Annotated in this window: 39 protein-coding genes, 2 tRNA genes, 1 rRNA gene and 2 pseudogenes (1 of these 44 cut by a window edge); 16 read left to right on the forward strand and 28 right to left on the reverse strand. The window is 41.7% G+C overall.

Annotated features, from left to right (window positions below; translation table 11 throughout):
• The 6 genes from QK890_RS11605 to QK890_RS11630 all read right to left on the reverse strand — a co-directional run.
• A protein-coding gene (locus QK890_RS11605) for an FAD:protein FMN transferase (protein WP_234060144.1) crosses the window boundary here: on the reverse strand, positions 1–768 show its 5' portion. 249 nt of this gene lie to the left of the window's left edge; only the first 768 of its 1,017 coding nucleotides appear in the window; its start codon is at positions 766–768; the stop codon falls past the left edge of the window.
• 70 nt (positions 769–838) lie between these two features.
• Positions 839–1,423 carry a manganese efflux pump MntP family protein gene (locus QK890_RS11610; protein WP_005782622.1) on the reverse strand — a complete coding sequence of 195 codons (585 nt, stop codon included), beginning with the start codon at positions 1,421–1,423 and terminating at the stop codon, positions 839–841.
• Between the two features lie 4 nt (positions 1,424–1,427).
• On the reverse strand, positions 1,428–2,180 hold the full coding sequence (locus QK890_RS11615) for a DUF6048 family protein (RefSeq protein ID WP_005782620.1): 753 nt from the start codon (positions 2,178–2,180) through the stop codon (positions 1,428–1,430).
• Complete coding sequence (locus QK890_RS11620; protein WP_005807901.1) at positions 2,137–2,664, reverse strand: DUF6452 family protein; 528 nt, start codon at positions 2,662–2,664, stop codon at positions 2,137–2,139. The genes QK890_RS11615 and QK890_RS11620 overlap by 44 nt, the downstream gene beginning before the upstream one ends.
• Positions 2,665–2,688: 24 nt before the next feature.
• Positions 2,689–3,642 carry a glycosyltransferase family 2 protein gene (locus QK890_RS11625; RefSeq protein WP_005782616.1) on the reverse strand — a complete coding sequence of 318 codons (954 nt, stop codon included), beginning with the start codon at positions 3,640–3,642 and terminating at the stop codon, positions 2,689–2,691.
• 26 nt (positions 3,643–3,668) lie between these two features.
• On the reverse strand, positions 3,669–4,217 hold the full coding sequence (locus QK890_RS11630) for a DUF4199 domain-containing protein (protein ID WP_032530334.1): 549 nt from the start codon (positions 4,215–4,217) through the stop codon (positions 3,669–3,671).
• 307 nt (positions 4,218–4,524) lie between these two features.
• Here QK890_RS11630 and QK890_RS11635 point away from each other — a divergent pair.
• Positions 4,525–4,598: transfer RNA gene (locus QK890_RS11635), tRNA-Thr, on the forward strand.
• 207 nt (positions 4,599–4,805) lie between these two features.
• Here the strand turns inward: QK890_RS11635 and QK890_RS11640 are convergent.
• From QK890_RS11640 to QK890_RS11655, 4 genes and pseudogenes are all read right to left on the reverse strand, one after another.
• Positions 4,806–4,952 (reverse strand): annotated as a pseudogene (locus QK890_RS11640) (IS5/IS1182 family transposase); the annotation flags it as partial.
• Positions 4,953–5,315: 363 nt separating this feature from the next.
• Positions 5,316–6,200: an SDR family oxidoreductase gene (locus QK890_RS11645; protein WP_234191020.1), complete on the reverse strand. Its 885-nt coding sequence runs from the start codon at positions 6,198–6,200 to the stop codon at positions 5,316–5,318.
• Between the two features lie 703 nt (positions 6,201–6,903).
• Positions 6,904–7,761 (reverse strand): GyrI-like domain-containing protein, encoded by an 858-nt coding sequence (locus tag QK890_RS11650; RefSeq protein ID WP_367627346.1) that lies wholly within the window; start codon positions 7,759–7,761, stop codon positions 6,904–6,906.
• 734 nt (positions 7,762–8,495) lie between these two features.
• Positions 8,496–8,822 (reverse strand): cupin domain-containing protein, encoded by a 327-nt coding sequence (locus tag QK890_RS11655; protein WP_005807889.1) that lies wholly within the window; start codon positions 8,820–8,822, stop codon positions 8,496–8,498.
• Between the two features lie 310 nt (positions 8,823–9,132).
• Here QK890_RS11655 and QK890_RS11660 point away from each other — a divergent pair, with 310 nt between their 5' ends.
• Complete coding sequence (locus QK890_RS11660; RefSeq protein WP_234191021.1) at positions 9,133–10,422, forward strand: MATE family efflux transporter; 1,290 nt, start codon at positions 9,133–9,135, stop codon at positions 10,420–10,422.
• Here QK890_RS11660 and QK890_RS11665 read toward each other — a convergent pair.
• The gene (locus tag QK890_RS11665; protein WP_032530340.1) at positions 10,414–10,950 is read right to left on the reverse strand and encodes a GNAT family N-acetyltransferase; all 537 of its coding nucleotides are present in this window, start codon (positions 10,948–10,950) and stop codon (positions 10,414–10,416) included. The genes QK890_RS11660 and QK890_RS11665 overlap by 9 nt on opposite strands.
• 339 nt (positions 10,951–11,289) lie before the next feature.
• Here QK890_RS11665 and QK890_RS11670 point away from each other — a divergent pair.
• The 3 genes and pseudogenes from QK890_RS11670 to QK890_RS11680 all read left to right on the forward strand — a co-directional run bounded on the left by QK890_RS11670 (position 11,290) and on the right by QK890_RS11680 (position 14,332).
• Positions 11,290–11,515: pseudogene (locus QK890_RS11670) on the forward strand (hypothetical protein).
• A 722-nt stretch (positions 11,516–12,237) separates the two neighbouring features.
• Positions 12,238–12,732: an AraC family transcriptional regulator gene (locus tag QK890_RS11675; protein WP_234191022.1), complete on the forward strand. Its 495-nt coding sequence runs from the start codon at positions 12,238–12,240 to the stop codon at positions 12,730–12,732.
• A 379-nt stretch (positions 12,733–13,111) separates the two neighbouring features.
• Positions 13,112–14,332 (forward strand): site-specific integrase, encoded by a 1,221-nt coding sequence (locus tag QK890_RS11680; RefSeq protein WP_044300734.1) that lies wholly within the window; start codon positions 13,112–13,114, stop codon positions 14,330–14,332.
• A gap of 188 nt (positions 14,333–14,520) precedes the next feature.
• Here the strand turns inward: QK890_RS11680 and QK890_RS11685 are convergent, their stop codons facing one another.
• Positions 14,521–15,399: an AraC family transcriptional regulator gene (locus QK890_RS11685; protein WP_044300765.1), complete on the reverse strand. Its 879-nt coding sequence runs from the start codon at positions 15,397–15,399 to the stop codon at positions 14,521–14,523.
• Between the two features lie 271 nt (positions 15,400–15,670).
• Here QK890_RS11685 and QK890_RS11690 point away from each other — a divergent pair, with 271 nt between their 5' ends.
• The 10 genes from QK890_RS11690 to QK890_RS11735 all read left to right on the forward strand — a co-directional run bounded on the left by QK890_RS11690 (position 15,671) and on the right by QK890_RS11735 (position 28,107).
• A complete protein-coding gene (locus tag QK890_RS11690) occupies positions 15,671–16,939 on the forward strand; it encodes a fimbrial protein (protein WP_044300736.1) in 1,269 nt (422 codons plus the stop codon).
• A gap of 133 nt (positions 16,940–17,072) precedes the next feature.
• On the forward strand, positions 17,073–17,972 hold the full coding sequence (locus tag QK890_RS11695) for a FimB/Mfa2 family fimbrial subunit (RefSeq protein ID WP_044300737.1): 900 nt from the start codon (positions 17,073–17,075) through the stop codon (positions 17,970–17,972).
• Positions 17,973–18,020: 48 nt separating this feature from the next.
• The gene (locus tag QK890_RS11700) at positions 18,021–19,832 is read left to right on the forward strand and encodes a DUF1566 domain-containing protein (protein ID WP_220575992.1); all 1,812 of its coding nucleotides are present in this window, start codon (positions 18,021–18,023) and stop codon (positions 19,830–19,832) included.
• Between the two features lie 16 nt (positions 19,833–19,848).
• Entirely contained in the window at positions 19,849–21,588 is a 1,740-nt protein-coding gene (locus QK890_RS11705) for a fimbrillin family protein (protein WP_250709580.1), read from the forward strand.
• A gap of 37 nt (positions 21,589–21,625) precedes the next feature.
• Positions 21,626–23,416, forward strand: a complete 1,791-nt coding sequence (locus QK890_RS11710) for a fimbrial protein (RefSeq protein ID WP_255580218.1) — start codon at positions 21,626–21,628, stop codon at positions 23,414–23,416.
• A gap of 28 nt (positions 23,417–23,444) precedes the next feature.
• Complete coding sequence (locus tag QK890_RS11715) at positions 23,445–24,098, forward strand: DUF1566 domain-containing protein (RefSeq protein ID WP_234191023.1); 654 nt, start codon at positions 23,445–23,447, stop codon at positions 24,096–24,098.
• Positions 24,099–24,116: 18 nt separating this feature from the next.
• Entirely contained in the window at positions 24,117–24,446 is a 330-nt protein-coding gene (locus tag QK890_RS11720; protein ID WP_044300739.1) for a hypothetical protein, read from the forward strand.
• Between the two features lie 26 nt (positions 24,447–24,472).
• The gene (locus QK890_RS11725; RefSeq protein ID WP_220575995.1) at positions 24,473–25,030 is read left to right on the forward strand and encodes a DUF3575 domain-containing protein; all 558 of its coding nucleotides are present in this window, start codon (positions 24,473–24,475) and stop codon (positions 25,028–25,030) included.
• Between the two features lie 29 nt (positions 25,031–25,059).
• Positions 25,060–27,786 carry a tetratricopeptide repeat protein gene (locus QK890_RS11730; RefSeq protein ID WP_367627348.1) on the forward strand — a complete coding sequence of 909 codons (2,727 nt, stop codon included), beginning with the start codon at positions 25,060–25,062 and terminating at the stop codon, positions 27,784–27,786.
• A 54-nt stretch (positions 27,787–27,840) separates the two neighbouring features.
• Positions 27,841–28,107 carry an HU family DNA-binding protein gene (locus tag QK890_RS11735; protein WP_032539919.1) on the forward strand — a complete coding sequence of 89 codons (267 nt, stop codon included), beginning with the start codon at positions 27,841–27,843 and terminating at the stop codon, positions 28,105–28,107.
• A gap of 695 nt (positions 28,108–28,802) precedes the next feature.
• Here the strand turns inward: QK890_RS11735 and QK890_RS11740 are convergent.
• The 16 genes from QK890_RS11740 to QK890_RS11815 all read right to left on the reverse strand — a co-directional run bounded on the left by QK890_RS11740 (position 28,803) and on the right by QK890_RS11815 (position 43,372).
• On the reverse strand, positions 28,803–29,096 hold the full coding sequence (locus QK890_RS11740) for a hypothetical protein (protein WP_367627350.1): 294 nt from the start codon (positions 29,094–29,096) through the stop codon (positions 28,803–28,805).
• A gap of 40 nt (positions 29,097–29,136) precedes the next feature.
• Entirely contained in the window at positions 29,137–29,388 is a 252-nt protein-coding gene (locus QK890_RS11745) for a hypothetical protein (protein ID WP_367627351.1), read from the reverse strand.
• A 52-nt stretch (positions 29,389–29,440) separates the two neighbouring features.
• Positions 29,441–30,010: a tetratricopeptide repeat protein gene (locus QK890_RS11750; RefSeq protein WP_175415592.1), complete on the reverse strand. Its 570-nt coding sequence runs from the start codon at positions 30,008–30,010 to the stop codon at positions 29,441–29,443.
• Between the two features lie 14 nt (positions 30,011–30,024).
• Positions 30,025–31,023 (reverse strand): toxin-antitoxin system YwqK family antitoxin, encoded by a 999-nt coding sequence (locus QK890_RS11755; RefSeq protein WP_220575996.1) that lies wholly within the window; start codon positions 31,021–31,023, stop codon positions 30,025–30,027.
• Between the two features lie 277 nt (positions 31,024–31,300).
• Entirely contained in the window at positions 31,301–31,807 is a 507-nt protein-coding gene (locus QK890_RS11760) for a hypothetical protein (RefSeq protein WP_367627352.1), read from the reverse strand.
• A gap of 11 nt (positions 31,808–31,818) precedes the next feature.
• On the reverse strand, positions 31,819–32,031 hold the full coding sequence (locus tag QK890_RS11765; RefSeq protein ID WP_032530316.1) for a hypothetical protein: 213 nt from the start codon (positions 32,029–32,031) through the stop codon (positions 31,819–31,821).
• Between the two features lie 47 nt (positions 32,032–32,078).
• Positions 32,079–32,594: a hypothetical protein gene (locus QK890_RS11770; RefSeq protein ID WP_137569171.1), complete on the reverse strand. Its 516-nt coding sequence runs from the start codon at positions 32,592–32,594 to the stop codon at positions 32,079–32,081.
• Positions 32,595–32,786: 192 nt separating this feature from the next.
• Positions 32,787–33,818 (reverse strand): hypothetical protein, encoded by a 1,032-nt coding sequence (locus QK890_RS11775; RefSeq protein ID WP_032530314.1) that lies wholly within the window; start codon positions 33,816–33,818, stop codon positions 32,787–32,789.
• Positions 33,819–34,100: 282 nt separating this feature from the next.
• The gene (locus QK890_RS11780) at positions 34,101–35,621 is read right to left on the reverse strand and encodes a ClC family H(+)/Cl(-) exchange transporter (RefSeq protein WP_032541219.1); all 1,521 of its coding nucleotides are present in this window, start codon (positions 35,619–35,621) and stop codon (positions 34,101–34,103) included.
• A gap of 609 nt (positions 35,622–36,230) precedes the next feature.
• Positions 36,231–37,448, reverse strand: coding sequence for a site-specific integrase (locus QK890_RS11785; RefSeq protein ID WP_032530312.1), 1,218 nt, complete (start codon positions 37,446–37,448; stop codon positions 36,231–36,233).
• 251 nt (positions 37,449–37,699) lie between these two features.
• Positions 37,700–37,772: transfer RNA gene (locus tag QK890_RS11790), tRNA-Phe, on the reverse strand.
• Positions 37,773–37,890: 118 nt separating this feature from the next.
• Positions 37,891–38,925 carry a thiamine-phosphate kinase gene (gene thiL / locus QK890_RS11795; protein WP_005789917.1) on the reverse strand — a complete coding sequence of 345 codons (1,035 nt, stop codon included), beginning with the start codon at positions 38,923–38,925 and terminating at the stop codon, positions 37,891–37,893.
• A gap of 27 nt (positions 38,926–38,952) precedes the next feature.
• On the reverse strand, positions 38,953–39,762 hold the full coding sequence (locus QK890_RS11800; protein ID WP_005789915.1) for a purine-nucleoside phosphorylase: 810 nt from the start codon (positions 39,760–39,762) through the stop codon (positions 38,953–38,955).
• Positions 39,701–40,831 (reverse strand): tetraacyldisaccharide 4'-kinase, encoded by a 1,131-nt coding sequence (gene lpxK / locus QK890_RS11805; protein WP_032530607.1) that lies wholly within the window; start codon positions 40,829–40,831, stop codon positions 39,701–39,703. Before lpxK ends, QK890_RS11800 begins: the two co-directional genes overlap by 62 nt.
• An 8-nt stretch (positions 40,832–40,839) precedes the next feature.
• Positions 40,840–42,618, reverse strand: coding sequence for a signal peptide peptidase SppA (gene sppA / locus QK890_RS11810; protein WP_032530609.1), 1,779 nt, complete (start codon positions 42,616–42,618; stop codon positions 40,840–40,842).
• Positions 42,619–42,859: 241 nt separating this feature from the next.
• Positions 42,860–43,372, reverse strand: a complete 513-nt coding sequence (locus QK890_RS11815) for a ferritin-like domain-containing protein (protein WP_005782541.1) — start codon at positions 43,370–43,372, stop codon at positions 42,860–42,862.
• A gap of 1,336 nt (positions 43,373–44,708) precedes the next feature.
• Here QK890_RS11815 and QK890_RS11820 point away from each other — a divergent pair.
• Positions 44,709–45,099, forward strand: a 16S ribosomal RNA gene (locus QK890_RS11820); the annotation flags it as partial.

The following is a 45,099-nucleotide window of genomic DNA, read 5'->3' on the forward strand; positions in this document are numbered from 1 at the left end:
CTTTTTGCCATCTTTATAATAAAAGTTACGATAGTTTCCGGAAGTAGCAATGCCGACATCTGTCAACTTGAGCGTTGTTTGTATCTCTTGATTGAGGGATAACGAATCGTCTACCGGTTTGTTAATGCCGATTCTCCATGCTTCATCTTTGGGATTCAGTCCCTTTACGACCAGTTCTCCACCTATATCGATCATGTAGTTCTTAATACCTTTGCTATCCAGATACCGTGCTACCACATCTACTGAATAACCTTTGGCCACTGCACTGCAACTTAACATCACTCGGGGGTCTTCTTTTATTACTTTGCCGTCTTCCAGTTTCACTTTTTGGTAACCTGTGATTTGGAGCAGGCTGTCTATCATGGTTGAGTCAGGGAAGGCACCTTTCTTGAAACCGAATCCCCATGCGTTGGCCAACGGAGCTACTGTAATATCGAAAGCTCCTTGGGTTTCGGCTGAGATTTCCATGGATCTGTTGAAACAGGTTTGGAAGAAACTATCCGTTACAATTTCTTCGTTACGGTTGACACGGGTAATAACAGACGTGTCATTGAAAGGGGAGAGGGAACCGTCGAACCTCTTTAATTCAGCGTCAATTTCTGTTTTCAGATTACCGTCATATTGATAAGTAATATTATATACAGTACCGAATACAAGGCCGTTGATACTGTTGTAAGGTAGCTGTTTATTGCGTTGAGCTAATATCCAGATCGTTCCCAGCAGAAGGATAGCCAGCCAAATAAAGCTTTTTCTTGTTTTCTTTTCCATAATGAATAAAAGTATGCAAGCGACAAACCTGTTTATGATTTTCCAGAGTCTTGTGGCTTGTGGTTGATAGCTAATTATTAAAGAATAAATGTTCTATTAATATTTTGGTTCCGATAAGGATCAGTATAATCCCTCCCCATAATTCAGCACGGAGCTTTCGGGCAATACCACATCCAAAGCGGATGCCGAAGATGAGCCCTATAAGAGACATCAGAAAGGAGACAAATCCGATAATGCCCACCGGGTAAAGGATGGACGAGCAACTCTTAATACCCAGAAAAGCGAAAGACACTCCTATAGCCAATGCATCAATGCTGGTTGCTATAGCCATTGTTATCACAACTTTCAAGCTTGCCGGATTAAATCTTTGGCAACAATCTTCTTCTTTAAAGGATTCTTTAATCATCCGTCCTCCCAGGAAAGCCAAGATGGCAAAGGCGATCCAATGATCAACCGATTCGATAAGATGACTGAATGTACTTGCTCCCAGCCACCCTAATAGAGGCATTATAGCTTGAAAAAGTCCAAAAAAGAATGCCATGACGAGCATAGGCCGCCATTGGATACGTTTTAAAATAATACCGCTTGCAATAGAGACAGCGAGACAGTCCATCGCTAAACCAATTGCAAGCAGCCAAATTTCTAATCCTGTCATGTCGTTAAAATGGTAGTTTATAAATCAGGGTATATGTGATACCTATGTTTGAAGAGTCATATTCACCGAAACCCGGTACATACCATGGATTTCCATGTTCGTTGACTGAAGCCGAGGTCTTGAACTTAAAGCGTAAGGTCCATCCCATATAGAATCTTTTATAGATTTGAACGTTTACTCCGGCTACTAACTCAAGCCATTGCATATTGGATTTTAGTCCATTGTAATGATAAGGTACACTTCCTCCCCAGATACCGTCTATTAACCCCGGATTGGCCATACTTCCGCCATAAATAGGGTCGGAAAAGGGTGTACTTGAGATGTCGTATTTGAAACTGCTGAATCCATAACGCAGTCCCACATACAAATATTCTTTAACGACATTATAATCTACTCCGATACGGAAGTAAGGGGCTGCACTTTTGTAATGGATACCATTATCGCTCCAAGTATCTGTCTGTCCGAAACCTATTTCTGCTGTGGGGATAAATTTCCTTTTTAAGTTCACCCGTACATTTACTTCGGAACTTAGAAAATCCCCTCCAAGTAGTTTACTGCCTAACCCAAATAAGTCTACACCTACATACGTACCATTATAAAATGGAATCGTATCCACTTTTATCTCCTCTTTAGCTTTCTCTTTAGTGGAGGGACGTGCATTCGGTCTTTGTTGTTGTGCATGGAGCGGAAGACTGAATGCAAGACACAGCAGACTAACGATTGTAGCGGTAGAATATTTTAAGATTTTCTGTTCCATTAATGTTAGCTGCATTTGATTTGATATATATGGAGTCTATGCTATGATATTTCTTTTTATTGGTATCTGTATAATCGATCGGATGAATACTGATAATGTTTTGTTTCATACTGTATCCACAATCCATAGATTGGAAGTAGGGAGTATTGGTTTGTCGGATAACCATTGTATCTCTTAACAGGGGGGTATAATGAAACACAAGAATGGTAGAGTCACTTGTGTAGCGTAGAGGAAGGGCGATATCATGAACCTTTTTTTGATTATTGATGATAATTGAGTCAGTTCCGAACGCTGTTACGGTCAGAGAGTCAAGAGTGTCGTTCAGTACGGCTTTTGTTTCCGGATTGATGGTATACATATTGGCATAAACCATCGGACGTCCGGTCATGGAGCAGTCGCTCTCTTCCGAGCAAGCAGAAAAGATAGCACCGGTCAGTGGGTAAGCTATCATCAGGAAGAGTATCAGTTTTATTAATTTTTTCATCGTACAGGTTTCATTTATCATTCATTATATTATTTTTTCTATCAGGTAATTGTTACGTTCCGGAGCGTTTCGTGAGATCAGTTCACCAAGGAAACCAGCCAGGAATAGCTGTGTTCCGATAATCATGGCAGTCAGTGACAGATAAAAATAAGGGGAGTCTGTTACCAGGCGGTAAGGCATGCCGTGATTCATATTGTATAACTTACTGGCTCCTACAATAACCACTGAGATGAATCCCAGTATGAACATCAGTGAACCTAACAATCCGAAAAAGTGCATCGGCTTAATGCCGAATTTGGAAAGGAACCAGAGAGAGATTAAGTCAAGATACCCGTTGAAGAAACGGTTCCACCCGCCAAATTTGGTCTTTCCGAATTTACGTGCTTGATGATGTACCACCTTTTCGCCGATCTTCTGAAATCCGGCATTTTTTGCCAGATAAGGGATATAGCGGTGCATTTCTCCATATACCTCGATGTTCTTCACTACAGCTTTACGATAAGCTTTCAGTCCACAATTAAAGTCGTGGAGGTTATGTATTCCCGAAACTTTGCGTGCAGTCGCATTAAATAATTTGGTAGGCAAAGTTTTCGATAGCGGATCGTATCTTTTTTGTTTATATCCTGAGACAAGGTCATACCCTTCTTCGGTAATCATGCGATATAGTTCCGGTATTTCGTCGGGACTATCTTGCAAATCAGCATCCATAGTGATTACTACATCGCCCTCGGCTCGTTCGAATCCGCAATATAGGGCAGGTGATTTCCCGTAATTTCGTCGGAATTTGATACCTTTTACTGTGCTCGACTGTTTTTGGAGTGATTCGATAATCTCCCATGAACGGTCGGTACTACCATCATTTACAAAGATAACTTCGTACGAAAAGCCATTGGCTTTCATCACTTTCTCAATCCAGGCATAAAGTTCCGGGATGGATTCTTCTTCATTGAACAACGGTACTACAACAGATATATCCATTTTTTATATGAATTAGATATTATAAATTATAGAGGTTGTACCTCCGGTGATTTGGGCTTTCGCATTACAAATAAGGCAGTGGGGACGGCTAATATGCTGCCATAGAACACATTTTGCGACATCAGTTGCATGGTAATGTCTATCGGTGTCAATGTACTGATCATTTCCATCACTTCTTTGAGTTGTCCGATATAACCTTCTACGCCTGGTACATCTTTATTAGTCAATTCGTCAAACATTCCCATATAGGTGTTTACAATAAAACCATGGTCGATGAACCGGAAATAAATATAATGAGCTACTGCCGTAAGGAGTGCCGCAAACATATACATAAAGACAATAAATACCCATGCTTGCAGAAAACGGATGGAACCGCCACATACTTTGTCGCGATAGGTACGTGCGTAATAATATCCCATAAACGGAACTCCTAAAGTCAGTCCGAAAAACAGGAATAAAAGAAATGGAATAGATAATCCCAGTGGGAATAGAATGAACTTAAGTATCCAGTATACTCCCATATAGGTGCCAAAATGCATGGCATATTTTTGTAAGTTACTTCTGCTCTCTGTCATTTTATTAATAAATAGCGCACAAAGGTACAAATAATATTGGTTGGTATGGAATTTATGCCTGTTAAAGTTAATAAAGCTATCCGGACAGAAAAAAAACATTTTTTTTTCGATTTTAAATCTCTGAAAAGTAGGTGCTTACTGATGAGCCTTACAAAAAAAAGCAAGCCCCCTATTGCAGGTTTAATAAAAATACCTACCTTTGCACCCGGGTAAGTCCTATACGGCCAGCTCCCTTCGAATCCTCCAGGGCTTGATCGCAGCAAAGGTAGTTGGTTGTAGCGGCGCGATATAGTAAGCTTACCCACTTGCCTCTTTAGCTCAGTTGGCCAGAGCACGTGATTTGTAATCTCGGGGTCGTTGGTTCGAATCCGACAAGAGGCTCAAAAAAAGAAAAGCATCTCGGTACTGAAAAACCATCTGTTTTTTCAGATCAGCCTTCTTGAAGAGCAAAAGTGAGAGTCGCCAAGTTAGAAATACTAACTTGGCGACTTTTCTATTTTTTTTAAAGCAAGCTCTTGAAACGCTTGATAGCCTCGTATGGACAGGCAAACACTTATCTTGATTAATTATGTAAAAAAGCAGCTTCCCTTAAATTAATTTGAAGATCCTCTTGATATTTGCTGCAAAGATGACCATAGCGCCTTGCGGTTGCATACAAGAGATCCCGTACGACAATGTCCTGTCGTATCCGAATACCTGCTTTAGTTCCGTGTTTTTCGCTTCTGTTTTATACCTTATACTTTAAGGTCTTCCATATCTTGAAAGATCAACTGCGAGCCCCCGTATGAGTAGCATCAACTATGATGGCTTTCGATTTCATAATGCCTTTCTCGATTGCTATGGACACAGTCTTGCCGATTAGTTAGAAGGATCAGCAGATCTTTGGACAAATCAAGAACCTGATCCTTACGAGGGTGCTTTTTCAGTGCCCTGAAGATTTTCGGGGGCAGCTTTTTATTTGGAGTATCATTTAAATTAGGGACAAGGACCGATCTTTGTTTTGAAAATAAAGTGTATCATGAAGCAGGAAAGTGGAGACGGTTTTAGTACATTATACCATATTCCATTTTACTTCTGTATGTTTGGTTTGGAACTATATTATTCCGTGTAAATCATCTTTTTAGTCATCCCTCCGTCAATCGTGATATTTTCACCGTTGATAAAGTCATTTCCTTCTTCACAAAGGAATCTACACATGCGGGCTATATCTTCCGGTTTACCGACTCTTCTTGAAGGGTGTTGTGCATGATCCTCCGGACGGAGACAATCGTAGTCATGGGTTTGTATCCAGCCCGGCGCAATAGAATTGACTGTGATATGAAATTGAGCAAGTGACAAGGCTAACGCATGTGTTAGTGAATAGATTCCCCCTTTAGAGGCTGCATACCCCTCGCTGCCGGATTCACTCATTAAATATCTGGTAGAGCAGATGTTGATGATTCTTCCGTACGGATTGGGTGTTGTTTGTGATTGACGGTGGACAGCCATGAAGTGTGAAGTAATAAATACCGGGCGTAGATTAATGGATAGAATCCTGTCGAAATCTTCTACGCTTGTTTCAGTGATAGGAGAGAAGTCACTGATGCCTGCGTTATTGATCAAGACATCAATGTCATCCCATTCCTCAATGATGCGTTGCATGCAGTGTTCAAGCATATCCTTGTCACTTATGTCAACTTGATGGAAAATGGCTCCTGTTTCTTCTGCAGTACGCTTTCCTGCTATTTCGTCTTTGTCACAAAATGCCACCCGGTACCCATTTTTACAGAATATTTCTACAATAGCTTTACCAATTCCATTGGCTCCTCCCGTTACAAATACTCTTTTATGATTATGGGGCTCTGTTGTTGTTTGAGCCGCTTGTTCCGTTTTAGCAGAGTGAGTGATATTCGTTTTCTTTTTGCCATATTTGCGTGCTTTTTCCCAGGCCGCTTTTCTGGCTTCGTATTGCTCGTATTGTCTTTCGATATAATTGTCTGCCATAATATTTAGGTATTCAAATTGGGTATAGGGTAATGATTCTTAGGTTGTTTATTTGCACCGATGCTGCATATTGGACTAATTGATTACCAATAGTTTGAAACTTAAATGGTAGAAAAGTCCGTTTTGCCCTTCTTTTTCTTCGCTGAACGAATGCAAAGATAGTGCGTTTTTCTGTCATAAGAAAGCAAGTGAAAAATACTTTTGAGAAACATTGTGTGAAATCATGTTTCCGGACATTGATTTACAGGTGTTGTTGTGGATGAATTGCAAAGTATAACTGGTAGTGTTTATGGTGTGGGTTCAACCCATCTCATGAATCTTACGCAGTGCAGGAAAAGACAATCTGATATATATATATGTATGATATTATCCTATATGCTGCAGATTCGCATCAGCGAGAGAGAGACTTGTTTAAAAATGAGTTTTATCGTTTAGCTGATTGATATCGTCCTAAAACGAAAAATATATCAGAGAAAGCTTGCCAACAATATAATAAACTTGTTACCCAAGGCAGTATGCTATCGAAGCATTTATAAGATTCTTACATTATTGCTTTAAGGGAGATTGGGATAATCATGAGGTTGATAGTTAGGTTTTTAGGTTTATAGTGTTTTGCTTGTTCTGACTTTTCTTATGGCATTTCCTGATTGTGAACAGGTTGGCAAAGTAGCATCATGTTTTGCCAACCTGTATTCTTTGGAATTTATTCGACCGGAATGTAGATTTCGGTTAATAATTCTTCGGGAAGAGTACATGAAGGATCATTAAGGTATCTTTCGGCACTGGGTTCATCTCTCAGGGTACACTCCATTTCGGGTAAATATTTGCCGTAAATTGTATCATATACAGCTTGTAACTGATCGTATGGCCCCTGGTAGAGGAAGGTTGCATAACGTCCCGCAGGCAATTGTTTGAATCCGACATTTCTTTTTGGAGTTGCGCTTGTTGGTAACAACATACATACATCCGTCCGAAGTTTTCCGGCGGGAGTCACTTTAGGATCATCATGGTAGATGCAGAGAGGTGAAGGATCTCCCATCGGAAGCTTCTGTTCTTTCACAAACTGAATCAGACGTATCCAGGTGCCTGCATAGTCATTGAGTTTATAGTCACCGAAGAGACGGATGTAAATTGCATTTCGTTGGGGAAGTTCCCTGATTTCCTTTTTCAATTCCAGATCCGGCTTGATAATGGCTGGTTTCATAATTACAAAGTTTTTATTATTACGATATTCTGTTGGTGAAATACCATACATCTGTTTGAATATTTTGGAGAAAGAGGATGGAGAAGCATATCCGATCCGGTAGGCAATATCAGCTATCGGAGCGGATGAGTAGCGTAATAGGCGGGCTGCGGCCTCGGTGCGTGTCCGGACGATAAAAGTACCGACGGGCTCGCCTAAAAAAGCTTTCATGATGCGGTGAAAATAAAAAGGAGAGAAATGGGAAATCCTGGCCAGTGATCTCAGGTCAATTTCTTCACCTAAGTGGAGATTGATATAATCTACCACTGCGTTCACACACTTCTGATACTCTTCTTGCGTTGTCTTTTTTCCTTCCATGATTCAATTGGTATTTCAATGCTGCAAAGATAGGGTGAAAAGAGAGAAAGGACTTGTCCGATGTTGCGGAATACAAATAAAAATGCGATTGGTCTTATTCGGGAACAGGGCTTGCCGGATTCATTTAGGGAGCGCGGCTGCCGGTTACTTTCTATTCGGGTATTCATAGGCTTGGAGCAGAATTGGTTTTAAGAGATATAAAAAGAATCGGGAATAAATCCGATAGGATACGTCAACGGGATGTTTTAAGTTTAAAAGTTTGATATAAAAGATTGGATATGTATACTCGGATTTACATCCCAAAAAAACAGGACAAATGGCCTTGGATTCACTTGCCCGGAAGTTAACCCCCAACCCCCGGACGTACCTTACTAAAGTTTCTTTTGTCTCTTGGATAAATTGTTGTCTCCCCGTCGAACTCTTCATCTTAGCGGCTAAGATGTGCATCTTGGCAGGCAAGATATACATCTTGGCGGCTAAGATATGTATCTTGCCAGCCAAGATACAGTTTAATTGCTTCTTTTAACAAGTTTTCTTCCAATACTTCAGAATTCGGGGCAGAATGATATCCTATTTAATAATTTACGATTCAGCCTCTTCCTGCCTTTTTTGAAGCTTTCGGACCTTTCTGAAAAAATAAACAAATAAGCCCGTCTTACAAAAAATGATTTGATATGGGAATATCCGAAGTATTCATAAGATGGATTAGTACACAGCTGCCTTGCCTCCAGATGTTACTCTTTGATCATTGTCAGCAACATCTTAAACCTTTCAATAGCTGTCAGTGCATGCGGCGCGTTGGCCGGAAACACGATACTTTCTCCGGCTTTCACCGTAAACTCCTGACCGTTTACTATCATATTCGCACTTCCTTCCAATATTTGTACCAAAGCATCGAACGGGGCACGATGCTCACTAAGTCCTTCTCCTTTGTCGAACGAGAATAGAGTGATATTCCCGGCAGGACTCTTGATCAACTGTTTACTGATAATTCCTCCTTCGGAATATTCCACTAATGAAGGCAGGTGGAGTACGGCTCCCTTTTTAAAAGACTGTTCCATATTCAATATTGTTTTTTGAGTAGATACGAAGATAGAACGTTTGAAGAAAAAGATTGTTTATCTGTTTCTTTTTTCTACCTTTGCCGCATATTCATTATTAAGTCATTGATCTTCCGAATGAAACTCTGCATATAGCTACGCTCAACGAATAGCTCCCGATTTATAAAGCTATTCAGCTATCGGACAGATGCTCCGGCGTCTTTCCCCGAGTTTTTTATATCCGTTTATTTACCCGTTACGTACATATAGGTACAACCGGACTCGTATGTCTGTTTGATACCTGAATGTGCCGTTTTCATTCAATTGAGCAATGAATTATACTTATCGACAAATAGGACTTATCAATTATCCTGTGATGCTGAGCATCCTGATGGAACAGTTAATCAATATAACCGATGCTATTTTTTTAGGACATGTCGGTGAAGTGGAATTGGGAGCTTCCGCTCTTGCCAGCATCTATTATCTCGCTGTTTACATGTTGGGATTCGGTTTCAGTCTGGGTCTGCAAGTGATGATCGCCCGCCGTAACGGTGAGAGGCGTTATGCCGAAACAGGCAGAACCTTCTTTCAAGGGTTGTTTTTCTTAAGTGCGCTGGCTGTCCTTCTGAGCTTCTCTTCTTATTTCTTTTCACCATTTATCCTGAAGTATTTCATTCACTCGCCTGAGATCTATCGTGCCGTGACCGATTACCTGGATTGGAGATGTTTCGGCCTGCTGTTCTCTTTCCCGTTTCTGGCCTTCCGTTCTTTTTATGTTGGCATCACCCGGACCAATGCTTTGTCGTGGGCGGCGATGACGGCTGTTTCAGTCAACATCCTCTGCAACTATCTGTTTATTTTTGTTTGGGGTAAGGGAATAGCAGGTGCGGCCTTAGCCTCTTCTCTGTCTGAGGCTGCTTCCCTCCTGATCGTTGCCGTTTATGCTTGGGTGAAAGTGGACGGGAGAGAGTTCGGACTTAAACCCCTATATGACAAACGGTTGTTGGTCGAACTGCTGCGTCTCTCCCTATGGAGCATGTTACACGCTTTTATCAGCGTTGCTCCGTGGTTTCTGTTTTTTGTAGCAATTGAACGGTTGGGGGAGGTGCAACTTGCTGTTTCCAATATTATAAGGAGCATTTCTACCGTCTTCTTTGTTATTGTCAATTCGTTTGCCGCTACTACGGGGGCACTGGTCAGTAACCTGATTGGAGCGGGGGAGAGGCGATTGTTGTTTCCGCTCTGCCGGAAAATTGTGAAGTTAGGTTATGCAATTGGTTTTCCTCTGATAGTATTGGCTGCGTGTTTTCATCGGCAGATTGCCGGGCTTTATACGGATAGTACCCGACTGATAGAAATGTCAGCCGTCCCTTTTATAGTGATGTTGTTTAATTATGTGTTTGCCTTGCCGGGATATGTGTATATCAATGCGGTGACGGGTACGGGAAAAACCCGTACCGCCTTTCTGTTTCAGTTGACAACGATTGCTGTCTATCTGGCCTATTTATATCTGCTGAGCCGATATGCCGGAGTCCCTTTGGCTGTCTATCTGATGGCGGAATATCTTTTCGTGATTTTGTTGGCTATCCAGTCCGTCCTTTATTTGCGGGCGTCATCGTAACATTTCCTTTTTCAGGTAGAAGCATAAATGATCGTATATATGGCCGTCATAAGTCGTTTCCGCTTCGTGGAGGATACCTTCGTATACAAATCCGTGCCGTTCCAGCAAATGTCGGGAGCGGGTATTATGCGGATAGCAGTTTGCCGAGATCAAATGCAGCCCCAGTACGTTAAATCCATAATCCAATACGGCATGTGTTGCTTCCGAAGCTATTCCTTTTCCCCAATGGCACTCCTTCAGCCAGTATCCTAACATGCGTGTCCGGGGATTCTCCCGTTTGGGATCGGGAATAATGCCGATAGAACCCACCAGAGAATTATTCTCTTTCAGAATCATAGCAAAGACTCCTTCATTCCCCATAAATACCGTATGCAGGATTTCTTTGGAGTCTTCGATACTTTTGTGAGGTTCCCAACCGGCGTTATTTCCCAGATTCGGGTTCTGGCAGCATTCAAAGAGTTCCTGTAAGTCCGTTTCCCGGAAAGGTCGGAGAAGGAGGCGTTCGGTTTTTAAAGTGATGGTGTCCATAAGATTATAATTCATATTTGGAGTACAGTGAAATTGGATTCTTCTGCAAAGATGGTATTTTTATTTCTAACCTTGCACGGTCTATCTCTTTTTTATTATCCGATTTACCATATCTTTGGCGGAAAATCCGGAAAAACAATGGATTCAATTTCGGAAGTGTAAGCCCTCGTTTATAGTTGACAAAAAAACAAGTATCCCGGCTTTCCTCCGAAGAGTCCATCCATGAGGTGAAGAAGCGAATTTTAGGACAAACCATCTGAAAATCAATATCTTTAAAAAGTAAGATTTCTATCCTCAAAAGCTTTGTTTTAACACAGAGTTAAAGCTTGTTCTTTGGATGTGAATAACAAGTTCTTTAAATGCAAAAGACTTATTATTTGCACATAAGAACCTGACAACCTGCAAAAGGCGTTAACAATGTTAATTGAAGAAAGGTATAAGGATGAAGATATCGGTTCAGACGGTGCAAATTCACTTCTGAAACTTGAGTTATCTTATTCAGCCGGTGTCTATTTTTTTTAAGCAAGCAAAAAGGACAATTATCAACTTGAAAATAAAGAAATAAAGAATTTACCACCAAATTTGAAGAAGAACCTCTAAACTAAACAATACATGATTTAGATAATGTAGAGAGAATTTATGATTCTAATAATGAATGTATCATGTGTGTGTCAAAGGAAACTGCTTCTGAAAAAAACGTCATTATAAGCTCTTTATATTAAATATTATTATCTATATTTGCGTTCATAAATCAGATGGACCCTTTCATAATGGAGCTATGTGTAGTACTTGAAAAACAAACAAAACAGTAGCTCTGATAATTGGCTGCTTGTCTTTAAAAGCATATCGAGTGCACCTTATTGAAAAAAGATGTATGCTGACTGTAAATGTACTTGCGATATACCCATATATATATAATAAATGCAAAACTTAAGCCCCAACCAACTAATATGCCCTTATTATTCTCCGGATTATAAGGTTATACCTCAGTACATCGAAATGAAAGCCGGGGAATCTCTGGAACTATGCAGTAAAACAAGTAATTATTTTGTTTTCTTATTTACGGGAGGTATTATCATTGATTTTAATCACTATATCAACCGTCCTATATCTGAAAATGAAATGTTCTTCTTACCCAAGAATAATAAATTTAAATGGAAAGCAATTACTAAAACAACCCTGATGCTTACAGGGTACAATGCATCGGTTTTTCCATGTTCGAATGTGAAAAATAAAATACTTTTCAAGAGGAAAAGTACAGTGAAATTCCTATGCCGGGGTATTCCTATGAAAGAGGAAATGAAAAGTCTGGTTTATCAAATTAAAAACTATGTAGATATTGGAATAAACTGTCACCATCTATACCTTCTCAAATGCAAAGAAATGCAACTGTTGTTCAAGCATTTTTATACTCAGGAAGAAATAGCACAGATATTTTATATGTCATTGGGTAACAGTCCGCTTTTTGTCGAAATAATTTTAGGTAATTACTCAAAAGTGAAAACCTCAAAAGAATTAGCTCACTTGTTGGGATACAGTATGAGACAATTTGAGAAGCTTTTTAAAGAAAACTTTGATGAAACCCCTTATAAATGGATGCAAGAACGTAAAGTCAAGCAAATCCTTCAGAAACTAAAGGATCCCGATATTCCATTAAAGCAAATCATGTACGAATTTAAGTTTAACACCTCCTCACACTTTAATTTCTATTGCAAGAAGCATTTAGGGGGGACTCCGATGCAGGTAAGAAACGGACATAAAGACAATCTTATATCTAAATAGATTACCCGTTGTTGATTCGCAGTATTTCTGCGCTGATTGGTAGTTTATATGTGGATCTATAGGGTTATATTTGCAACAATTTAAGAAGTGATCTTAAACGATTGGGAAGATTGTTGCAAATTAGCAACTCTGCAATGATGGTTTTGCTCGATCCATGAGCAAAAACCGGTGTGATAGGATCCAATTTCAGGCCATTACCTTTTGAACAGCGCTTGTCCTAACAGAGTTTCCGAAAGCGCTTGTTCAGAACATTTGTGACATATTTTTTTTCTCGGTGTTAAAGCATAAAAAAAGGACGATGCTTGTACTGTGCGTATTTGTCGAAATCACCTTTCTTTGTTGCCGAAAAATTAATTATGTTATACTCAAATTAAAATTTATGGCAACAGTAAAATTAAAGCTAAACAAATCGAGAGCATTGAAAGACAGAAGTTACCCTGTGGTATTCCAACTTCTTCACCAGAGGAAAAAAGAGATTGTATATACTAAATACCGTATGAAGGAAAATGAATTTATACCAGTTTTAGAAAAGGTCAGTTCCAACAATTACGCCGATTGCAAGATCAGCCGGGAACTACATAAGATGACCAGATCGTTCTATCTGCAGATAAAGCGGCTTGAAGCGGCTGGAGATGAATATACCGTGAATGACATAGCTTCCGCTGTTGCTCACAAATCTGCGAGGAAATACATCTTATTAGATTTTATTGACTCACAGATAGCCTGGAAAAAGTCAATGAAAAAAGATGGTATTGCGGCAGCCTATCGCAGCACACGTTCCTCTCTGGCAAAATTTATCGGCTCAAAGCAGGTGAAAATGTCCCAGATCAACCAACGGTTCGTAACCTGCTACAAGGATTTCTTGTCTTGCAATGGAGTCAGTGAGAATACGGAGGCATATTATATGCGTAACTTCCGGACTTTATATAACCTGGCTGTAAAAGACGGCTTCGTGCCCAAATGTACTTATCCGTTCAAAGACGTTTGCACCAAACCGTGCAAAACCGTAAAACGGGCTTTGGATAAGGAGCAGATGTTGCGGTTAACGCAATTCGAACTTGAATCGAATCCGGAACTGATGCAATCCCGGGCTCTCTTTTTATTCGGCTTCTATGCCCAAGGAATGGCTTTTGTAGACATTATTTTTTTAAGATGGAAAAATATTTGTGGAAATTCAATAAACTATAGGAGGCATAAGTCAAAACAGACTATTCAGATAACAATTACTCCCCAGATTCAGGCTATTCTGGATGAATACGGGATTAATAAAGAGAATGTGGATAACTATGTATTCCCTATAATCAAACCTGTGATTAACCCTCAAACGGATAAAAACGAATATGAACAATACCGCGTAGCTTTGGGGCGGACAAACAGGCACCTGAAAACCATATCCGAAAAATTGGGGATTGCTCCGTCACTGACAACATATACGGCTCGTCATACTTGGGCAACATTGGCGAGGGAATATGGCGCACCCGTTGCTACAATCAGCACCGGTTTAGGCCACACGAAAGAAGAAATGACCTTGGTATATCTTAAAGAACTCGATCGGACTAATCTGGAGAGAATCAATGGTTTGATCAACAGTTTATTATAATGCAGAGTCATCTTATTTTAAAAAGGTGTGTTTTATAACACTCTATTCTATAATAGAGATGCAATTAGCAAAATCATAGGATATATATGCTTCACACTGCAAAGATAGGCCATCTGCAATTTACATTTATTGCCAAAAAGAATGTTTTTTTTTACATTTTGTATTTGCGGATATAATTTATGCAAAAACTACTGATCCATAGCCTGATACTTCATAATCAGCTCTTTTGGCGTACAATCGAAATGTTGTTTGCAATAATGTGTAAAATGAGCCTGGGAATCAAAATTGAACTCCTCCATTAACTCTCCAATCGTAGTTTCCGATTCCATCACCTTATTTAAAATACGCTGATTACGTTGTTTCAGCAACCATTGTTTGACCGTTGTTCCAAATACCTGCTTAAACTTACTGTAAAAGTTACATTTTCCCATGTTTGAAAGTGAAATAAGTTCATTCACATTATTTACTTTGGCACAGTTCTCGATGATAAAATCTTTGAATGACAACTCTGCTGCCAGAATCGGATAAAACAAAAGAGCTAATTCTTCTTTGGTATAAAAGCCTCGCAGTAAAAAAAACAATTCCTGCTGCAACAAACTATGGAAATGTCCGCAGCCCATCTTCTGCTTCAGGCAATGCGTTACAAGCTCCAGAAAAGGAGGTAGCGGATAACGTATATCGACCGGTTCAAAATTATAATTGAGTTTGCTGCAAAGTCCTGTTAACGATTGCAACGCAAACTTATCACAGAGATTCAAAGGGATTCCGAACGACAATGAAAGCAAGCGGGTACCTGCCGTTACCTCTATTTTTATTGTGGCCATTTTAGGTAACAAAATGATTGATCCCATTTGGAATTTTCGGTCTTTGTACTGATTATAGTTAATGACACATTCTCCCTCAAGCAAGAATACGATATAGTTCCATAAAATCTCCTTTTCCAGTATGACTTCATCCTTTTTAAACTCAATATATTTGAATCCATTTACCAACTCTTCATGGTAATTTCTACATGACAGATGCTCCTGTATATAGAGCAGTTCGTTCAGCGATGTTTTCTTATTCATAAGTTGTTCTTTTTGTTTCTTTTTCTCGTTTTGTTTCAGCAATGTTTCAACATGATGCCGGAAATCAATTCATATAGTATTGAAACACTGCTGATTCTCTTGTTGAGAAGAAATGATTCTATAATTATTTAATATTCCTTAGGAACTGGAAATTTCTAATGAATTGTTAATCATGATTTTAGAATTGTTTTTATCGCTAATAAGTCTCTATTATAGAATAGAGCTTTAAACCAAACGAAAAAAATATTTCAAATTAATTAAACATCAACGAATGAAAGTAAAAAGTTTATTATTGTCCATGTGCGCGATAGCGGCATTGGCAAGTTGTTCGCAGAACGACGACGAGATTCCCGGTGGAGAAAGCAATGCTCCGGAAGCGAAAGTCATCATTAAATTAACCGGAACCGGTGAACGGGCAAGCAGCAGAGCGTCGGGGATACCTAATGATCTGGACGCCCAAAATGGTACGGTAAATAATCTTACAGTGTTTATCTTTAACAAGGATGGAGTCGTTATTACGAAGAAATATATCGGTACTCCGGCATCTGTGAACGCCAATAGTGTGTCAACCACGACGGACGCTACAGAAGTGGCTGTGATAGCCAATACAGGAGACCTGACGGGTGCAGGCCAACTGTTTGCCACTGTTTCAACTAAGACTGCCCTGAAGGCTGTGCTAACGGATATACTGAAGACTCCTGATACTCCAGCCGGCGGGATAACCCAAAAGGATGCTAATCTCTATATGTCGGGGATAGGCAATTTGGATCCGTTTGTGAAAAAAGACGAGACAATGCAAGCTTCTGTAACAATACAGTTACACTTCTTAGCAGCCAGAATACAGCTCACGAAAATTACATTTAATGGTGGATCGGTTAAGGACAACAAATATGTCCAGAATAATGATTTCGCCACGACTGATGATGCGAACTTTACCATCACCCGCGTTTACCTGATGAGCGTACAGAGAATGACACAGTTCCTTCCTACTACCGATGCCGGTGCTGACTATATCGCACAAAACCAGAAAAAGTATACCGGCGGTGTAGCTTGGACCGCTCCATGGGCAGCCCCGGCACCCACCGACTTCAAACAATACGATGAGTACAACATAGAGGCCGCTGCTGACAAATTTGTCGAAGGAACCGCTGCCGCAAAGAATTCAATTTCGGATATCGGACATTGGTATACCTTCACAAACGACGGCGTTTCGGATATCGCCAATCATCCGACAGTACTCGTAGTTGAAGTGAAATGGAGAAAGACAATGGCAACAACAAAACCTAAGGCTGATGCAGTTAACGACACCAAGTATTTTGCCACTTACTTCGGAGGTGGAGACAAGGATGAACTTAAAGCGGGTCAAACATATAGCGTAGTCCTGAATTTGAAGGGTAACTTTAAACCTGAAAACCAAGGCGGTAGCGGTGGTGGTGGTACTACCGACCCGACTAAACCGACCGTTAACAGTTCCGTAAATGTTACCGTTACTGCAGCAAAGTGGGCAAATCCTATAAATATCGAAAAAAGCTGGCTCTAATTCCCGGCTTGCGATTGCGATCGACAGTTCCCTTTTAAAGGGCATGCTTGCTGATTAATAAATAGCTGCCGCGGCAGTGTCCGCGGCGGCTATTTCAAACTACCAAGAACTAAAATAAGAAAGAATCTCCATTATGACAGGTGCCTATAAATTCCGGTTCATCCCGGAGATCGTATATTATCTGTTCACACTGCTGCTGTTGTCGGGATGCATAGCCGAGAATACCGATGATTGTTTCAAGGGTATCCCGCTGAAGGTGAATCTGCCCGCAGATATACCCGCAGAAACCATACAAGATATGAACCTCTATGTATTCAATGACAAAGACTTGCTGCTCGACATACTCCCCGTGAACGGTATGGAACCTGTTATCCTTAATTATCCGGGCATCCCCACCTTTCATTGCGTAGCCATGGGCAACACGCAGGACGGTACGATGCTCGTCAGCCCCCTGAAAAAGGGCGATCCATGCTCCGACGGTTTCATATCACTGAAACCCTCCGTATCTACAAGGGCGGAACAGGGCATATTTACCTCTCCCTCCGACTTGTTCTACGGAGAGCTTGAAATAGAAAACAATACAACGTCCAACGGTGGCGGAGAACATACCATAGAAGTCTCCCGCATGACGGCGTCCATGAATATAACCCTGCAAGGCTTGCAAGATCTCACCGGCACGAACGACGGTAATTACTCGCTCGTTGTCCGCGAAACAAGCAGCCGCATGGATTTTAACGGCAATTACGGAGGCCCTCCCGCTTCCTATTCCCCGGCAATGACCCTTGCCGCGAACAAAGACTTTGAGGTTTCCATGTTCCGGCTTTTCCCTACGGCAGAAGGCAATGGGCTGACAATAGACATCTACCACAACCGGTCTTTGCTTAAAAGCATAACGGCGGATGGCAGCGGCAAACCGATTGTCCCCATAGTAGGCAAAACCACTAACCTTTTGTTGAATTTCAAAGCTTCGGTGGATGTGGGGGTTGAAATTACAGGTTGGGGGGAGACCGTTGTCTGGAAAGAATACAATTGATTCTTTTATCCCTGGAGAGATATAAAGAAAAAGATTAAGAATATAAATATGAAGATAAAAACTGACTATATAGCAAGACCGGACAGATTGGTTATACTCTTATGGATAATCATGCTGACGGGAGCTTGCCGGAACGATGACAGCTACAGCGTGCAGCAGGACGATCCCGTTCTTGTCAGGCTGTCCGTATCCACTTCCGATGCGGGTACGCCTTCGGCAGGCAATGAGACCGGGGAGATTCAGTCTGTTTACATTCTTCAGTTCAATGCCGACGGTGATACTTACGGAACCCTGCGTTACGTGGCGGAAGGAACAAAGACTGGCGATGGAACCTATAGTGCCACCCTGTTGCAGAGTGTAAGCTCCTCTGATAACTATAAACTTGTTATCCTCGCCAATATTTCCGGCTCCGGCTTTCTTTACGGTCTGTATGGCAAGAGCTACGAAGAGGTGCAACAAGCCTGCGCGAGTGAAGCAACGGCCGATCCTCTCGATTTCAGTACTACCCCGTTTCCCATGTTCGGGGTGATTGAGGGAGGCAAATCCGTACAGGTAAGTCAAGGTTCTGTTTATTCCGGCAATACAAAGTTGGTTCGTGCCGTGGCACGTGTGGATATCGGTGTCGGCACGCCTAAAAAAGATACGAGTGGTATTATTACCTCATGGATTAAAAACAAAAATGCACCTTTCACCCTCACCCAAATACAGGTATGGAAAGCAGGTCAGAGATACGCATATATGCCGCTAGCGGCTAATTACCATTGGAAGACTGACGGTGTATCAGATACAGATATAGTGATAGACAAGCCTTCGGATGTCACCGGAGGAGGAACTACCACCAAGACTTACACTGGTAACGCATACATAACAAACAGTATTTACTGTTTAGGGAAAATCTATCTGCCCGAAGCCGATTTGCTATGGGGGAATGTGTATGACAACAACCATACCAACCGTTTGGCAATTATCGTAGGAGGTAGATATAACGGCTCGCCGACGGAAACGTTCTACCGCATAGACTTTACTTACGATGAGGGAAACCATGACAAAATGAATATCCTGCGCAACCACATATACCAGTTTACCATCAAGAGTGTAAAAGCCGCAGGCTATGCCACCGCCGAACTTGCGTACAAAAGTAAGCCGAAGAATTTAATCTTTGATGCCACTCTTGAACCATGGGTTGCGGGTCAAACGGCCTCCATACCTTCCGTCTTGGGATATTACCTGACATATCAGGGATTTAATGGAGAGAATGTGGACTGGACTTACGTTATGGGTTCCTCACTACAAATTCCCAAGAAAAAAAATTATTGGGGTACTAATAGAAATCTTCCATTCGATTACAATAATTTTTATAAGGAAGGACAAAACATTTACATTACGGATATTGATGGAGGACAAAACGGAAGGTTATATGCTACGGTGGAAGATGCTTTTAACTATGAAGGTGCTTTTCCCGAGCTAATGGTTTCCGGTAACGATATTGTGGATGAATCGGGTGCTGAGACTCATCCATGGAGAACAGTGGAAGGAATAACGAAGACGTTAACGGCCTTTGACTTATGCCGCAATCTGGAAGAAAACGGATTCGAGGACTGGAGACTTCCGCGACTCTCGGAGCTGGCGCTTATCTATGCGAATCATGCAAATTTAGAAGAATTACGAGGGTTCACACCGCTATCCGGGACTTATTGGTGCGGGAGTGAATATCTGGTAGCAAATGCTGATAACCAGCAAAAGCTGAATTCCGAATGGGCATGGGCTGTCGATTTTACCGGAAGCCCCGGATATGCGTCGTGGCATCAGAAAACAGAGAAATTGAAAATCCGTTGTGTAAGGCAAACAAATAACAAGTAATTGAAACGATATACAGATGAATATGGATACAAATAAGAAATATATCCTGCCTCGGACAATCATCCTGGCAGCCTGCTCTTTACTATTGGCAGGAGGCTGCGACAACAATGTCTACGACGGGATGGAAAGGGATACACCGGAAATGGAAGTCCCTTTGAACTTCAATGCGTCCATAGAAAAGACAGAAGTTGTCCAATCAAGGAGTATTACATCCACGACCGATTTTACCGGAAATTCCTATTCTTTTGGTATGTCCATCACTAAAAGTGAGAACGGGAATGAGATTTTCGGAGGATCATCAGATATGACTGCCAAAATGGAACGCTCCAGTTCTTCCGCACCGTGGAATTGGACTTTCATTAATAACTCTGACGGCTCAGGCGTCACTCCTACAGGACCGGAAGGTAAGGCACTAAAAGTGATTGCCTACTATCCGTGTATTCCAGCCAACACCCAAAGTGCCTATACGAATGGAATCCCTTTCGACTTCTCCTCAAAGACCGACCTTAAACAGACGGATCTACTCTACAATACCAGTACCACCTATCCGTTCGATCATCCATCCGGAGAAGCGGTGGCAACTATTCCTTTAAACTTCCGGCATGCCTATACGTGGATCGTTCTTAATATCAGGAAATACATGAACAATAATGAAGTGTTCAATTTAAGTAGTGTTACTTTGGATAACCTTGGGGGCGGTTGGATTAAAAACAAGGGAGCTATTGACCCGGCAACAGGGTTGGCAAAGGATGGAGCTACCGCCGGTCCGATAGGAGTAACATTAACCCCGGCAGTGGAATTGTCCACTACGGACGTTACCTACGAGTTTCTGGTTCCCTCGTTCATGGATGCCAAAGTCGGTGACGGCGATATAGTCCTCGTATTGAAGGTCAATGGTATTAATGAAACATTTACGCTGGATAAGAGCTACCTTAACAAGAGTGAGGATGGTAAGTTATTTGGTTTCAGACAGGGATATAAGAACACATACAACCTGGTCTACAATAACTCTGCTTTGAGCATGAATGTTCAGAACTGGACATCTGAGGTAATTAATGGTGATTTTGGAAGTGAGATAGCGGATCCCCCTATCTCTGACTATATGTGGGTAAGATTAGAGAAGACGCTCCAACAAGTAAATTGGCCTCAAGGTACCTGGCCGAGTGAAGAGTTTTCGACTGACTATCCCCCAATGCCTGAATATTATACTCTTGGTGGGCATCCCTACAAGAGCTATTTTACCACTGTAGCCTATGGTGGTAACGGAGACTATGTACCTGTTAATACACCGGATCCCGCAAGTCTGCCCACAGATGGTATGAAAGTAAGTGACGATATAAACTTATATGCGGCAGGGAAAGAAAAGGTTTGTGAGGAAATTCATGTAACCAAGAATGATGTCTCCATATTATCTGTTCCGTGGGAAGATGCAAATGGTAAGTTGGTTGCTAAAGAACTTTGCAGACAATATACCGGGGGTGGTTTTCATGACTGGAGACTTCCGAGAGCCTCCGAGCTACGGGCGTTATTTCTAATAGTAGCAGCTAATGGGAATACATATAACGATTTGAATTTTTCAAGTATAGAAAATGATAAAAAAATGTACTGGGCAGGAACTGAAGTCAACAAAAACGAAGCATGGAGTGCTATGTGTTTTGGTTATTTTAACACTCATATTATAGATAAGGGTCTGGTGTTATCTCCTCAGGACAAGAAAAAAAAGGCTTTCGTGCGCTGTGTCCGTGATTTTAAGTAATGAATATGATAACAATATACAAATGAACGATATTATCATGATAAAAAAAATAATGGCTTCGATATGTATCGTCTGCTTAGCCTTGGGAGGATGTACGGAGGACCGTTTGCTGCCCGACTCCGGTACGTCTTCAACCGTGGAGCCGGTTGCCGTGAAACTCACCCTGGGCATAGACGATTATAATACTTCGTCTGACGCGGAAACACGTGCGGAAGAAATGCCGCCCGTCCTCAGGATGTCCTCGCCGGATATGGACGTAGAACTTGTGGCGACACCTGTTGCCACAAGGGCAGGTGGTACACCTACTACAGATATTACAGAAGATAACGCCGTCTATTCGTACATGGGTTTCCAGTTTAACGGGACAAAACCGGATGGAACATTGGTAGAAAAGAAATATTTTGCATCTCCGGATGGTTCCATCAAGACAGATGAGGTGGTGATTGCCTCTACACCGGATAAACAAAAAAACAGGATTGTGGTTTTAGCCAACGTCAATATGAGTACGTTTGAGAATATAAAGCCGAGTGTATCTACCTATGCTGATTTACATAACCTCTGCATGACATTGACGGCCGATGATGGCATTTTTCCTAAAAACAAGCTCATACTGACAGACGCAAACGGAAATCCATTACTGGAAAACGGAAAGAATGTGGAGAGGACAGGTATCGTTATGTGCGGTCAGGCTGATGCCGAAATCTTTGCGGGCAAACAGCTATACATCTCTTTGAAGCGTACCGTGGCAAGAGTGACATTCAATATAACAACAACCTATCCACATTTTATAGAGGTACCACATACGTGGAATGTGACCTTGATGAATATTCCCACGCAGAACTACTATAATGTACTTGGAAGAAAAGCTATTTTCCCTTCAGAGGATTTGAAAGAACAAACCGACCTTTTTTGGCATAAATCACTTGCTACAACAACTGCCGCAAATCCTGTGATTCAAACGGCTCCTTTGTATATTCCGATCAATCTCCAGCAGACGGTATTGACCTCTACAGTGAATACCCGTCGCGATAACGCGCCGACAGGCGGCACTTACCTTCAGATTATCGGGTTGGAGAATAAGGAGGTCGCTGGTGGCGAGAATTTGAATATTGTAACAGATTTTTCTATCTATCAGTTGTTTCTGGGAAAGAACTTCACTTCCGATTACAGTGTGTACGCCAATTACGACCTGACTTATAACATTGTCTTGAAAGGAAACAGTAGGGATGATACCAATGTCATCCGGTTGATACCGGGCTATTTCTCGGGAGAACTTACGGGATACGATGCCGTTGGTACTGCTTTGCCGACAGTAGATGATGCGAATGCCGTTAAATGGAAATACCCGAACAGTATAGAGTCTTATTTTTCGGATGGATACTATCCGGGTAGCCTACCGGAAAGGAAAACGCTGAAATGGTATGAAGGTTCATCATTCTCAAATTGCGGAGCCACTTCATTGACGAATGGATGTGCGAATACTTTAGCGTTGCAAGGAGCCCCAAGTACTTGGGCAAATTATGAGGCTGCTTACACCTGTTATCGGGGAACGAACGGATACAATGTGGGAGATCAACCTGGAGCCGATAAGGGGTGGTGGTATCTCCCTTCTGTCAGCGAATTGATCGGGACCTGGATTTCTTCTTCGAGTACGCAAAAACAGATGGCGGGCAGCTATTGGTCGTCTACCGCCGATCCGGGTGCCGATAAAGCCTTTGTGGTTACGAATGAAGGGAAAGTGTTCTCCGATGCCGTTGGCAACACACATGCTGTCAGAGCTTCGCAGGATCCTGATAAAGCCAATCATGCGGGAGGAGGTAATAAATAAACGAAATGCAACCTAATAAGAAATAAAGATGATGAGTTTCAAAATCTATCCCATTTTATGGATCGTTTTATTCTGCTTCGGCTTTCCTTCGGGAGTTTTCGGGCAGTATATTCAGAAAGAGACTATCGGTGGAACAACGTATGCCGTTATTTATGCGGATGGATTGGCAGGAGCCGCCCAATGGGGAGCGGGAGTCGGGATGACGAAGAACGGCGCTACTATCCGGCATCAGGTTTCCAGAGGAAACGGTGGCAACCTGAGTGTCAATGACAGAATCCCGTTCCGCTTTATCGTGGCACCCACGGATGTGGGGAACAATGATGAGACTTGGATGACTGTGCAGGGAGTGAGCGATGACGGAAATAATAATAATCCGGATTTCACCATTCCTGCAAATACAGGCTGCCGTTTGTATGGTACTTCCGGCCCGGGTGCAGGGCGGAAATGGCGTGTTCCCACTCAACGCGAGTTACAACTGATGTGGATGTTTCGTGGACCCATCGGCTTGATATATAAGGAGAAACCGATGGAAGAACCCAACAAGAAGAAAAGATACTGGGCTTCCACCGAAAAGGGTACGGACCAAGCCTGGTTTTTTAACTTTGAGAAGGGTGTGCCTTACTGTGATACCCAGGCTAAAAGTATGGTGAACGGCATGGTGAGGTGTGTGAGTGATTATTAACCGATAATAAAGATAAATATGGAAATTCCGGAATTGGCAATTGATAAGGAGTCCCAAAACCTGTATTACATTTACTTGTTCTATGTAGAAGATAAGTGGTGTGCTTTCGGATACTCCGCTTATTATTTGAGTATTATGTATCCGGTATTGGAAGCTGGCAATGAAACCACCGGGGGGCATGAAGCGTGCATCCCCTGTGTACACGTTCCTGACAGCTTTCTGGTCAGACTCTCTGAATTTTACAGCACATTGGTTTCAGACAGCTACATACAGGTTGAAGCGCCACCCACAGCCTATTGCTACCGATCCGGTTACAGTGAATGGTATGAAAAATTAACAGTAAATTAACATAAACTTTCTATATTGAAACATCCATGAAACAATTCGTACGATATTGCTTGGTATTCTCCTTCCTACTGTTTGCGGGCGCTCTGACGATTCGGCTGCATGCCCAGTTTTACTCAGTACAAACCAATACGCTGAAACTGGCTACCACCACATTCAACGTTGAAGGCAGCATGCTTCTGGATAAACACTGGACGCTGAATATGAGTGTTTCTTATAATCCTTGGAATTTCAGTGACACTAAAAAGATCAAGCATTTCCTGATAGAACCCGGTGCACGCTACTGGTTCTGGCAACCCTACGCCGGAAACTTTATCAGCATGTATGCCATGGGCGCACGCTTCAACGTGGCATGGGACAAGGTACTCGATTACCGCTACCAGGGGTGGGGTTATGGCGCAGGAATGACCTATGGGCGCTCCTGGCTGCTGAGCAAGCGCTGGAATATGGAAGTGGAAGCGGGTCTGGGGCTGCTTGTCACTCCCTACACGAAATATCGTTGCGAACATTGTGGTGATAAGGTGAAATCGGGTACTTATTTCCTGCCGACACCTAAAGTGGCGTTTAATCTTGTTTATTTGTTTTAAGATCGGCCCTTCAGTTGGCGCAAGGAAGCATGAAGCATTCTAAAATTTTCTATATTCTGTTTCTGATAATAGTTATCACTGCATGTTCCCCCTTTGGTAGGCTCTACAAAGAGCAGTCGAGGGTGACACTGGCCTTGCCTGCCAACCGGCGGAGTGAGCCGGTGGAGATCGCAAAACGCGATTCCGCCAATCAGCCCCCGGTTCTGAACTTTACATTCATCAGTGCTAAAGGTGACAGCATCCCCGTGGGCATGTCTGTCGAATGGGACAGTGTCCATCAAGAGAACCTGACCACGGTGGCGCTTGATGAAGTGGTGGTATCAGCCGGTTCCACGCGTAATACAGCAGAGCGGAACGGACTGATTAATGTAGAGTTTGTAGTGACAGTTCCCAAAGTTCTGCAACAGGATAACTGGATGGTCAACGTCCGTCCGGTGCTTATGAGGGGCGACGTGCCCGACTCGCTGAAAGAACTCCGCTTCACGGGACAGCGCTTCCGGGAGTTGCAGGAGCGGGACTACCGGCGATACGACCGTTATGTAGAGAAAATAATTCCGGATTCCGCCAACTTTTATCAGACTTACGTAAATTACCGTTCTTTTGAACGCTATCTGAAACGTCTGAAATGGTATAAACGAAGGCTGGAAAAGCTATGGGCAATACAGGATGCTAAAAAACACCGTCCGGACCCGCTGTTACTGCGTTTTGAGATGTTCAACCGGCAGGTAAACCGACGGGACAGCCTGTTGAAAGAGTATATACTGAAGAACTCCCGGCTGATGATAGAGCGCCAACAATGGCAGTATGACCGTGCGCTGGAGCGGGTGAACGACACTTTACAACCCCAGTGGTCCGGTTTGCGGGAGCGCTTCCGTTACTTCAACCACAAATGGGAACTTCGTACCAACTATCAGGCAGGAGAACTGGTTACCCGTAAGAAATATTTTTATGACAGGGTATCGTTTGAACCCTTGCGGCAGGCGGAACACAGCCTCTATTATGTCCGGGGTGTGGACACCGTGCCTCCCTTGTGGCTGATGACTGAAAGGCCGGATACGGTACAGACAAGGCAGAAGTCATTGGCAAACTTTTCGGAGGAAAGCATATTCGCATACTATGGTTTGGGTGATGAACAAACAGGGTTTACCCGTAGCAAGTTGCCATTGTACGCCTATCACCGCAACCTGTCCGATTCGTTACAGCTGCACCTGCCCGGTCGTAAAGCGTTCAGGGAACTCGAACTCAGCCGGTTTGACTCGGTGACAACGGTAAAGCATTATATCGACCGTTACGAGCATCTGCGGTCAGTCTATCCGCAATACCACCTGATACGGGAGTTGTATAACATACATCCGCCCGCCGTGCGGCATGCCGCCCTGCAGGAAAAATACGGAAACTGGATAGCGCATATCAACTCGCTCGATTCGACCAATTTGGTGCAAAAGTTCTATAACACGCAGAAAATAGCCCGTAACGAAGCGCGTAAAGCGATGAAAGACGAGAAATACCATGATATCGTGCGTTTCCCGTTCAATCCGGATGCGGAACTCGATACGGTGATTTATGCTGCCGATCAGGTGAAATTTCTCTATTCGCAGAAGGTGCCCGCAGATGAAAACTCAGCACGTATGAAGGTGTATGTGGTAGGTAATGTGTTAAGCGGCAACGGAAGCAAATATCCGCTTCCGAAGTCGGATACACTGACTTATCTGGTGAGTTCTATGACTAAATTCATTGACAAGACTCCGCGTTATGTGCGAAAAATCATTGCCCGGGATGCGGAAGCCAATACAAGCGTGAATTTTTACTTTCCGCAAAACGACTTCAACCTGAACGAAACCATTGCCGTGAACCGCAAAGGAGTAAAGAAAGTGAAAGATCTTACTCTGGCACTGATGACCGATCCTGTGTACAGGATAGACAGTCTGACACTCTTCGCTTCTTCATCACCCGAAGGCAGTTGGCGCGTCAACGGAGAAATAGCCCAGAAGCGTGCAAAATCCATCCGTGACGTTCTGGTAAGGGAGTTTACCGCGCTGTACGATTCATTGTCTGTCGGTGTCAACGTTGAGATGGACGAGGCGGGTAACCTGATTCACCGTGAAGTGAAAGACGAGATTCCGGATTTACCGAACCTGATAAAGATACGCACCATCCCCGAGGATTGGAACAAGTTACGCAGCCTGATTGTGAGTGATGCAGACTTCAAAGGCCATAAAGACGCTATATTGAGGATTATTGACCGTGAACAGGAACCCGACCGGCGCGAATGGCTGATAAAAAGCCAATATAAATCGGAATACGCTTATATGTTAGAGAAACTCTATCCAATAATACGTGCGGTAGATTTCCGATTCAGTCTCTCGCGCAGGGGAATGAAGCAGGATACAATCTATACCAACGAACCGGATACGACCTATGCCCGGGCTGTGGAATATCTGGAGGAACGTAAATACGAACAGGCATTGGAAATGCTGCGCCCGTATGATGATGTGAATACGGCCATTGCTTACATGTCTTTAGGATATGACAAGGCTGCTTTGCGAATATTTGAGAAATCGCCCCAGACGGCCGATAACAAGTACATGCAGGCCATCCTTCAGGCACGTTTGGGGAATGAAGAAAAAGCGGTACGGCTCTTGCTCACTGCGGCAGAGATGGACGAGCAAATGAAATTCCGTGCGAACCTCGATCCGGAGCTCTCGGAACTGGTGAAGAAGTACGGGCTCTTTAAGGAAGAAGATGACTGGAACTAAAAGAAGCAAAGCAGATGAATCTGTTTTCTATGAATATTATTAAAAACTAAAAAGATGAACAAGAAAGAATTGATTCAAGAGGTTGCTATTCGTAGCGGCATGTCACAGGCAGATGTGGAGAAGACCTTAAACCATATCATGGACACCGTCAGGGACAGTTTGCATAAGGAAGACCCCGTCACACTTGTGGGATTCGGAACTTTCCGGGTGCAGAAACATGCGGAACGTCAGGGGTATAATCCTTCAACCGGTCAGAAAATGCAGATTCCTGCAAAGAAGATTGTTAAATTCAAACCGGGTAAAGCTTTGGAAATTAAGTGAAAAAAGAAAGAACTTGCTATATAATAAAAAAAAGAAGATGATGATGGGCCTTGCAACAAGGTTGCTTTATGAATATTAGAGAAATCCACCTGGATAGCCGAAAGCAAATACATGCAAGCTATTCTTCAGGCATGTCTGGGGAATGAAGAACAAGCGGTGCGGCTATTGCCCGGTGCGGTGGATATGGACGTCCAAATGAAATTCCTGGCGAACCTTGATCCCGAAACTCTCTGAACCGGTGAAGAAATACGGACTTTTTAAAGAAGATGATCAAAACTAAAACAGAAAATAATAGAATACAGTGTTTATAACTCGATGATTGCTGTGAAGCAATCATTTTAAGAATCCATAACCTTTGCCATCTCTGCTTATGAAGGTGGTCTGATGGATTCAACTGCCTGTGAAGGTAGAATATTGTTTGTTTATGTTAGTGCATCTTCTTGTCGGTGGACAGGGAGATGCACTTATTTTTCTCTTTCAATGTACCGGAGGGGCACATCCCCGCCATTATGTACTGAAAGTGTAATTTTCTTAGTACTTTCCGTCGTGCTATTAATACTTGCAACTCCGTTATGTTTCATAAATATCAAAATTGATTCTCCATAAGGGCTGTTGATACGAAAATCTTGGTTTGCTAATTTGCGTATCCGCGTAATTATATTACTTGAAGCATTCATTATAAATGGACGATAAAGTTAATCTTCCAAAGAAACAAACATCGGGGGTAATTCATTTTCATATTTCCCTACTTCAATGGCAATACCGGCATCTTTGCATAAGGTTTCTCCAAAATGCCTGTATTGCTCTTCGGAAGGATTACCCGGTAAATAGAAGGTGATTTCATACTCTGTATTTACCCAGATATACCGGATATCCGGATAAGTATCTTTTATAGTGCCGTTTACTACAAAGGCTATTTTTCTGTTTTTGTATTCTTGAGTAGCTTTTGTCCATGCCGATATTCCGGTATCATCAAACTTTACGGCCATAAAAAACAGATATTCTTCGTCTTCCCCTACTTTTACTTCTTTAATATGTAGCGTCTACGATAGGAATTGAATCGATTGTATTATGCCTGTAATCGGAACTTATTCTTTTGTAATCGTTTCCCAAATTATCCTCTATAAGATACCAGCCTGTGACCGGTATGGAATCGGATGTGTTTTTGTGAGGTGTCGAATCTGTATTTATAACTATATTTTCTTTGGGCGATTGTGCATTTATATAGTTGGTAAATCCAAAATTTAATAATGTTATACCTATAAGTATTTTTATTTTCATAACTTGTTTTTATTTGTAGAAGCTTTTATTATTAAAGGCAAGGAATGATACATCACACTCTTTGTGTACAAAAAGTTAATATGACCCCGGTATATCCGATGGCTTTCTCTACGTTTCGTTCTACAAATTTGCCTTCATCATAGATGGCATCCAGGTTGAGCATGGCCTGACTGCTTCCTTGCGCGGTGGCTTTGGAATACCAATCGATGGCTTGTTTCAGATTTTCCATCTGGCCCAAGAATCCATGTTCGTAGCTCAACCCGATGTTGAACTGCGCATCCGGTTGCCCGAATTGTGCGGCTCTGGAAAACCACGGGAACGTGGCCGAATCATCACCATGACCGTAGTAATAACAACCTGTATAGTATTTGGCAAGGGCGATTTCCTTCTTGGAACACTGTGCCATGGTATCTAACCGGGCACTTTGCTCATTCAGTCTTTTGGTGAGGCAACCGGGCATTCCCTCCGCGTAGCCATGCAACAGGTTGTTCATCGTCCAATGACTTCCTCCTTGCGCGATTGCAGGTATTCTTCCGCCACCTGTGGCTGTGCCAAAGCGGGCAAGGCAAACAGCGGCAGAAAAAAGCCGGAGTTTCCTCAAATTCATATTTATATTCTTCATGTTTATATTCATATTTACTGTGTCTTTTCCTGTGTTTGCTCCAAGCCTTTGGAATCTATCAGCTTTCCGTCAATGGAGTATTCCTTTTGCCAGAGCAGTTCCCCCTGGTCGAACATAGAGATTTTCCATCGTTTGTCGGTTCCTGGATAGTATATAATCGACTCTCCATGGGGTTTCCCATCTTTGTATTCTTCTCTGGCGGACAGCCTTCCAAGTATGTACTGGGTCCATAGCCAGTCTTTGCCATCCTCCATCTCCCTGACGGAATATGTGTCGCCGTCAAACGATTCGAACTTCACCGCACTGCCCTTTCCGGCGTAGGTTGTGCGGCAGCGCAACGTCTTTGATGCGTCAGGGTTTATACGGTAATAGCAGGTACTGTCTGCCTGCAGACCGTTTTTGTAGTGTTCTTCATTGACAAATGTTTCACCGTCGTCGGTATATATCCACATGCGGCACACCCCGTCACGCTCCCCGTCCGTATAGTGCCATTCCGACAGAGGATTTCCTTCTTCGTCCCAACCGAAGGAGATTCCGTTGATTTTTCCATTGTTCATTTCCACGCAGCTTTTCAGGTTTCCGTTCGGGTGCCATTCTCGGGCGGTTCCTTCGAGTATACCGTGGACATATGGGTGTTCGGACTTTATTTGTTCGTTGTCCTTGTAGAAAAGCCGTTGCATACCGTGCTGGTGCCCAGCCTTGTCGTACACGTATTCGAGGAGCAGTATTCCGTCCTCTGCCGTTTCCATCCCGTCCGGAGTGTTCGTATAGGCACGCAGGGTATCAATGGGAAAACCTTTCGTGAATTTTCCGGTCATGTGGTAAGTCTTAAAGAGGATCCGGTAGTTTCCATCCAGCGTTTTGGACTTACTGTTCTTCTTGTTTTTTTCCCAATAGATATTTACGGCGCCGCTTTTTTCGATGACAAGCGATTCAAATCCAATGGTTTTCTGCGGCATGACATCGACGACACAAAAAAGCCCGCAAAGGACGAGTAATAGTAATTTTTTCATCGTTATATCTTTTTTAGTATGGTTATATCTTTATTGTAGCCTTGGTAGTGCAAATGGCCAGCGTGGTCATCAAGATGCTTAACATCTAAAGTCGATGTCCTTCCGGGAAGTTTATGTTCACGAGAATCGCTCCATCCAAAATTCCTCTTATTATTTGATAAGTCAATCATTTTCTTAATCTTGATATTGTAGAAGACAAGCTTATCAGTTAGCTCATGAACAATTTCTCGGATTTCGCTTTCCGGAAAATTATTGTACTCAGAGTTATCAACTATATCTATTTCTTCTTCAACAAACTGCCATCAAAGATAATTTCACCTCCATCAACCCACCTGTCATCTTCATCCCACTCTCCTCCACAATGTGTTTGAATACTGCCAACAACAATACTTTGTTCAAGGTCTATTATATCACACAGATAATTTTCATGCAATATTTTTTCATCCCCGTCTTCTACATAACCTTTTATAATATTATCCAGCACAACAAATCTTTTACTCGGAGAGATACGCAGATCCAATTCACCTCCATTTTCATACGAGAATTCTGCTATTTTAACGGTATCTCTCTCTTTAAGACGTATGATATATGGATTATACCATAACTTAAAATCTTTATCATATTTTTTATACAAAATAGCAAAACGTTCAGACACATTAACAACAGTGTCTTTTGACTGTATTACTGATTTCTGAGGTTGTGTATCTGAAGAAATTTTACTGCCTCCAAAGCAATGAATAGCCAAACATAATGCAATTGATGCAAACAGCATATTTACTTTCATACTATTTATTTTCAGGAATTATTATCATTCATTAAAGAAGCATCATCTATTATATAATTATGTTCATCTTCATATAATAAATTTAAATTCTCCGGTTGATTTATTAATCTAAGTTCTATTGCTTTATCTTTTTCTTTTGTACAGCCACTTTTGTCCGAATCAGGCTCATGCCATAATCTCCAAGCAAATGTACCCCTTGCTTTATCATATACTTTAATACTCATTTTGATTGTTTTTTTGCATCTAAAATTATAACTCACAGTTAAGCTATCTAATCAGCCGCATAAGTTATTCTGGTGATAATACTTTTATCCTTCTGCATAATTTCAAAACAGGTAACCCCTCCTTGGTAGTCTATTTCTATTAAGAGGTCATTTGTTGTTTTGTACTTATAGCAAACCTTGATATATTTATCCACTTCAGAAATGTATTCTATGTCTTTTTGTGGTAGTGTATCTTTCAGATTCTCATTGATTCGCTTAATGACATCATACACTTGTGTCATATTAGCGTCTGGAAAAATGCACTTCTGAATGGTCGTGTATCCATCATCCTCCGAATATTTCTCGCATTTTAAACCTTTCCAATCTGTTTCATTCACAAATAATTTAGGTTCATCACTATTCGCTTCACTCACATGATTATTTGTGTCGGAGTTTAAAACGCTAATATTAGCTTTACCAGCTTTACTCTCTGTTTGTGAATCTGTCTCCGTTTGTTTATTTTGAAATGACCAGCACCCGCTAAGCATTATTAGTCCCATGTACGCTAAAAATAGTTTTTTCATCGTTTTACTATCTATATTAGTATATCTTCAGTTGATTAATTCTATCTGTTCATAAACTATTTGGGATTATGTTTACGTCTCATCAACTTTGAATATTTTTTTAACAAACTCTCTGTGTCTACCATAAGCATCCTCTGAAATTGATGTAAACACGATCATATTTAAAAATATCCATCATCTATAGGCCTGTTGTCACATGTATATTTCCAGTTTATCACTGTTTTCGGGTATATATAGTATAATAGGTATGATTATATTGTTAGGTATGCTCCATCCGTCTTCATTGATTATGTCGGACTTTATCTGCAATACACTATTCTTTTCCGATTTATTTCGTAGCATGACCAGTTTACCATTCCCGCAAATCACCATTTCAAAATCTGTAATGGGCGCAACTTTCCTATTGACTGATGTTTTATCAAACATTTCCGTATAACAAAATTTATCTATTATTTCTTGCCGGCTGTTATAACGCATGTCCATGTAAGGAATGATATGACTGAGGTACTGTGTCTGATAGGCCAATTCGTTACAGTCCACTAAATATTGCCGTATCTTATTATATTGCTTTAGTACCTTTTCTTCTAAGTCGGGTATTTGTGTCAGGTCACGGGCCTTGGTGAGTTTATCACTGTAATCAAAAGGCAGCGATGCCTCAAAAGTTGCCGAAGCGGTATAATATTTCAGCTTTTGTGTACCTATATTATCGGGTAATTTCAGTTCTTCAATCAAGTTGGTTTCAGCTTCCGGTTTATCTATGTCGGGACAATGGTATATTTTGAGGCTTACAGAACTGTCATCTGAGATATGGTCTTGTTGGCCGGTGGGATATATCTCTACGCTAAATGTTTGTTTTCCGCTGCGTGGCAGACAGCTATTGACAGGATATAATGTACCGTCATAATCATCATAATTGCAGTCGTAATCGGAAAAATCCTCGTATACCGGTATGTCGTTTATGCGGACTATTATATGGCATTCCGATTTTTTTATTTTCAGGTAATACATTGGCTTTGTTTTATATTCATGCAGAGTGTTCGATATGTATTGCTCGACTAATTCCATAACCTTCTGTTCTTCCGCGCTTCTGGCCGTTGTGTTAGACTTCCGGCTGTAATCCGGAAATGTCTGTATGATGATATCATCATTTGTGGAATTTTCCTGTGCATTGGCATTTATCCCCCAGGATAGCAATACTAAAATTAATAAGGTTCTGATATTCATAACTGTTTCTTTGAAGCGTGTTGTTTGTGTCCAAAGATAGGAATTAAAATTGAGACTGAGGGAAGAATAGAGAAAGAAGGTTGTGGATAAGGGTTTTAAACGTAATTGAATGACCGGGGCGAAGTCAGGTGAAACCATTAAAAAGCCAACTTAAACCGGAGTTGCGTTACTAATTCGTTACCTGTTATCTTGCTTTCTACTCTTTACTTATTGGCAATTAGTCAATTGAACTTTTTCCGCAGTTTTCACCAATAAACGGAACAACTCAAAATGCTGGTACTATTATTCATTCGCCATGTTCCTGAATGTGCGGTATAGTTTTTCCAGTTCACATGATGGAAGGCTGATATCTACCCGGTCTTTCGGTTGAGTGACAGTATTATGTAAAGGCAAGTGAGTTCCTTCTCGTACGACATTCTCTATTTTACAATCTTTGGGCAAAATAATGTCTTCTATTTTTTTCCCTTGCATGTATGAGTCAGCATTTACTTCGAATGAGAGGGTGTGCCGGGAATTTGAATCTTCTTTTTCTTTGGGCAGTAAACGTAAATAAAGCTGGTCATATATTGGTCTTACTCCTGCGATATCGCTGATAAAGTAAGTGATTCCTACAACAATTGTCATTGGAATAAGCAATTCAAACTTATGGGTCATTTCCAAAAGCAGGATAATGCCTGTAACCGGAGAACGTACGACAGCTGTGAATGCTGCAGCCATACCAATAGCCATAAAGAAACCGCAATGTTCTGCTGAAAGAAAACCTTGCCGGATAAGTATAAGTGCGAATACCTTTCCTGTCAGTCCTCCGATGACGAGCAATGGCAGGAAGATGCCTCCCGGAAAGCCCGTTGAATAGCTGAGTGCTGTGAACAATAGCTTAAGCAGGATGATGCCACAAAGAAACAGTATACCTGTATATGCCGTAGTGTCTGCTTGTTTGAGAAGAAAATCTTCACCACCTGCAATCAAATCTGAAAAGAAATAACCTATGATATAAGTTACAATAACCACTGACAGCACTTTTAAATATACCGACATTTGTATTTGGCTGTATTTCTGCTGGAAATAAAGTAGACAGTTGTTAAAGAGCTTTCCAACCAAGGATAATAGCAAGGAAAATAAAATGAATGCCAAGGTAATTCCGACAATGCTAAGTTCGGAAGGATAGGAGGTGTTGATCGGTGCATACAGGTTTCCGGGGAATGCCCAACCGGCCATTGTCCCGGCTATAGTCGATGCCAGAAGTGAGGTAATGATTATTTTCACAGAATCGAATTTCTCCAGTTCTTCCACGATAAATATCGATGAAGCCAAAGGAGCGATAAAGGCTGACGAGAGCCCTGCGCTTGCCCCACCCGTATAAAGATAACGTTGTTCCGAGACGGATGCATGAGTCCATTTTCCTATTATGCGGGCCACGAATGCGCCCATTTGAACGGAAGGACCCTCGCGTCCGAGCGATAATCCCATCCCTATACTTGCCAGACCTCCTGTGAATTTTAAAACAAGCGCTTTAAACGGGCGATTTATTTGGAATCTCCCATAAATGGCTCCTTCTACTTGTGGAATACCGCTACCGGAAATGGAACGGCATTTTTTAACACCATAATGTATGATTAATCCCATAACCCACATTAAAAATATAGCCAAAAGATGCATCCACCAGTTTACCTCGGAATTAAACAGAAGGTGTCGCAGGTCAGATGCCTTACCTAACAAATAATGATAAGGTATAGTTACGATTCCGGTTAAGATACCCACCGGAATACATAGCAGGTATAGTTTTACGTACTTTAGTTCCATTTTGCGTCCTATAATCTAACAAAGTTCACTCTATCGTGCGGTTAGCTTTATTTGCGGGTAGTTTTTAATTAGTAAATCTGATAGTTCAGTTAAGGAATGTCCATTCTTCGAGCAAAGATAGGAATTATAAATGAAAATATGGGCGGGACGGATCAAAAAACTGTAAACAAGCGGTTTCGGAGAAGTTCTGAAAATATGTTGATAATATGGAGTATGTAAATGCATTGATTTTGTTTCAACGGTCTTCATTAATTTGGAGATTATATGGAATGATTGAAAATGAAAAAATACATTAAAATGCTAAATTCAAATGAGGATTTTAATAATTGGATTGTGACTAACGGAAAAGATGATAACTTTGTTATTTATTATTTTAAAAGAAAAAACGAATTAGAAGTTTAGTATAAATAAGAATAATTTATTGCACAGTTCTATTACTGTTGAATTGAAAAGGGCTGCCAGAATAGTGCCACGGTGGTAGCCCAACGTGAATAGTCTCAAGTGAAACGCTCTGTTTTTAACCGTTGACCATTATCGGAATATTTTGATAAACAGTCGAAGAGTTCCAAAAACTCGAGAAAGTAGGTGGAACTCGTCTTTTAATTTCATTTATTGAGATATTATCCCTGAAAGTTTATCCATATCATTAGCCAAGGATTCATTGAGTACATGGGCGTAATGCTCCGTCATACGGGTCGTTGTATGCCCCAGCATTTTAGATACGTTTTCGAGTTTGATGTTATTGGCCAGGGTGACGGTTGTGGCAAATGTGTATCTGGCTATGTGCATTGTCAGATGCTTTTTGATGCCACAAAAATCAGCTATTTCCTTGATGTAGGAATTCATTTTTTGGTTGGCAAACACAGGAAGTACCTTTCCTGACTGTTTGCATAAAGCGTGATCCTTGTATTTCTCAATTAACGCCAATGGCAGTTCCAATAGTGGAACAAAGAATTCGACATCCGTTTTCTGGCGTTGTTTGTGAATCCATTTCCGTCCTTTCGCATCTTCAATGATATGTTCACTTTTTAGGTTGTATACATCGATAAAGGCTAATCCGGTGAAACAACAAAACAGAAATACATCCCGGACTATTTCCAAACGCGGAATTTCGAATTCTTTGTCTTTAAGCATGTTCAGCTCATTGATAGTGAGAAAATCCCGGATAACCTTCTTCTCTTTGAATTTCACGCTGGCAAAGGGGTTTGTTATTATCCATCCATTTGCTAAAGCCAGGTTTGTTATTTTCTTCATGCATTTCATGTAACGTATCACTGTGTTTTGAGCACAATTCTTTTCTATTTTCAGAAATGCCTCAAATTTGCGGACTAATTCACCTGTAACGTTTTTAATGGGGATGTCTTCAACCTTTGTTTCCTCGGATAACATTTCTTTAAAATAACGCAGGCAGAGCCTGTAACGGCGAAGGGTTATTTCGTTATACTCTTTTCCGATCAGGAGTGACATCTGTTCATTATGCTCTTCGAATACTTCAAAAAACATTTTGCATGTATTATGCTTGCCTTGGAGATATTCTTTGATAAGCACAGGCTCAGCATAGCCATTCTGATCAAATAGTTCTTTTTGAATTTCGTAAGCCCTGGTACGTAGCCATTCCAGATATCGATTGATTTCCTGGTGGGTCGGAGTTTTGCCGGTGGCCCGTTCTTTCTTTTGATTCCAATTGGCGGGTTCTATTTTGCGTTGAGTATTTAGCTCTATAAACCGGCCGTTGGCTGTAATACGCATTTGGATAGGCGCTTCACCTCTTTTCGTTAATCTTGTTTTTCTGATAAGAAAAATAATACTGAATGTGTTCTGTTTCATATCTACTCATTTTTTAGTGTAAAACATTAAAATCGTGTGCACTTAAAGAATAGGGTAAATTGATGAAAACGAGTGATTTATAATCAAATTCGTGTGCAATTTTTAGGGATTCCAATAATACACACGAATTTAGCATTTTGAAATGTGTTGAAATGTACTATTTAGTTGGGAGCAAGAAATAAAAAATCCCTGTATTTGTTTGAAATACAGGGATTTGCTTTGCAAAACAACCGATTGCTAATCTTTTAAAGTGGTGCCACCAGGAATCGAACCGGGGACACAAGGATTTTCAGTCCTTTGCTCTACCAACTGAGCTATGGCACCTTTCTTGTTTGCGGTTGCAAAGGTAGTGAAAATTTTTAATTCTGCAAACCTTAGGGTAATAAAAAACACTGATAAAAAGCTATTCTGCTTATTATCAGAGTTTTTCTTTCTGATTTTTTTATTTATTTTCCTGTAGGGGATTCCATCCCTGAGCTTTTAACTCGAATTCCTGACCATCGCGTGTGATCAGTGCGCAGCCTAATTCGGGCTTTGTAATATGTCCGATCAGGCGGACACCTTCCATTTCCGATACTTTTTCGTGATCGGCAATGGGAACAGTGAAAAGAAGTTCATAATCTTCACCACCGTTCATGGCACAGGTGGTGAGGTTCATATTGAACTCTTCTGCCATAACTGCTGTTTGATAATCGATAGGGATATGCTCTTCGTAGACACGGCAACCTGCTTTACTTTGAGTACATATATGCAATAGCTCCGAAGAAAGTCCGTCAGAGATATCCATCATAGAAGTCGGAACGATATTTGCGGCGGACAGTTTCTCAATAATGTCTTTGCGGGCTTCCGGTTTGAGCTGTCGTTCCAACAAATACTCTTTTCCGGAGAAATCCGGCTGAGCATCCTGTTCGCCTTTAAAGACTGCTTTTTCGCGTTCTAACAGTTGCAGCCCCATATAGGCGGCACCTAAGTCGCCACTGACACAGATCAAGTCGGTATCTTTGGCGCCATTACGGTAAACTACTTTATCTTTGTCGGCTTCACCAATACAAGTGATACTGATGGCAAACCCTGTCAAAGAAGAGGTGGTGTCACCACCTACAATATCGACTTTATATTGTTGGCATGCCAGACGGAGTCCGGAGTAAAATTCATCCATATCTTCCACACTGAAGCGTTTGGAGAGAGCAAGTGAAACTGTAATCTGTTTGGGCGTTCCATTCATCGCATAGATGTCGGAGAAGTTAACCACAGCAGATTTGTATCCCAAATGCTTTAACGGCGTGTAGGTTAGGTCGAAATGTACACCTTCCATCAAGAGGTCGGTAGTCACCAACACTTGCTTGTCGGCAGGATAGGAGAGGACGGCTGCATCGTCGCCTACTCCATATTTGCTTGATTCATTTTCTAATTTAATTCCTTCGGTGAGATGCTTGATCAGTCCGAATTCACCTAAGGTTGCTATCTCTGTTCTCATATATCTTATTTTATGATAAGGAAGTATCTATGCACGGTTTATCAGTTCGCGCATGATGGTGGTCATCTTCGGCTGGGCAGCATCGGCTGCTTTCTGAACTTCTTCGTGTGATACTTCTACAATCTTTCCTTCTACCCCAAGATCTGTTACGACGGAAATGCCGAAAACTTTGATGCCGCAGTGGTTGGCTACAATCACTTCGGGGACAGTAGACATTCCTACCGCATCAGCTCCTAAGATATGGAACAGTTTGTATTCTGCAGGTGTTTCGAATGTGGGTCCCTGTGTACCGATGTATATTCCGTGCTGTACTTTAATGCCTTTTTCTGCTGCAATGGCATCTGCCTTGCGGATCAGTTCCTTATCGTATGCCTCGCTCATATCCGGGAAACGGGGACCGTACGGGATGTTTTTACCACGTAACGGATGTTCGGGGAAATAGTTGATATGATCAGTGATAATCATCAGATCACCGATTTCGAATTCAGGATTGGTGCCGCCACTGGCATTGGACACAAACAATGTTTTGATACCCAGTTCACGCATCACGCGTACCGGGAAAGTCACTTCTTTCATAGAATAACCTTCGTAGTAATGGAAGCGTCCCTGCATTGCCATAATCTCTTTATTACCCAATTTACCAAAAATAAGCTTACCGCTGTGCCCTTCTACGGTAGACACAGGAAAGTTGGGGATATCTTCGTACTTTATTTCATACTTTTCGGTAATTTCGTTTGCCAGACTGCCAAGTCCGGTTCCCAGAATGATTGCTGTTTCAGGACTTGTGTGCATCTTTCCTTTCAGGAAGGCTGCCGTTTCTTGTATTTTCTCTAACATAGCCAATAATGTGTTGGTTAAAATTATCTTGTTGATTTTGTAATATTTCTACTTCAATGGGTAGGGCATAAATAAATGGTTTCAGCCCATCATCCAGTTCCTGATGGTATATCAGGCGTGTCGCGTCTTTTTCGGTTGTGACAATCAGGCGTTGCCCTTTTCTTAATTTACCGAATCTCTCTTTTATTTGCGCCAAGTCTCGCTGGCTGAAGTTATGATGATCACTAAAAGCGAGTAAGTCGATGTTCCGTGTATGTATTTCCAATTCACGGATGATCGTATCGGGAGATGCAATACCGGTAATTAGCAGTATCTGTTCCTCTGTCTGTAAGGAGGATAATTTTCTCTCTTGTACAGTGGCACAATCGGGAAAGACTGCCCGCAGGTTTCCGTATCGGAAAGACGAGAAATATAACTGCTGGTAGGGGAACAGATTCAACCTTTTCGTAATAATATTGTAGTCAATAGGTTTGATATCCGGCGGACATTTGGTTACGATGACTATCTGTGCCCGATTTTTGGCTTGTGCAGGCTCCCGTAAGCGTCCCGCAGGCATCAAGGTGTCATCGCAGAACAGACGGTGATAATCTGTCAGAAGAATATTTAGTCCTGCTTTCACGTATCGATGTTGAAACGCATCGTCCAACAAGATAACTTCGACCGGAGGCTCTTTAAGTGTGAGTAACCTTTCGATGCCATGGCAGCGGTCTTCGTCAACTGCTACCCGGATATCGGAGAATTTCGATTGTATTTGATAAGGCTCGTCGCCAATACTGCGGGCGTCACTTTCTGCTGTTGATAGTACGAATCCTTTGGTATGGCGCTTGTACCCCCGGCTTAATACAGCCACTTGGAATTCATCATGAAGCAATTTTATCAGATACTCTGTGTGCGGCGTTTTACCCGTACCGCCCACTGCGATGTTCCCGATACAAATAATAGGAACATTAAAACTCTTTGACTGAAGTTTTCCCCAGTCAAAGAGTTTATTTCGTAATGCTACTCCTGCCCCATATAACCATGAAGCAGGATATAGCCATTTATGTATCTTGATAGAGTTTTCTTTCATGCAGTTTGCTATTTCACATTCAGTTCAAACGGAACGCGTGCTTGAATCATGGCGCGTTCTTTTATATTTTTCAGCAGGCTGAAATCTTTATAATAGTCTCCCAATTGACTTTTCAGCACTTGGGATTCTACATAATTACCGGGTTGGACATCAAGCAACGTAGACAGAATATCCTTTTTGGCAGGATAGGATATAATGGTGTATCCTTTTAAATCGGCTTTTTGTGCAGCTATTTCCAGTGCCTTACCTATTCCACCCAATTCGTCTACCAATCCGATTTTTTTAGCCATCTCTCCGGTCCATACACGTCCTTCAGCTATTTTCTCAATTTTATCTTTAGACATATGGCGTCCTTCGGCACAACGACTTACAAATAAATCATATCCTTGGCCGATCATCATCTGTAGCAAAGCTCTTTCATCGCTGTTTACCGGGCGCATCAGATTGCCGAAGTCTGAGAATTGATTGGTTTTTACTACGTCATATGTCAATCCGATTTTTTCGGTTAATCCTTTAACGTTCGGAATCATGCCGAAGATTCCAATAGAACCCGTCAGAGTGGTTGGCTCGGCTATGATACTGTCGGCAGCACAAGAGATATAATATCCACCGGATGCGGCATAGTCGCCCATTGAGACGATGACCGGTTTCTTAGCCTTCAGCTCTTTTACGGCATGCCAGATCTGTTCGGACGCAAAAGCACTTCCTCCCGGAGAGTTTACGCGTAATACAACAGCTTTTACATCGTCATCTTCTTTCAGTTTACGCAGGTCGCGAATCATTTTGCTACCTATAATACCTTCATAAGACGCTGCTGATCCGGCATAATCGGTTATCTCACCGGAAGCATAATAAACAGCCAGAATATTCCCGCTCTTGTCTTTAGGAACATTCTTTTTAATGTTAACCATCTCTTCGAGCCCTAAGATGGGCAGGCGATCATCTTCATCGATTTTCACAAGTGTTTTCAAATAGTCGCGTACGTCATTTTGATAAATCAGCGTGTCGGCCAGTCCGCATTTTACGCTTTCGTCTGACGGATAGAACATCAGCATACGGTCAGCATACATATTTAATGAATCTTTTCCTATTTTGCGTGAAGCGGAAACACCATCCAATATTTGATTCCAGATAGAACCGATGAAAGCTGTAACCTGCTCCCGGTTGGCCGGAGACATCTCGGTGGAGGTGAAAGGTTCCACTGCCGACTTGTAAGTACCTACTTTGAATACCTGCATCTCAATTCCCAGTTTCTGTAATAGATCTTTATAGAAAATAGGTGCTGAAGCGAGTCCGCGCCATTCGATCATGCCTTTGGGATTGAGCATCACTTTGTCGGCAACACTCGAAAGATAATAAAGTCCTTGCGTATAATTGTCGCTATATGCTACGACAAATTTGCCACTCTCCTTAAACTCATCCAATGCTTTACGTATCGCCTGTAGCGAAGCGTACGAAGCATCCAGCCATGAGGCTTGTATATAAATGCCCTTGATGTTATCATTTTCTTTAGCTTTCTTGATTGAAGCCAGTATATCGTCCAGTCCGTATGTATCGGCTGTTTCACCGGTAAATTTACCCAGTAAACCTTCTAAACTCTCCTGAGTGCGCTCAACCAGTGTACCTTTCAAGTCGAGCATCATTACGGAATTCTTCTTTACCACAGTTTCTGTATCCGATGACGAAATGATGCCGACAAGCGTCGCAATTCCGATGATAAACAAAACAATGCCCGATAGTACGATACCGGTCAATGTAGCAAGCGTAAATTTAAAGAAATCTTTCATTGTACATATTGTTTTTATGCCAGCTTTTTTAAAGCTAACAAAGATAAATAATTGAGTTGAAATTCATCCCATAAGTCGCATAGTTTTTTGTTTTGTCACGGTCGGAGTGCATAAAATATGATTATTTAGGTATGTCTGCGGAGTAGAGGAAAGGTGATTATTACAGTGAGGAGTAACAATAAAAAGAGGAAACTACCCCGGACGGAGTATTCCCTCTTTCCATTCTTGAAGAAACCATTATTTATTTCTTAAGAAACGATTCTTTCATTCTGGCAATATCAGTCAGATAATCCTGTAAGTCCTGTTCATGCTCTTCTTCTTCAGCCAGGATATGTTTGGCGATGTCACATGTGGTGTAATCTTTACCGTTTGTAAAGTTGGCAATCTCCTGATAACGGAGAATGGCGCAACGCTCTGAAGAAACGTTTTGGTTCAGTAGGCTGACAGAGTCGAATGCTGTTGGAGAATCGTATTTGCAGCGGGCCAGTTCAAACCATTTTTTCGGATCGAGTACCGGAACACCTTCCAATTCGATGATTCGGTCTGCTATCAATTGTGCGTGGTGACGTTCTTCTTCAGCATGTTCTTCGAACTCACCTTGTACGTCTGCGCGCATAGCACCTTCCACTACCAATGCACCTACCCAATATTGATAGTATGCCAACCATTCTTCAGATAATGCAGCATTCAGCTGATCAATCAAACTTTTTACATCGAGCTTTCCTTGCAGGATTTTTACACTTTCTTTAGCCATAATTCTTTTGGTTTAGGTTATAAAAATTAAGTTGGTTAAGTAACATGGGGCAGGGGATTTTGTTTCCTGAAAGGGTGATTTTAACAGGAAGACATTTGCTTTAGGGATATTTGAAGACGTGCTTTCTTTTTATGTCCGATTCTTAATCTATGATCCAATCTTTGATACTTTCTTTCTTTAACTTGTGCCTGTCCTGCTATTCTCTTGTCTTTTGTAATTGCACTCCTCCCGCTTCCGCTCCAAACCTTACTTTTGAAAATCCGCTGCACCCATACTTGTTCTAATCGCAACTATCCCTTTCGGCCCACTACTTATCTCTTTTTCTAAAAAAGAACCCCTTGTCTCTCTATTGTATTCATTCTCAATCCTTTTCTCTCTTTCGTTTCTTCTCCTCCCGTCACTTGATTTAACAGGGGGTTAAATCAAGCCTTTTGTCTTCAAATAACAAGTCTTTTCGAAGCAAAAGCTTTGTTATTTCCGCCCCTAAAATAAATGTCTCCCCAACTGCATTAACAATGTTAACGTTTGGATTCCGTTCAATTCCCATTCAATTCCCGTCAAAATCCCGCCGTATTTTCTGTTTAACTCCCGTTTAAATTCCGTCAAGCTCCCGTTAAATCCCCTATTTTTCTCCGCAATTCCACCCCAAAACACTCGTTCTCCTCCCTTTCGTAGCACATATCCTTTCCTTTATCTCCTGAAAATTCCCCCTCTATATATTATAATAATGTGTCCCCTTGGCCCTCCCTTTTTCCTTCTTTTTAAAGTATGCTCTAAAACCTGCCTCTCCCTCAGTCCTTTACATCTAAATTTATATTTTTATGAAAAAAAACTTCCTTATATATTTGCCTTGTATTGGTAAATCACGTACTTTTGCACCCGCTTTCCAAGAGAGGGAGAGCCGATTGAAATTGACATGTTGCAGCCGCGTATTGATTGCCTTAACGAACAACAAAAATAATCTCCTTTTTCTTTGGAGTTTAATATTAAAATTCGTTATCTTTGCAGTCCGATTCGCGATAAAAGGCGTTTATTCCGGTGCCTTTCCCTTTCGCTAAGAGAGTCGGAGAACAGACCGGAAAAACATTTTAAAAAAAACTTCCAAAACATTTGGTGTTTTAAAATAAACCTTTTACCTTTGCACCCGCTTTTGAAACGAAGCGCAATCGAAACGAAGCGTTCTTTGAAAAATTGATAAACAATACAAGTAGTACAAGTAAATTTAGAACCGTCAATACTTATTATATAGGTATATGAAAAAATGACCGTCAATAAATTTTCGACATCCTGAACAGAGCTAATATTGTCCCTTATTGGGATATATAACAATACTTTTACAATGAAGAGTTTGATCCTGGCTCAGGATGAACGCTAGCTACAGGCTTAACACATGCAAGTCGAGGGGCATCAGAAAGAAAGCTTGCTTTCTTTGCTGGCGACCGGCGCACGGGTGAGTAACACGTATCCAACCTGCCCTTTACTCGGGGATAGCCTTTCGAAAGAAAGATTAATACCCGATGGGATAATGATTCCGCATGGTTTCATTATTAAAGGATTCCGGTAAAGGATGGGGATGCGTTCCATTAGGTTGTTGGTGAGGTAACGGCTCACCAAGCCTTCGATGGATAGGGGTTCTGAGAGGAAGGTCCCCCACATTGGAACTGAGACACGGTCCAAACTCCTACGGGAGGCAGCAGTGAGGAATATTGGTCAATGGGCGCGAGCCT

The sequence above is a fragment of the Bacteroides sp. NGMCC 1.200775 genome (assembly GCF_040798045.1).
GTDB classification, from domain to species: domain Bacteria; phylum Bacteroidota; class Bacteroidia; order Bacteroidales; family Bacteroidaceae; genus Bacteroides; species Bacteroides hominis.

What these genes read in the sequence shown, in the direction of transcription:
- QK890_RS11610 (WP_005782622.1), bottom strand. Translation starts at nt 1,423, where the DNA reads ATGACAGGATTAGAAATTTGGCTGCTTGCAATTGGTTTAGCGATGGAC.
- QK890_RS11615 (WP_005782620.1), bottom strand. Translation starts at nt 2,180, where the DNA reads ATGGAACAGAAAATCTTAAAATATTCTACCGCTACAATCGTTAGTCTG.
- QK890_RS11620 (WP_005807901.1), bottom strand. Translation starts at nt 2,664, where the DNA reads ATGAAAAAATTAATAAAACTGATACTCTTCCTGATGATAGCTTACCCA.
- QK890_RS11625 (WP_005782616.1), bottom strand. Translation starts at nt 3,642, where the DNA reads ATGGATATATCTGTTGTAGTACCGTTGTTCAATGAAGAAGAATCCATC.
- QK890_RS11630 (WP_032530334.1), bottom strand. Translation starts at nt 4,217, where the DNA reads ATGACAGAGAGCAGAAGTAACTTACAAAAATATGCCATGCATTTTGGC.
- QK890_RS11645 (WP_234191020.1), bottom strand. Translation starts at nt 6,200, where the DNA reads ATGGCAGACAATTATATCGAAAGACAATACGAGCAATACGAAGCCAGA.
- QK890_RS11650 (WP_367627346.1), bottom strand. Translation starts at nt 7,761, where the DNA reads ATGGAAGGAAAAAAGACAACGCAAGAAGAGTATCAGAAGTGTGTGAAC.
- QK890_RS11655 (WP_005807889.1), bottom strand. Translation starts at nt 8,822, where the DNA reads ATGGAACAGTCTTTTAAAAAGGGAGCCGTACTCCACCTGCCTTCATTA.
- QK890_RS11660 (WP_234191021.1), top strand. Translation starts at nt 9,133, where the DNA reads ATGAATTATACTTATCGACAAATAGGACTTATCAATTATCCTGTGATG.
- QK890_RS11665 (WP_032530340.1), bottom strand. Translation starts at nt 10,950, where the DNA reads ATGGACACCATCACTTTAAAAACCGAACGCCTCCTTCTCCGACCTTTC.
- QK890_RS11675 (WP_234191022.1), top strand. Translation starts at nt 12,238, where the DNA reads ATGAAAGAGGAAATGAAAAGTCTGGTTTATCAAATTAAAAACTATGTA.
- QK890_RS11680 (WP_044300734.1), top strand. Translation starts at nt 13,112, where the DNA reads ATGGCAACAGTAAAATTAAAGCTAAACAAATCGAGAGCATTGAAAGAC.
- QK890_RS11685 (WP_044300765.1), bottom strand. Translation starts at nt 15,399, where the DNA reads ATGAATAAGAAAACATCGCTGAACGAACTGCTCTATATACAGGAGCAT.
- QK890_RS11690 (WP_044300736.1), top strand. Translation starts at nt 15,671, where the DNA reads ATGAAAGTAAAAAGTTTATTATTGTCCATGTGCGCGATAGCGGCATTG.
- QK890_RS11695 (WP_044300737.1), top strand. Translation starts at nt 17,073, where the DNA reads ATGACAGGTGCCTATAAATTCCGGTTCATCCCGGAGATCGTATATTAT.
- QK890_RS11700 (WP_220575992.1), top strand. Translation starts at nt 18,021, where the DNA reads ATGAAGATAAAAACTGACTATATAGCAAGACCGGACAGATTGGTTATA.
- QK890_RS11705 (WP_250709580.1), top strand. Translation starts at nt 19,849, where the DNA reads ATGAATATGGATACAAATAAGAAATATATCCTGCCTCGGACAATCATC.
- QK890_RS11710 (WP_255580218.1), top strand. Translation starts at nt 21,626, where the DNA reads ATGATAAAAAAAATAATGGCTTCGATATGTATCGTCTGCTTAGCCTTG.
- QK890_RS11715 (WP_234191023.1), top strand. Translation starts at nt 23,445, where the DNA reads ATGATGAGTTTCAAAATCTATCCCATTTTATGGATCGTTTTATTCTGC.
- QK890_RS11720 (WP_044300739.1), top strand. Translation starts at nt 24,117, where the DNA reads ATGGAAATTCCGGAATTGGCAATTGATAAGGAGTCCCAAAACCTGTAT.
- QK890_RS11725 (WP_220575995.1), top strand. Translation starts at nt 24,473, where the DNA reads ATGAAACAATTCGTACGATATTGCTTGGTATTCTCCTTCCTACTGTTT.
- QK890_RS11730 (WP_367627348.1), top strand. Translation starts at nt 25,060, where the DNA reads ATGAAGCATTCTAAAATTTTCTATATTCTGTTTCTGATAATAGTTATC.
- QK890_RS11735 (WP_032539919.1), top strand. Translation starts at nt 27,841, where the DNA reads ATGAACAAGAAAGAATTGATTCAAGAGGTTGCTATTCGTAGCGGCATG.
- QK890_RS11740 (WP_367627350.1), bottom strand. Translation starts at nt 29,096, where the DNA reads ATGGCCGTAAAGTTTGATGATACCGGAATATCGGCATGGACAAAAGCT.
- QK890_RS11745 (WP_367627351.1), bottom strand. Translation starts at nt 29,388, where the DNA reads ATGAAAATAAAAATACTTATAGGTATAACATTATTAAATTTTGGATTT.
- QK890_RS11750 (WP_175415592.1), bottom strand. Translation starts at nt 30,010, where the DNA reads ATGAAGAATATAAATATGAATTTGAGGAAACTCCGGCTTTTTTCTGCC.
- QK890_RS11755 (WP_220575996.1), bottom strand. Translation starts at nt 31,023, where the DNA reads ATGAAAAAATTACTATTACTCGTCCTTTGCGGGCTTTTTTGTGTCGTC.
- QK890_RS11760 (WP_367627352.1), bottom strand. Translation starts at nt 31,807, where the DNA reads ATGAAAGTAAATATGCTGTTTGCATCAATTGCATTATGTTTGGCTATT.
- QK890_RS11765 (WP_032530316.1), bottom strand. Translation starts at nt 32,031, where the DNA reads ATGAGTATTAAAGTATATGATAAAGCAAGGGGTACATTTGCTTGGAGA.
- QK890_RS11770 (WP_137569171.1), bottom strand. Translation starts at nt 32,594, where the DNA reads ATGAAAAAACTATTTTTAGCGTACATGGGACTAATAATGCTTAGCGGG.
- QK890_RS11775 (WP_032530314.1), bottom strand. Translation starts at nt 33,818, where the DNA reads ATGAATATCAGAACCTTATTAATTTTAGTATTGCTATCCTGGGGGATA.
- QK890_RS11780 (WP_032541219.1), bottom strand. Translation starts at nt 35,621, where the DNA reads ATGGAACTAAAGTACGTAAAACTATACCTGCTATGTATTCCGGTGGGT.
- QK890_RS11785 (WP_032530312.1), bottom strand. Translation starts at nt 37,448, where the DNA reads ATGAAACAGAACACATTCAGTATTATTTTTCTTATCAGAAAAACAAGA.
- thiL (WP_005789917.1), bottom strand. Translation starts at nt 38,925, where the DNA reads ATGAGAACAGAGATAGCAACCTTAGGTGAATTCGGACTGATCAAGCAT.
- QK890_RS11800 (WP_005789915.1), bottom strand. Translation starts at nt 39,762, where the DNA reads ATGTTAGAGAAAATACAAGAAACGGCAGCCTTCCTGAAAGGAAAGATG.
- lpxK (WP_032530607.1), bottom strand. Translation starts at nt 40,831, where the DNA reads ATGAAAGAAAACTCTATCAAGATACATAAATGGCTATATCCTGCTTCA.
- sppA (WP_032530609.1), bottom strand. Translation starts at nt 42,618, where the DNA reads ATGAAAGATTTCTTTAAATTTACGCTTGCTACATTGACCGGTATCGTA.
- QK890_RS11815 (WP_005782541.1), bottom strand. Translation starts at nt 43,372, where the DNA reads ATGGCTAAAGAAAGTGTAAAAATCCTGCAAGGAAAGCTCGATGTAAAA.